56 protein-coding genes (2 of these 56 running past the window's edge) are annotated in these 56,778 nt (G+C 49.7%); 25 read left to right on the plus strand and 31 right to left on the minus strand.

Annotated features, from left to right (window positions below):
- Both B2X65_RS10835 and B2X65_RS10840 read left to right on the plus strand, forming a co-directional pair.
- Positions 1 to 44: the end of a protein-disulfide reductase DsbD family protein gene (locus B2X65_RS10835; RefSeq protein ID WP_290612544.1), read on the plus strand. 2,065 nt of this gene lie to the left of the window's left edge; only the last 44 of its 2,109 coding nucleotides appear in the window; its start codon lies beyond the left edge, outside the window; its stop codon occupies positions 42 to 44.
- Between the two features lie 44 nt (positions 45 to 88).
- Positions 89 to 700 (plus strand): redoxin domain-containing protein, encoded by a 612-nt coding sequence (locus tag B2X65_RS10840; protein ID WP_290612545.1) that lies wholly within the window; start codon positions 89 to 91, stop codon positions 698 to 700.
- Positions 701 to 791: 91 nt separating this feature from the next.
- On the opposite strand, the gene B2X65_RS10845 is transcribed toward B2X65_RS10840, so the two are convergent.
- The 10 genes from B2X65_RS10845 to B2X65_RS10890 all read right to left on the minus strand — a co-directional run bounded on the left by B2X65_RS10845 (position 792) and on the right by B2X65_RS10890 (position 11,512).
- Positions 792 to 2,309: a hypothetical protein gene (locus B2X65_RS10845; protein WP_290612546.1), complete on the minus strand. Its 1,518-nt coding sequence runs from the start codon at positions 2,307 to 2,309 to the stop codon at positions 792 to 794.
- A gap of 10 nt (positions 2,310 to 2,319) precedes the next feature.
- Positions 2,320 to 3,555, minus strand: coding sequence for an ABC transporter permease (locus B2X65_RS10850; RefSeq protein ID WP_290612547.1), 1,236 nt, complete (start codon positions 3,553 to 3,555; stop codon positions 2,320 to 2,322).
- Positions 3,556 to 3,559: 4 nt separating this feature from the next.
- On the minus strand, positions 3,560 to 4,762 hold the full coding sequence (locus tag B2X65_RS10855; protein WP_290612548.1) for an efflux RND transporter periplasmic adaptor subunit: 1,203 nt from the start codon (positions 4,760 to 4,762) through the stop codon (positions 3,560 to 3,562).
- Positions 4,752 to 5,783, minus strand: a complete 1,032-nt coding sequence (locus B2X65_RS10860; protein ID WP_290612549.1) for an HlyD family secretion protein — start codon at positions 5,781 to 5,783, stop codon at positions 4,752 to 4,754. The genes B2X65_RS10855 and B2X65_RS10860 overlap by 11 nt, the downstream gene beginning before the upstream one ends.
- Positions 5,780 to 6,763, minus strand: coding sequence for an HlyD family secretion protein (locus B2X65_RS10865; protein ID WP_290612550.1), 984 nt, complete (start codon positions 6,761 to 6,763; stop codon positions 5,780 to 5,782). The genes B2X65_RS10860 and B2X65_RS10865 overlap by 4 nt, the downstream gene beginning before the upstream one ends.
- Positions 6,739 to 7,431, minus strand: coding sequence for an ABC transporter ATP-binding protein (locus B2X65_RS10870; protein ID WP_290612551.1), 693 nt, complete (start codon positions 7,429 to 7,431; stop codon positions 6,739 to 6,741). The genes B2X65_RS10865 and B2X65_RS10870 overlap by 25 nt, the downstream gene beginning before the upstream one ends.
- Positions 7,432 to 7,577: 146 nt before the next feature.
- The gene (gene mtnK / locus B2X65_RS10875) at positions 7,578 to 8,780 is read right to left on the minus strand and encodes an S-methyl-5-thioribose kinase (RefSeq protein WP_290612552.1); all 1,203 of its coding nucleotides are present in this window, start codon (positions 8,778 to 8,780) and stop codon (positions 7,578 to 7,580) included.
- 234 nt (positions 8,781 to 9,014) lie between these two features.
- Complete coding sequence (locus tag B2X65_RS10880; RefSeq protein WP_290612553.1) at positions 9,015 to 9,539, minus strand: hypothetical protein; 525 nt, start codon at positions 9,537 to 9,539, stop codon at positions 9,015 to 9,017.
- A 198-nt stretch (positions 9,540 to 9,737) separates the two neighbouring features.
- Positions 9,738 to 10,625 carry a LysR substrate-binding domain-containing protein gene (locus B2X65_RS10885; protein ID WP_290612554.1) on the minus strand — a complete coding sequence of 296 codons (888 nt, stop codon included), beginning with the start codon at positions 10,623 to 10,625 and terminating at the stop codon, positions 9,738 to 9,740.
- 248 nt (positions 10,626 to 10,873) lie between these two features.
- Positions 10,874 to 11,512 carry a methylthioribulose 1-phosphate dehydratase gene (locus B2X65_RS10890; protein WP_290612555.1) on the minus strand — a complete coding sequence of 213 codons (639 nt, stop codon included), beginning with the start codon at positions 11,510 to 11,512 and terminating at the stop codon, positions 10,874 to 10,876.
- A 353-nt stretch (positions 11,513 to 11,865) separates the two neighbouring features.
- Between B2X65_RS10890 and B2X65_RS10895 the strand changes: the two genes are divergently transcribed.
- Together B2X65_RS10895 and deoA are read left to right on the plus strand one after the other, a co-directional pair.
- Positions 11,866 to 12,297, plus strand: a complete 432-nt coding sequence (locus B2X65_RS10895) for a cytidine deaminase (protein ID WP_290612556.1) — start codon at positions 11,866 to 11,868, stop codon at positions 12,295 to 12,297.
- A gap of 2 nt (positions 12,298 to 12,299) precedes the next feature.
- On the plus strand, positions 12,300 to 13,616 hold the full coding sequence (deoA, locus tag B2X65_RS10900; RefSeq protein ID WP_290612557.1) for a thymidine phosphorylase: 1,317 nt from the start codon (positions 12,300 to 12,302) through the stop codon (positions 13,614 to 13,616).
- A 70-nt stretch (positions 13,617 to 13,686) separates the two neighbouring features.
- Here the strand turns inward: deoA and B2X65_RS10905 are convergent, their stop codons facing one another.
- From B2X65_RS10905 to trxA, 3 genes are all read right to left on the minus strand, one after another.
- A complete protein-coding gene (locus tag B2X65_RS10905) occupies positions 13,687 to 14,982 on the minus strand; it encodes an NAD(P)/FAD-dependent oxidoreductase (RefSeq protein WP_290612558.1) in 1,296 nt (431 codons plus the stop codon).
- An 81-nt stretch (positions 14,983 to 15,063) separates the two neighbouring features.
- The gene (rho, locus tag B2X65_RS10910; protein ID WP_290612559.1) at positions 15,064 to 16,329 is read right to left on the minus strand and encodes a transcription termination factor Rho; all 1,266 of its coding nucleotides are present in this window, start codon (positions 16,327 to 16,329) and stop codon (positions 15,064 to 15,066) included.
- A 191-nt stretch (positions 16,330 to 16,520) separates the two neighbouring features.
- Positions 16,521 to 16,847: a thioredoxin TrxA gene (trxA, locus tag B2X65_RS10915; RefSeq protein WP_290612560.1), complete on the minus strand. Its 327-nt coding sequence runs from the start codon at positions 16,845 to 16,847 to the stop codon at positions 16,521 to 16,523.
- 101 nt (positions 16,848 to 16,948) lie between these two features.
- Here trxA and rhlB point away from each other — a divergent pair, with 101 nt between their 5' ends.
- Positions 16,949 to 18,235, plus strand: a complete 1,287-nt coding sequence (gene rhlB / locus B2X65_RS10920) for an ATP-dependent RNA helicase RhlB (protein WP_290612561.1) — start codon at positions 16,949 to 16,951, stop codon at positions 18,233 to 18,235.
- Positions 18,201 to 19,760, plus strand: coding sequence for a guanosine-5'-triphosphate,3'-diphosphate diphosphatase (gene gppA / locus B2X65_RS10925; protein WP_290612562.1), 1,560 nt, complete (start codon positions 18,201 to 18,203; stop codon positions 19,758 to 19,760). Before rhlB ends, gppA begins: the two co-directional genes overlap by 35 nt.
- A gap of 58 nt (positions 19,761 to 19,818) precedes the next feature.
- Here the strand turns inward: gppA and B2X65_RS10930 are convergent, their stop codons facing one another.
- Entirely contained in the window at positions 19,819 to 20,415 is a 597-nt protein-coding gene (locus B2X65_RS10930) for a superoxide dismutase family protein (RefSeq protein ID WP_290612563.1), read from the minus strand.
- A 165-nt stretch (positions 20,416 to 20,580) separates the two neighbouring features.
- Here B2X65_RS10930 and chaB point away from each other — a divergent pair, with 165 nt between their 5' ends.
- From chaB to B2X65_RS10960, 6 genes are all read left to right on the plus strand, one after another.
- Positions 20,581 to 20,808, plus strand: a complete 228-nt coding sequence (gene chaB, locus B2X65_RS10935; RefSeq protein WP_290612564.1) for a putative cation transport regulator ChaB — start codon at positions 20,581 to 20,583, stop codon at positions 20,806 to 20,808.
- Positions 20,809 to 20,830: 22 nt separating this feature from the next.
- Positions 20,831 to 21,742, plus strand: a complete 912-nt coding sequence (pip, locus tag B2X65_RS10940) for a prolyl aminopeptidase (protein WP_290612565.1) — start codon at positions 20,831 to 20,833, stop codon at positions 21,740 to 21,742.
- A gap of 5 nt (positions 21,743 to 21,747) precedes the next feature.
- Positions 21,748 to 22,518 carry a TVP38/TMEM64 family protein gene (locus B2X65_RS10945; RefSeq protein WP_290612566.1) on the plus strand — a complete coding sequence of 257 codons (771 nt, stop codon included), beginning with the start codon at positions 21,748 to 21,750 and terminating at the stop codon, positions 22,516 to 22,518.
- Entirely contained in the window at positions 22,515 to 24,773 is a 2,259-nt protein-coding gene (locus B2X65_RS10950) for a hypothetical protein (RefSeq protein WP_290612567.1), read from the plus strand. Before B2X65_RS10945 ends, B2X65_RS10950 begins: the two co-directional genes overlap by 4 nt.
- Positions 24,770 to 26,065, plus strand: a complete 1,296-nt coding sequence (locus tag B2X65_RS10955) for a glycosyltransferase (protein WP_290612568.1) — start codon at positions 24,770 to 24,772, stop codon at positions 26,063 to 26,065. Before B2X65_RS10950 ends, B2X65_RS10955 begins: the two co-directional genes overlap by 4 nt.
- Positions 26,066 to 26,134: 69 nt before the next feature.
- Positions 26,135 to 28,537 carry an endonuclease/exonuclease/phosphatase family protein gene (locus B2X65_RS10960; RefSeq protein WP_290612569.1) on the plus strand — a complete coding sequence of 801 codons (2,403 nt, stop codon included), beginning with the start codon at positions 26,135 to 26,137 and terminating at the stop codon, positions 28,535 to 28,537.
- 26 nt (positions 28,538 to 28,563) lie between these two features.
- Here the strand turns inward: B2X65_RS10960 and hemB are convergent, their stop codons facing one another.
- From hemB to B2X65_RS11015, 11 genes are all read right to left on the minus strand, one after another.
- Complete coding sequence (gene hemB / locus B2X65_RS10965) at positions 28,564 to 29,571, minus strand: porphobilinogen synthase (protein WP_290612570.1); 1,008 nt, start codon at positions 29,569 to 29,571, stop codon at positions 28,564 to 28,566.
- Positions 29,561 to 30,325: a GGDEF domain-containing protein gene (locus B2X65_RS10970; RefSeq protein WP_290612571.1), complete on the minus strand. Its 765-nt coding sequence runs from the start codon at positions 30,323 to 30,325 to the stop codon at positions 29,561 to 29,563. The genes hemB and B2X65_RS10970 overlap by 11 nt, the downstream gene beginning before the upstream one ends.
- Positions 30,322 to 31,128 (minus strand): TatD family hydrolase, encoded by an 807-nt coding sequence (locus B2X65_RS10975; RefSeq protein WP_290612572.1) that lies wholly within the window; start codon positions 31,126 to 31,128, stop codon positions 30,322 to 30,324. The genes B2X65_RS10970 and B2X65_RS10975 overlap by 4 nt, the downstream gene beginning before the upstream one ends.
- A 1-nt stretch (position 31,129) precedes the next feature.
- The gene (locus B2X65_RS10980; RefSeq protein WP_290612573.1) at positions 31,130 to 31,678 is read right to left on the minus strand and encodes a hypothetical protein; all 549 of its coding nucleotides are present in this window, start codon (positions 31,676 to 31,678) and stop codon (positions 31,130 to 31,132) included.
- Positions 31,675 to 32,433 carry a twin-arginine translocase subunit TatC gene (gene tatC, locus B2X65_RS10985; protein ID WP_290612574.1) on the minus strand — a complete coding sequence of 253 codons (759 nt, stop codon included), beginning with the start codon at positions 32,431 to 32,433 and terminating at the stop codon, positions 31,675 to 31,677. The genes B2X65_RS10980 and tatC overlap by 4 nt, the downstream gene beginning before the upstream one ends.
- Positions 32,423 to 32,788, minus strand: a complete 366-nt coding sequence (gene tatB, locus B2X65_RS10990; protein WP_290612575.1) for a Sec-independent protein translocase protein TatB — start codon at positions 32,786 to 32,788, stop codon at positions 32,423 to 32,425. The genes tatC and tatB overlap by 11 nt, the downstream gene beginning before the upstream one ends.
- Entirely contained in the window at positions 32,789 to 33,037 is a 249-nt protein-coding gene (gene tatA / locus B2X65_RS10995; RefSeq protein ID WP_290612576.1) for a twin-arginine translocase TatA/TatE family subunit, read from the minus strand.
- 53 nt (positions 33,038 to 33,090) lie between these two features.
- Complete coding sequence (gene ubiB / locus B2X65_RS11000) at positions 33,091 to 34,719, minus strand: ubiquinone biosynthesis regulatory protein kinase UbiB (RefSeq protein ID WP_290612577.1); 1,629 nt, start codon at positions 34,717 to 34,719, stop codon at positions 33,091 to 33,093.
- Between the two features lie 3 nt (positions 34,720 to 34,722).
- Complete coding sequence (locus B2X65_RS11005) at positions 34,723 to 35,331, minus strand: ubiquinone biosynthesis accessory factor UbiJ (protein WP_290612578.1); 609 nt, start codon at positions 35,329 to 35,331, stop codon at positions 34,723 to 34,725.
- Positions 35,331 to 36,086, minus strand: a complete 756-nt coding sequence (ubiE, locus tag B2X65_RS11010; protein WP_290612579.1) for a bifunctional demethylmenaquinone methyltransferase/2-methoxy-6-polyprenyl-1,4-benzoquinol methylase UbiE — start codon at positions 36,084 to 36,086, stop codon at positions 35,331 to 35,333. Before ubiE ends, B2X65_RS11005 begins: the two co-directional genes overlap by 1 nt.
- 97 nt (positions 36,087 to 36,183) lie before the next feature.
- A complete protein-coding gene (locus B2X65_RS11015) occupies positions 36,184 to 37,260 on the minus strand; it encodes a GGDEF domain-containing protein (protein ID WP_290612580.1) in 1,077 nt (358 codons plus the stop codon).
- Positions 37,261 to 37,440: 180 nt separating this feature from the next.
- Between B2X65_RS11015 and B2X65_RS11020 the strand changes: the two genes are divergently transcribed.
- Entirely contained in the window at positions 37,441 to 39,174 is a 1,734-nt protein-coding gene (locus B2X65_RS11020; RefSeq protein WP_290612581.1) for a DUF885 domain-containing protein, read from the plus strand.
- A 154-nt stretch (positions 39,175 to 39,328) separates the two neighbouring features.
- Here B2X65_RS11020 and B2X65_RS11025 read toward each other — a convergent pair whose 3' ends face one another.
- Complete coding sequence (locus B2X65_RS11025) at positions 39,329 to 39,559, minus strand: hypothetical protein (protein WP_290612582.1); 231 nt, start codon at positions 39,557 to 39,559, stop codon at positions 39,329 to 39,331.
- Positions 39,560 to 39,608: 49 nt separating this feature from the next.
- Positions 39,609 to 40,067 carry an EVE domain-containing protein gene (locus tag B2X65_RS11030; RefSeq protein WP_290612583.1) on the minus strand — a complete coding sequence of 153 codons (459 nt, stop codon included), beginning with the start codon at positions 40,065 to 40,067 and terminating at the stop codon, positions 39,609 to 39,611.
- Between the two features lie 64 nt (positions 40,068 to 40,131).
- Here B2X65_RS11030 and tesB point away from each other — a divergent pair, with 64 nt between their 5' ends.
- A complete protein-coding gene (tesB, locus tag B2X65_RS11035) occupies positions 40,132 to 41,001 on the plus strand; it encodes an acyl-CoA thioesterase II (RefSeq protein WP_290612584.1) in 870 nt (289 codons plus the stop codon).
- Here the strand turns inward: tesB and plsB are convergent.
- Positions 40,998 to 43,442 (minus strand): glycerol-3-phosphate 1-O-acyltransferase PlsB, encoded by a 2,445-nt coding sequence (plsB, locus tag B2X65_RS11040; protein WP_290612585.1) that lies wholly within the window; start codon positions 43,440 to 43,442, stop codon positions 40,998 to 41,000. The two genes, tesB and plsB, sit on opposite strands and share 4 nt — an antisense overlap.
- 139 nt (positions 43,443 to 43,581) lie before the next feature.
- On the opposite strand from plsB, the gene lexA reads away from it, so the two are divergent.
- From lexA to B2X65_RS11065, 5 genes are all read left to right on the plus strand, one after another.
- Positions 43,582 to 44,202 carry a transcriptional repressor LexA gene (gene lexA / locus B2X65_RS11045; protein ID WP_290612586.1) on the plus strand — a complete coding sequence of 207 codons (621 nt, stop codon included), beginning with the start codon at positions 43,582 to 43,584 and terminating at the stop codon, positions 44,200 to 44,202.
- 459 nt (positions 44,203 to 44,661) lie between these two features.
- Positions 44,662 to 45,672: a cytochrome c oxidase subunit II gene (gene coxB, locus B2X65_RS11050; RefSeq protein ID WP_414631420.1), complete on the plus strand. Its 1,011-nt coding sequence runs from the start codon at positions 44,662 to 44,664 to the stop codon at positions 45,670 to 45,672.
- 2 nt (positions 45,673 to 45,674) lie between these two features.
- Positions 45,675 to 47,291 carry a cytochrome c oxidase subunit I gene (gene ctaD, locus B2X65_RS11055; protein ID WP_290612587.1) on the plus strand — a complete coding sequence of 539 codons (1,617 nt, stop codon included), beginning with the start codon at positions 45,675 to 45,677 and terminating at the stop codon, positions 47,289 to 47,291.
- A gap of 10 nt (positions 47,292 to 47,301) precedes the next feature.
- Complete coding sequence (locus B2X65_RS11060; RefSeq protein ID WP_290612588.1) at positions 47,302 to 47,859, plus strand: cytochrome c oxidase assembly protein; 558 nt, start codon at positions 47,302 to 47,304, stop codon at positions 47,857 to 47,859.
- A gap of 1 nt (position 47,860) precedes the next feature.
- A complete protein-coding gene (locus tag B2X65_RS11065) occupies positions 47,861 to 48,742 on the plus strand; it encodes a cytochrome c oxidase subunit 3 (RefSeq protein WP_290612589.1) in 882 nt (293 codons plus the stop codon).
- A 9-nt stretch (positions 48,743 to 48,751) separates the two neighbouring features.
- On the opposite strand, the gene B2X65_RS11070 is transcribed toward B2X65_RS11065, so the two are convergent.
- Positions 48,752 to 48,961, minus strand: a complete 210-nt coding sequence (locus tag B2X65_RS11070) for a DUF2909 domain-containing protein (RefSeq protein WP_290612590.1) — start codon at positions 48,959 to 48,961, stop codon at positions 48,752 to 48,754.
- 26 nt (positions 48,962 to 48,987) lie between these two features.
- On the opposite strand from B2X65_RS11070, the gene B2X65_RS11075 reads away from it, so the two are divergent.
- From B2X65_RS11075 to B2X65_RS11095, 5 genes are read left to right on the plus strand one after another with little or no spacing between them, the layout of a single operon-like run.
- Positions 48,988 to 49,719, plus strand: a complete 732-nt coding sequence (locus tag B2X65_RS11075) for an SURF1 family protein (protein ID WP_290612591.1) — start codon at positions 48,988 to 48,990, stop codon at positions 49,717 to 49,719.
- Positions 49,706 to 50,221 (plus strand): hypothetical protein, encoded by a 516-nt coding sequence (locus B2X65_RS11080; protein WP_290612592.1) that lies wholly within the window; start codon positions 49,706 to 49,708, stop codon positions 50,219 to 50,221. Before B2X65_RS11075 ends, B2X65_RS11080 begins: the two co-directional genes overlap by 14 nt.
- On the plus strand, positions 50,218 to 51,213 hold the full coding sequence (locus B2X65_RS11085; RefSeq protein ID WP_290612593.1) for a COX15/CtaA family protein: 996 nt from the start codon (positions 50,218 to 50,220) through the stop codon (positions 51,211 to 51,213). The genes B2X65_RS11080 and B2X65_RS11085 overlap by 4 nt, the downstream gene beginning before the upstream one ends.
- On the plus strand, positions 51,214 to 52,125 hold the full coding sequence (gene cyoE / locus B2X65_RS11090; protein WP_290612594.1) for a heme o synthase: 912 nt from the start codon (positions 51,214 to 51,216) through the stop codon (positions 52,123 to 52,125). It begins immediately after the preceding gene.
- Positions 52,115 to 52,756: an SCO family protein gene (locus tag B2X65_RS11095; RefSeq protein ID WP_290612595.1), complete on the plus strand. Its 642-nt coding sequence runs from the start codon at positions 52,115 to 52,117 to the stop codon at positions 52,754 to 52,756. The genes cyoE and B2X65_RS11095 overlap by 11 nt, the downstream gene beginning before the upstream one ends.
- Here B2X65_RS11095 and B2X65_RS11100 read toward each other — a convergent pair.
- Positions 52,753 to 53,700, minus strand: a complete 948-nt coding sequence (locus B2X65_RS11100) for a polysaccharide deacetylase family protein (protein WP_290612596.1) — start codon at positions 53,698 to 53,700, stop codon at positions 52,753 to 52,755. The genes B2X65_RS11095 and B2X65_RS11100 overlap by 4 nt on opposite strands.
- Positions 53,701 to 53,826: 126 nt before the next feature.
- Complete coding sequence (gene nfuA, locus B2X65_RS11105; RefSeq protein ID WP_290612597.1) at positions 53,827 to 54,405, minus strand: Fe-S biogenesis protein NfuA; 579 nt, start codon at positions 54,403 to 54,405, stop codon at positions 53,827 to 53,829.
- Between the two features lie 129 nt (positions 54,406 to 54,534).
- Here nfuA and B2X65_RS11110 point away from each other — a divergent pair, with 129 nt between their 5' ends.
- On the plus strand, positions 54,535 to 56,778 hold the 5' portion of the coding sequence (locus B2X65_RS11110) for a M14 family zinc carboxypeptidase (protein WP_290612598.1). Its footprint extends 297 nt past the window's final position; only the first 2,244 of its 2,541 coding nucleotides appear in the window; the start codon lies at positions 54,535 to 54,537; the stop codon falls past the right edge of the window.

A 56,778-nucleotide genomic window follows, 5' to 3' on the forward strand; every position in this document is an offset into this window, starting at 1 on the left:
CTGATACCCTCAGGCAAACGTTTGACTCTTTGAGTCAGCAGTAAGCTAAAACCAGCAGATAATTGAACACACAACAGGAGTGAAAATAATGAAATTAGCAAAACTGGTCGTGAGCGCGGGCGCCATACTCTGCGCAGCAACTTTTGCCGCCAGCCTGGCGGCAGCACCTCAGGTTGGCCAGCCGGCCCCGGATTTTACTGTTAAGGATTCCAACGGCCAAAGCCATAGTCTTAAAGACTTTGCCGGTAAAAACGTGGTACTGGAGTGGACCAATCACGACTGCCCGTTTGTGGTGAAACATTACAGCGGCAATATGCAGGCGCTACAAAGCGACATGACCGCACAAGAGGTAGTCTGGCTAAGTGTTATTTCTTCGGCGCCGGGCAAGCAAGGCCATGTTGATAGTGCCAAAGCAGCAGAGCTAACCAGCAGCCGCAACGCCGGCCCAACAGCCATTTTATTTGATGAAAGTGGCACCATGGGTAAAGCGTACGATGCCAAAACCACACCACATATGTATGTCATCGATAAAAATGGCGTATTGCAGTATATGGGCGGTATCGACAGCATTCCATCAGCCAAGGTTGATGATATTGCCAAAGCCACCCCATACTTTGCCAATGCCGCTAAAGCCGTACTGGTTGGTAATACGCCTGATCCGGCCGTTACCCGGCCTTATGGGTGCAGTGTTAAGTACTAATTTGCTAATGGCAAAGCACTAAACTAAAGCACTAACTTAGAACCCTGAACGAAAGACGGCGGCTTATAAGCCGCCGTCTTTCGCATGGCTGTTAGTAATCTTTTAACGCTGTTTTTAACTCTTTACCAACCTGGTAACCCATAGCAATAGCCTTATCGATATTAGCCATTCCAGCGTCTTTGTCACCATCAATAATTTGTTGTGCCCCAAACCAGGCCAGCGAACTGGGATCTTGCTGCTGTGCTAAATAGGCCAGCCAGCCACTATGTTCCAGACTACGGTTCCGTTGCGAAGCTAAATAGCCATTTTCGGCAGCCATTTGCTGCCAAAACCAAGCTCTGCTGCTCACCGGCACTGACTGAACATAGGTTAATAGAGCATCACCATAATCAGGCCCGACAAATTGGGGTTTTGACAAAACATAATTACCAGCAGGCAGTCCTTTATCAAACGAGCGACTCAGCAGATCTTCAGTTTTGAGGTTGCTGTTTTTAAGCCAATTTACCTTCGTTACTTTACCGTCAGCATCAAGTGTTATATTGGCCTCGCCTCTAAATTCCGGATATCTGGCAATCATTGCAAAAGATTGGTTCAGCACTGAAAAATCTGGCTGAGTTGGTTGCATTTGAGAATCTCTTAGCAGATCGAACTCATGATTGCTTTGTCCCTCAGCAAGAGAAAGTAAACGGGCCAGCTGGAACTGTGCCGCGGGCATGCCCTGAGTTGCATTTTGCCATAGGTCATTTTGCAGCATAAGTTCATTAAACTTTTCTACATTGACGCCCGGTTGAAAACTACTGCTAACGGTCATGCCGGTAATAGTCGCTTTAGAACTCGCGCTATAACGATTTTTGCTGACAGCACTGAGAACCGATTTTTCAAAATAGTCTTCTGGCATGGCGTCAATCAGTTCTGTGACCAGCACTTTACCTTCACGGCTTATCAGGCTGCGGGTTGTAACATAACCAAATAACTGGTCTTTCGTCACGCGCCTGCCAAATTTCACCTTACCGCGCTCAAGCAGGTACCGCTCTGAATGACCTTTGTCAAGATGAGGCTGAACTGGCAACGTTGCAGCCAGCTGAGCAGCTTGAGCTCTGGCTTGATTTTGCTGATGTTCGGTTAACGCTAACTCAATTTTCTGCACCGCAGTGGCGTTGCTAACGTCATCATAAAGTTCGGCCAGGTAAAAGTATGTCAGCGCGGTTATGTTATTTGCCGGCTGTCCTTGTCCCAACTCAGCCATCGAGGCTAATGCTGCCATAGCATAGGTATTTCCATAATGAACTAAATGACGGAATTGCTGCTCAGCAGAGCGGTAATCGCCGACATGGTATGCAGAAATAGCGCTTAACCAGTTGATATCAGGGGCAGGAGTATTATCTTGCGGTAATTGCTGACGCAGCAAGATCAGTAAACTGTTTACCGGAGCCGTTTTGTCGTTTAATCCCATCTGTTGTAAGACTGAGCCGAAGTCCTGATCGGGCAGGCCAAGATTGCCGGGCAGTTGCATCGTCTGCATCGGAGCTGGTTCCGGCATATTGCTCTGCGCTATTACGCTACTGGCGCACAGTGCGGTGAGCCAGAATATAGATTTAATGTTTTTCATAGTGTCGGTATTACTCACTTTGTAATGCAGTTATCGGATCCAGTTCAGAAGCTTTAATGGCCGGATACACGCCAAAGGCTACGCCGATTAGAGCGCAAATGCTGAATGATAAGCCAATGGCCAGTAGTGACCAGCTAACCGCCCAGTCGGAATAAAAAGCGATAAGCTCTGACAGTAATATGCCAAATACGATACCTAATAAGCCTCCGAGGATAGCAATGGCAAAGCTTTCGGCCACAAACTGAATTTTAATATCCTGGCGGGTAGCGCCGATAGCCCGCAACAGGCCAATTTCCTTAGTGCGCTCCAACACTGTGGCCAACATGATATTCATAATGCCAATGCCACCGACCAGCAGTGAAATACCGGCTACGCATGACATGACAATATTAAAGATTTGCTGAGTTTGTTTTTGCTGGGCCAGCAAAGCCGCCGGCACAATTATGTTGTAGTCATCAATGTCGTTGTGGCGTTGCTTTAATAAAAAATCGAGAGCGCGGGCGCTTAAGGCATTATTGGCATCTTCATCCAGCTGCAGCCGGAATGACGTAAGCTCGGCAGTTAACGGCTCAGCTTTAAAGCGGGTTTGCGCGGTATTTAATGGCATAAACAGCTGGTTTTGTTCACCGCCCAGTTTAATCCCCTGAAATTCATTACTACCGGCATAGGGTTCGGCCAGCACCCCGACCACCTGCAGCCAGACATGGTTAACTTTTACAGGTTTACCCAGTGCATCGCCCTCAGGAAATAAACTTTGTGCCACCCGGGCACCTAAAATGGCCACCTGTGCCGCGTAGCGGTTTTCCTGTTCGGTAAAGTTGCGACCGGAGACAAACTGCAGTTTGCTTAATGCCATATAGCTGGGTGATACCCCAAGCGCTATACCATCGCTTTTGCCGGTATGGCTGTATATGCCGTGGGTATCCAGGGTGCGTTCAGCACTGTATGAGATAACGCCCGGAATAGTCGCTACGGCCGCATCAATGTCGCTTTGGTTCAGACCAAGCGAGTGCTTGCGCTGCTCTTGCAGGGTTTTTTCGTCAAACTTGCGGCCTTCGACAATTAGATTGCGCAGGCCCATGGTTTCAATGGTTTTTAATGCTTCCCGTTCAGCGCCCTCGCCGATATTCAGCATTGCAATCACGGCGCCGACGCCGAAGATCATGCCCAGCAGGGTTAGGAAAGTGCGTAATTTGTGCTGGGCCAGCTCGGCCAGGGTGTCTTTAATCAGTGGCGTATGTTTCATGGCTTCAGCTTTCCGGATTAATAAGAGCAATTTCATCGCCGGCGGCGATACCACTGCTGATTTCAGCATGGCTGAGGCTTTTAGTGCCCAGGCTAATCGGTTGTTTGACGAAAGCGCTGCCGACACGTTTATAAACATACAGCTGTTGTTGTTCACTGAAAATCGCTTGCAGCGGTACTTTTAATACCTGCGGTTTTTCGTTTACCCAAAGGGTGGCAGTGGCTTTAATGCCGGGCATAAAATTCGGGTCTTGCTTATCGGGGGCAACAATCACCTCAATGTATTTGCGTGGGTCGCGCCGCTCGCGTGATTGTGCAATTGCGCCGACAGAAACAATCTTTCCGTTCAGTACGGCATCGGGCCAGGCGGCTAGATAAAACGTCACCCGCTGTTCTGCTGCCAGCCCGATGGCTTCTTGCTCGATAACCTGTAACTTCAGGTGCTGCAGGCTAAGATCGGGAATGCTGCCAATTTTAGAGCCCGGAAACACCATGCCGCCGACTTCTGGCTTTTCGCCGCGCCAGTTGGTGTCGAACAGCAAAATTCCAGCGTGTGGCGCTTTCACTTCCAGCGCCGCCAATCCACTTTCGGCCTGTTCCAACAAACTCTTTTGCTGGCCGCGTTGCAGCTGCAACAATTCTAACTCACCGCTGCTACGCTGGCTGAAGCTTTGCTCCTGCCAGCCCAGATACTCTTGCTTCTCGCCGAGGTATTCTTTATTTTGCATTGAATCGAGAATTTCCAGCTTGGAACGAATTTGCACATCGTCAATACTGAATTGATCGGCAAAATTAAACTCCTGTGCTATCAGGGTTTGATCCAGCCCCAGCGCCTGTTGCTCATTGTTCTGCTCGGCCAGTTTTTGCTGCTCGTCGGCCAGCACGCTGTTCAGGCTGGAGCTGGCTTTTCGTTGTGACCTGACTAACTGGGTGGCATCAAAGGTCACTACCACGTCGCCGGGTTCAACTCTGCTGTATTCACGCGCCAGGCTGGCAATAAAGCGCGGACCCTGCACATTGCGCGGGGCATTAATAGTGACCGAATTAACGGCAAATAACTCACCTTCAGTTTGCACCTTATGCACCAGGGTGTCGCGGGCTACCTTGTAAACCGGTACCTGCAACTCGGGTTCAGCACAGCCAGATAAACCGAGCAGGCCAAGGGTGAGGGTGGCGGGCAACAGCTGCCGGTAAAACTTAGTTTGCATGGTGCTCTCCTTGCAGGTTGCCCAGGCTGATATTAAGACGGGCAGACATGCCAGGGCGCATCAGCTCGGTATCCAGATTGGTCAGGCTGACGCTGGCATCGACGACCCGGCGCAGATTGTCGTTAGATTTATCGCGCACTGCATTACCCAAGCTTTGTAGTACGCCGTTAAAACGTCGCTCCGGATAAGCATCCAGCGTTACTTCAACCGTTAACCCCGGCTGCAGCTGTTTTAAATCTATTTCGTCAATTTCGGCTTTAATATATAAGCTGTCGAGCTGGCTGACTTCAGCCACTGGCTGGCCAAACTGGGCACTGTCGCCAACCGAAAACTTCTCGCCGTCAAAACCCATGCTATACACCATAACCCCGGCAAAGGGCGCTTTTACCTGCATACTGGCTATATTGCGTTGCAACTGACTGACTTCGGACTGCAAGCGACTGACTTTGGCCAGCAGCATTTGCTCTTCGGCCTGACGCTGTTGCTGATGACTGGCGAGCCTCGCCTGCGCCAGTTGGTATTGATTGTCAGCGATGGTAAAGTCAATTTGGGCTTTACGCCGATCATTGGCAGAACGTGACTGATCTACAATCTCGGCTTTACGCTGCTCGCGATCATATTCCATTTTCCGCTCGGCCAGCGTCAGCTTCAGCTCTTCGAACGTTTGCTCGTCGCTGCGCAGGCGGTTGGCCAGCTCCTGTTCGGCACTTTTCAGTTCAATAGTTTTATTATTCAGCTCGTCGGTCAGTCGCTGACCATCGAAAGCCACCACCACGGCCCCCTCAGGCAACATGCTGCTTTCTGGCGCCAATTGCTTAATATTGTATTGCCACATGTTACTGACACTGGGAGGCGAGGCTTTAAAAGAATTAGCAGCGGTTAACTCGCCGGTGGCCCTGACGTGGCTGGAAAAAACTGGCGCAGCGCTGCTACTGTTTTCCTGCTGGCAAGCGTTTAGCAGCAGCGCCGTACTTAACACGGCAAGGCTTTTAACGATAGAAAGGGTTTTAAGGTTTTTCATGGTTGGGCTACCTCAATCAGCATGCCCATACCCAGCATCGGACTGGCGAGCGGCAATTTGGCAGTGCTAAAGGATGCTTTGTAGTACAGGGCATTACCCCAACTCTGGCGTTTCTCGCCCTGGTTGGCTAGCTCAGTGAGGGTAATGGCAAAAGGTTGATCCGGGGCGATATCAAAACGCGCCTGCAGGGCAGCGGCCGTTTGCAAGCGCGGTAAATCCGTTTCGTGCACCCAGGCTTCAATATACAAATTGTCTTTGCGGTTCAACTCGGCAATGACCCAGCCCGGCTGCGCGGTAACTCCGGCATATATTTTGGTGCCGTACCAGGGGTGGTTGCCATAACTGATATTGCCATCCTGGGTTGCATAAACACTCATCCGGCTGAGCAGGTCTTCTGCATCGGTCAGCTCGGCCTGGGTTTGCGCAATAAGTAACTGTTGCTTTGTCAAGGCAGCCTCAGCGGTTATCCGGGCCACGGCGAATTGCTCAGCCGCCTTACTGGCCTCGGTACGGGCGCGCTTTTGCTCCAGCTGATATTGCTCGTAGTCGTACAGGCTTAAATTTTCTTTGGGTACGCCAGCATCGATTCCTGCTTTCTCCAGCAGCAGCTGCCGCCGATTCAGCTCATATTCTGCTTCCATCACGCTTTGCTTATGCTCACTTGTCAGCTGATTTAGCCGCTCTTCATGGTTAACTACGCTGCTTTTCAGTTGCTCAATCTGGGCCTGGGTATTGCCGGCATCAAAAACGGCAATAAGATCGCCGGTTGTAACCGGTTCGCTCTCGCTTTGCAGCCATTGCACCTGAACCCGCCAGTTATCACTCATCGGCGCGACCACGCTCTGGCGGTCAGCCGACTGCAAGGTGCCGGTAAGCAGCAAAGGCAACGGATTGTCGCCTGGGGTGCCTGCAGCGCTGAATGCACTGAAACTTAGCGGGCTTAAGGCCAGCAATATTACGCTGAACGTGCGTTGGAACATGAGCTGTCCTCCGTTATCTGACCATCGCGCATCCTGATCACCCGGCCGGCATACGCCGCGATTTCATCTTCGTGGGTTACCATGACGATGGTATTGCCTTGCTGATGTAAGTCGCACAGCAGCTGCATAATCTCTTTGGAGGTTTTGCTATCCAGGTTACCGGTAGGTTCATCGGCAAAAATAACTTTAGGCCGGTTAACCAAGGCCCGGGCAATTGCCACCCGCTGGCGCTGACCACCAGACATTTCATGTGGTTTATGGTCTTTGCGATGGCCCAGCCCCACCTGATCCAGCAAATTGTTGGCGCGCTCGATGGCCTGCTCCGGCGCAATATCGGTATAACGTAATGGCAAAGCCACATTCTGGGCGGCGGTAAGCCTGGGTAACAGATGAAATGACTGAAAAATAAAGCCAATATGCTGGTTACGCATCGCCGACAGGCTGACATCATCTAACTGGCCAATAACCTGGCCAGCCAGCTGATACTGGCCGGCGCTTGGGGTGTCAAGGCAGCCAAGTATATTCATCAGAGTCGACTTGCCTGAACCGGAACTGCCCATCACGGCAACAAATTCGTTTTCAGCAATGCTCAGACTAACATCACGCAGCGCCTGCACCTGACTGTCGCCAGCGCCAAAGTTTTTATAAAGGCCTTTCGCCGTAATCATCTGGTTAACCTGTTTGTGGTTAGAATCGCTCCAGTTTGCCACAAGCTAAAGTACCCTGACAGCCGGTTATAGCTGTCGGGGTTGATTAATTGTAAGCAGATGTAATATTCGTCAGGCAGGCTTTAGGCAAAGGTTAAAGCCGGTTCTCAGTCAGCCTGCTGATAACGCACTAAGTTAAGTAACTGGTTGATATTATTTAACTCTGAACGCTGCATAATCAGTTCGCGTCCTAGTTTTAACGCATTGCGCTGGCACTGTGTCCGCAGCGCGGCATCGCTAATGCTGTCCAGATCTGCCACATGGGCCAGGCCCACGGTACGGCGGATCAATTCGCAGCCGGCATAACCAGCGGCATCGCTGAATACCTGCTGTAAAAAACGCTGCTGGTACAAGTTGTTTTCCAGCGCCGGGTCCTGGGTTTCCCGGTTCATCAGCTCGGTAAATGTCTCGCTAAACTGCAGCCATAATTGTTCCGCTTGCTCAAGCAAATACGCTTGCTGGCTGGCGCTATCTTCTGCGTCATGTAAGCCGGGGCTGGCTAAATAGTTAAGCAGTAAATTACCCAGTAAGGTGCCAACATCAAAACCTATCGGGCCAAAAAAACCAAATTCGGCGTCAATCACTTTGCAATTGTCACTGTTAATAAACACGCTGCCACTGTGTAAGTCGCCATGTAACAGTGCCTGGGGCTTACTCAGAAAGCTGGCTTTTAATGCGGCAACTTCGGCTTTTAACGCATCGTCATGCCACAATGTTTTTGCCTTTTCCAGGATAGATGGCTCAATAGTATTGCGCTCGTGATTACAGTACGGGTCGGTAAAAAATAAGTCTTCGCTAATCAGGCACAGTTCCGGATTTAAAAAGCGGGCGACTTCGGCCTTTTTATTTTCACTGCTTAGCACAAAGTCACTGGTATAAAACAGGGTGTTGGCCATATAGCTGGCCATTTGTGGCGCCAGATGGTTAAACTTTTTACCGTCGTTTAGCTCCGCCCGCAATATCCGGTAGTCGTCTAAATCTTCCATTAAAATGGCGCAGGCCACCGGGTCAAAATAGCGAACTTCAACGGTATGCTCGGGGCAAAACCGCCGGTGCATTTTCAGCACTTCAGCTTCAAGCCGGGCGCGGTCGGTGGTCAGTGGCCAACTTTCGCCAACAAAGCGGGCATAGGGCAGTGCCTGCTTAACTATGACCGAGGTACCTTTATCGTTCTCCACCCGGAATACCAGGTTTAAATCGCCATCAGCAAGCTCTTCTGCACTGAGCTTGCTGTGCTCACCAAACAGTTCACTATGTTCGTCGGCAAAGGCAATAGCGTCATCGGCATTAAAGGTTTTGTACTCACTCATCAGGCACACCGTTTATTAAAAAGATAAAAACAGGGCAGCATAATCGCAAACCCGCTAGTTATCTGCAACATGTTGCAAACAGCAAACCAGGAATAACTTATACAAAATTTAATGGCGTTGCGATTGGCAAAAAAAGCCCGGTTAAATTAACCGGGCAAAGGACGAGGGTAAAACGGGGTAAAACTTTTTACAGTTAAATCAGTTACAGTTAAAACAGGTTTCGCTTAAAACAGCTTATTCCGCGCTGTTATAGGCAATTTGATTGGTGTCAACGCCGTTAATATCGGCGGTTAAGCGTGCCAGGTTGTGCTGGTTAATATCGTTGTTTTGTAACGATACCGCGCGTTTAAAATCTTCCAGTGCGGCAACTTTATCGCTGGCCAGTACATGCATTACACCGCGGTTGCTGTAAGCCAGGGCGCGCATTTCACGCTTGGCATCAGCTGGCAGGGCGGCGGTGCTTTGCGCCAGGCTTACTGCTTTTGAACATGCGTTTTGCGCCTGGTCAATCTGGTTTAGGCGGCTGTACGCTACGCACAGGCTCATGTGTAATGAGAAGCTGTCTGCCTCAGCACCGCGATAGTTAGTCACTTCGCTGATGCCCTGCTGTAATTGACCTGCCTGAATGGTTGTCACGCCCGGGGTGTCTTCAATTAACACCATTTTGTAACCATCGCTCGCAGCAAAAGCGAGAAATGGACTTGAGGCCAGCACGCTCAGTGCCACGGCGGTAGCAAATTTTTTGGCTGTGAATGTCATGTCGTATTCTCCCTTGGTTTAAATTTGGGTCACCGGCCTTTCGTAGTGAAAGTTTTTGCGGCGACAGGGATACTTTAGCCAGTAGCAACTGGTCTGACAAACGAGATAAATCACACTGATAGGTTAAAAAAATTCACTTATGAATCGCTGCAAGCAGCGTAATGATTGTCATAAATCACGGGTATCGCTCAGCGAGCTTTAACTGACAGCTGGTTGAAAACTCTTTAATACCCAGTCAATTAGCAACTGAATTTCCGGCCGGTTGGCATCATCATCGTGCCGTACTAAATAATACCGATCGCGGCTAAGCAACTCTTGCCCGAACAACCTTACCAGGCTGCCACTGCTAAACCAGCTTTGGCTTATTGGCAATGGAATTAGCGCGACACCTAAACCCTGCTGTGCGGCGCGGGCGACGCTGAACATACTGTCGAGCTGAATAATTTGTTTTGGTTTAAAGTTATGGTAGCCAACGTGTTCAGCCCACTGATGCCAGGCATGTGGCCGCGCCTGATGCAGAATTAACGGGGTTTTCTCCAGTGCCCGGTAACTTTTGCCATGAACCTGCTCATACAACTTGGGGTTGCAGGCGGGTACATAGCTGATTGGGAATAAATCGTATGCCTGCATTTCCTCTGGCTTTTTGCCAGATAAAATAATCGATAAATCGGTGTATTTCGGGCTGTCTCGCCGCGACTTTACCGTTTCCAGTTTTAAGTTTATGTTGGGATATTGCGCTGACCAGCCAATTAACTTGGGTACAAACAGTTCGCTGGCAAAAAACTCCGGCATAGAAATGCTGACTTCCTGCATCCGCTCTACCTGACTGAACTGGGCAATGGTATCGGCCAGCTGGGCCAGCAGGGGCTGCACTTCCTGATAAAAGCGTTTTCCGGTTTCTGTTAAAGCAATAGCACGGGTTTTGCGCTCAAATAAGCTGAGGTTTAAATTATCTTCCAGCTGTTTTATCTGGTGGCTGACCGCTGACGGCGTTAAATACAGCTGCTTGGCGGTTTCTTTAAAACTTAAACACTCGGCGGCTACGCAAAAACAGCGCAAGCCACGAAGTGGGGTGTGAATAGTCATGTTTATATTACCTGGAGTCTGATGCAGACTAGTATATAAGACGTATTATACGAGCTTGTGATGACAATTTGGCTGCAAAAGTTAAACCACGTTTTTTAATAGGATAAATTGAAGTAAAATCAACAACATAGCTTTGGCGGCCGATTTCTTTCTAAAAGCGGATGCACCAGTTTGGCGCAGCGGAGATTGTAAATTAGCAATGTAGTGTCTTACTGTTTCTTTCAAGACCAAGTATAAGGCGCTAGAACTCACGGCAACCCTGCAATTTTAAAACGTTCCAGTTCGCAGTTCATAAGAAACTCCCAGCCTTCTAAATGTCTTTTTGCCTGCTCCAGACTATCACCCCAGACATAGAGACCATGACCACGTACCAGCAAGCCATATTGCAGCGGTTGTTTGTGCCAGCGCTGTTTAAGCTGAAGAGCCAACGCTGGGATATCCTGAGTGTTATCAAAAATAGCCAATGATAACAGCTGCTCATGGCTGCTGATGCCGCTGATGGACTTTTGCATTTCATAGCCGGTAAACAGGTAATGCTCCTGATTAATTAACCTGGAAAACACCGTAGCCTGTACTGAATGAGTATGCAGTACAGCTTTGGTCGCCGGGTTCAACTGATACAGCATTGCATGCAGCGCGGTTTCGGCCGAAGGCTTGACGCTGCAGCTAAGCTGCTGGCCTTGCCAGCTTACCGGCAACAAATCGTGCGGACTAAGCTCGCCTTTGTCTTTGCCCGATGCGGTGACCAGTGCACTGTTCTCGCCGCTACGGATAGAAAAGTTACCACCGGTTGCGGGTACCCACTGTCGACTGGCCACCCAGCGACCCAGGGCACACAAGGCGATGGCGTTGGGGTTAAGTTGATGTAACTGCGCAGCATTATTCATAAAAGCCTGTCATTCAATCTGCTATGAACCATCATGGTTGAAATCTAAACGTTTAAACATTTAGATGTCTATACGCAAAACTGGTTGAATGATAGCATTCGCTCTGGTTTTGGCAACTTTTTCTGAACACATGGCCATACACTCAAAACTCCCAACGTTGGGCAGCAGTAGTTTCAGCCAGATGAGTCAACTGACTGCTGAGCAACAAGCCATTAATTTATTTCAGGCTTTTCCGGCCCATTTAGATGCCGATGCTTTTACCCTTAATAACTAACAAATGATTAACCGACAGGCTTGACCTGCAGCCATTTCGCGGCAACACTGTACGGCCGTAATTTAGCAGGTTATCCCGCGTGACAGCAATTAATTGGGCAGCACTGAATGCTGCCGCCAAAGCGGCCTCTGAGCAGGCTTATGCTCCTTATAGTCAGTTTCCAGTGGGTGTGGCGGTTCAGGCCGAAAGTGGCCAGATTTATCATGGTTGCAACGTCGAAAACGCCTCCTATGGCGGCACCGTCTGTGCCGAGCGTAATGCCATTGCCGCAGCGGTAGTGGCCGGTGAGCGTAAATTTGTCGCCTTACTGGTGTATACCCCGCAGCTTAAGCTGACTCCGCCTTGTGGTATATGCCGCCAGGTTATTGCCGAATTCTTTATGCCAGGCGCACCCATTGCCAGCAGCAACCATTTAGGCCAGCAGCAAAGCTGGACCCTGCAACAGTTGCTACCTGATGCGTTTACCCCCACTTATCTGGCAGATAGCGAAAAAATCAGTAAGGACAGTTAACCATGGCTATTCCTCAGGAAATTATTAAAACCAAGCGCAACGGTAAGCCGTTAAGCCATGCCGATATTCGCCAGTTCGTTAAAGGTTTAACCGACGACAGCTTCAGCGATAGTCAGGCAGCGGCACTTGCAATGGCCATTTACTTAAATGGGATGGCAGTAAGTGAAATTGTTGAGCTGACCTTAGCCATGCGCGATTCGGGTACGGTGCTTAACTGGCAGGGGCGCGTAAATGGCCCGGTAGTAGATAAACACAGTACCGGTGGCGTCGGGGACAAAGTCACCCTGATGCTGGCACCAATGGTCGCGGCCTGTGGCGCCTTTATGCCTAGCATTGCCGGGCGCGGCCTGGGCCATACCGGCGGCACGGTGGATAAACTGGAGAGTATACCGGGCTATAGCTGTACCCAGAGTTTAAGCCGGATTGAGCAATTATTGCCGCAGCTGGGCTGCGTGATTGTTGGCCAGAGCAGTGAATTAGCGCCGGCAGACAGGCGCTTATACGGCATTCGTGATGTCACGGCCACGGTTGAGTCTATACCCCTGATTACGGCTTCTATTTTATCTAAAAAATTATCCGAAGGCCTCGATGCCCTGGTGATGGACGTGAAAGTAGGTAATGGCGCTATTATGGCCACAGCAAATGATGCCAGTGCCCTGGCCACCAGTATTGTTAACACTGCCACTGGTGCCGGTGTTGCCACCCGCGCTTTAATAACCGATATGAACCAGATTTTAGGCACAACGGCCGGTAATGCGCTGGAGGTGGTGGAAACGCTGGATTATTTAACCGGTAAATATCGCGAGCCTCGTTTACATCAACTGACACTGGAACTGGGCGCCAATATGCTAATGCTGGGTGGTCTGCATAACAATAAAGCTGCAGCGATTAGCGCGTTGGAGCAAAGCTTAAGTTCAGGCAAGGCAGCAGAAATATTCACTAAAATGGTCGCTGAATTGGGCGGCCCAGCCAATTTACTGGAAAAGCCACAGCAGTATTTAGCCAGCGCAGCCGTGGTGCAGGATATTGTTGCGCCGCAAAGTGGTTATTTGAGTTATCACAATACCGTTGGTATGGGCATGGCGGTGGTGCGTTTAGGTGGCGGTCGCTCACACCCTAGCCAGCAAATAGACCCGGCGGTGGGTTTCAGCCATATTCTGGCTAGTGGCAGCAAGGTTACGCAGGGCGACAGGCTGGCGACCGTACATGCTGCCAGTCGCGATGCGGCAGAAACCGCCCGTAACGAATACCTGCAGGCGCTGAGTATTACTGCTGATAGTCCAGCTATTACGGAGCTGGTGCATCATACGATCGGTTGAAAGTAGTGGTTAATAGTAACCCGGTGCTGGCAAAGGGCCTGTTAAAACAGGCCCGTTTAGCTAACAAGGGTTAGTGCAACTTAAGTCGCGGCCTGACAATACGATTGATGCGGGCAACCAGTGAAATAACCAGCATTTTAAGCCAGCCATGCAAGGCAACCTGATGCATCCGGTATAACGAAATATAAGCCAGCCTGGCAATCCGGCCTTCAATCATCATGGCGCCGCCCACCAGATTACCCATTAAGCTGCCCACGGTGCCAAACCGACTCAGCGAGATAAGTGAGCCATGATCTTTATACTGAAAGGTATGTAAGGGTTTCTGGTTAAGCGAAGCAATCAGGTTTTTAGCCACCAGACTGGCCATTTGATGGGCTGACTGGGCCCGGGGCGGCACCCATTTACCCTCTGCTAACGGACAGGCGGCACAATCGCCAATGACATAAATACATGGATCGCGACTACTTTGCAGGTTTGAATTGACCAATAGCTGATTAATGCGGTTAGTTTCCAGCCCTGCCAGCCCCTGCATAAAATCGGGGGCTTTTATCCCGGCAGCCCAAACCATCAGTTCTGCATCCAGCTGCTCATCGCCTAAGGTTAAACCCTGAGCAGTGGCCGCGGTGACCCGGGTATCAACCCGTACCTTGACTCCCAGCTTTAACAACTCTTTATGGGCGGCACTGGCAATACGCTCAGGCAACGCTGGTAAAATACGTGGCCCGGCTTCCACCAAATGAATATTCAAACGCTCCGAGCGTAGATCAGCGAAACCATATAAATTCAGCTCTGCTGCGGCATGATACAACTCGGCAGCAAGTTCCACGCCGGTTGCACCGCCACCAACAATCGCAATATTCAATTTATCTTTGGGGTGCTCAGGTGAGTTTAATTTCAGATAGGCATCGAGTAAACGGCGCTGAAAGCGATGCGCCTGCGCCGGACTGTCCAGAAAGATACAATGCTCGGCCACTCCCGGGGTATTAAAGTGATTGGATATACTGCCGATGGCTAACACCAGATAATCGTAGCTAAGCTCGCGCTCTGCCAGCAACTGCTCGCCATCTGCTGAGGCAATAGCTGCCAGGGTAATGGTGCGTTTTTCGCGATTGATTCCGGTAAACCTGCCCAATTGGAACTCAAAGTTGTGGCTGGCGGCATGTGCCCGGTAACTAAGCTGGTCAATTTCAACATCCAAAGTACCGGTCGCAACTTCATGCAGCAGCGGTTTCCAGATGTGGGTATGGTTACGGTCTACCAGCGTAATATGAGCGCGTTTTTTCCGGCCCAGTTTATTACCCAGCCGGGTTGCCAGCTCCAGGCCGCCGGCACCACCGCCAATGACCACGATGCGAGGGGGTGTCATTGTTTTTTCCTTTTGTTATTTGATAACCGGGTAGCGATTTACAGCTATAAAAAAACCGGCGCGAGGGCCGGTTTTGTTTATTTATGATTTTTGCCGTTTCATCGAATCGAAAAATTCATCATTGGTTTTGGTCATTGATAATTTATCGATTAAAAACTCCATGCAATCACTTTCGTCCATCGGATGCAGTATTTTGCGCAAGATCCACATTTTTTGCAGCTCTTCCGGCGACGCCAGCAGCTCTTCACGACGGGTGCCTGAACGATTGAAATCGATTGCCGGGAAAATACGGCGCTCTGCAATCTTCCGCGATAAATGCAGCTCCATGTTACCGGTGCCTTTAAACTCTTCGTAAATGACTTCGTCCATTTTTGAACCGGTATCAACCAGCGCGGTAGCAATAATGGTTAAGCTACCGCCTTCTTCGACGTTACGGGCGGCACCGAAAAAGCGCTTTGGTTTATGCAGCGCGTTCGCATCAACACCACCAGTCAGCACTTTACCAGAGCTTGGAATAACGGTGTTATAGGCACGGGCTAAACGTGTAATAGAGTCGAGCAGGATAATCACGTCTTTTTTATGTTCAACCAGCCGTTTGGCTTTTTCAATCACCATCTCAGCTACCTGAACATGGCGACTGGCTGGCTCATCAAAGGTTGACGCAATAACTTCGCCTTTTACCAGGCGCTGCATCTCCGTTACTTCTTCCGGCCGCTCGTCAATTAACAGTACCATCAATACACATTCAGGATGGTTGGCGGCAATTGACTGGGCAATATTTTGCAGCAAAATCGTTTTACCGGCTTTTGGTGGTGCGACAATTAAGCCACGCTGGCCACGGCCAATCGGCGAGGCTAAATCCAGCACCCGGGCGGTAATGTCTTCGCGGCTGCCGTTACCGCGTTCCATCCGCAGCCTTGAATTGGCATGCAGAGCGGTTAAGTTTTCAAATAAAATTTTATTGCGGGCTTGCTCTGGCCTGCCGAAGTTAACTTCATTAACTTTTAACAGGGCAAAGTAACGCTCACCTTCTTTCGGTGGCCGGATTAAACCGGAAATACTGTCACCGGTACGCAGGTTAAAGCGGCGGATCTGGCTGGGTGATACGTAAATATCATCCGGGCCAGCCAAATATGAGCTGTCAGACGAACGTAAGAAACCAAAACCATCTTGCAGAATCTCCAATACCCCTGCACCAAAAATCTCTTCACCATTCTTAGCGTGGGCTTTTAATATTGCGAAGATAATGTCTTGTTTGCGCAGGCGGGCCATGTTTTCCTGGCCCATAGACTCGGCCAAATCAACCAGTTCGCTAATTGGTTTCAGTTTCAGTTCTGTTAAATGCATAGTTTGATGGGTTCTTGTTGGTAAAAACAGAAAATGCTTATCAGCTCGATAACAAAGGTTTGGAAGTTGGTTTATTCGACAGACAAGCGTGGTTTAAGATATTTGCTTAGCCACACAATAGCAGCAGATGTTTGGCACGTCCAGCAGCGAACAGCAAAAAGGCGTACAAAAATACGCCTTTTTAGTCATTTTCAGATATTGCTATCTAAAAACTCTTTTAATTGGGTTTTTGATAGCGCGCCAACCTTGGTTGCGGCAACCTGACCGTTTTTAAATAGCAGTAAGGTTGGAATGCCACGAATACCAAATTTTGGTGGCGTATTCGGGTTCTGATCAATGTTTACTTTAGCAATACTGACTTTGCCGCTGTATTCCACTGCAACGTCTTCCAGAATAGGTGCGATCATTTTACAAGGGCCACACCATTCTGCCCAGAAGTCGACCAACACCGGCGCTTCGGCTTTTAAAACATCAGTTTCAAAACTGTCGTCAGAAACCTGTAAAATTTGTTCGCTCATCTATTTCTCCGTTCAGGCTGTGCAGTTACACTGCAAAAATGTGTTATCAATTTAAACGTGGCTGTTTCTTATTGCAAGCGTAACAGTTATGCTAGGCAGGTATGAATAAAACTCACTTAACCTCACATAAATTCGCCGATTTCGCATTGGCACCACAGGTTCTTGACGCCTTAGCGGCGCAAGGTTACAGCTATTGTACGCCAATTCAGGCCCAGTGTTTACCCCTGGCGCTTGCAGGTAAAGATATAGCGGGTCAGGCCCAAACCGGCACCGGTAAAACCCTGGCTTTTTTAACGGCAACTTTTCATTATCTGCTGAACCATGAACCAAAAGGTTCAGGACAACCACGTGCCATTATTATGGCTCCTACGCGTGAACTGGCAGTGCAGATCCATAACGATGCTGTAATGCTGGCGCAGAAAACCAATTTACGTCTTGGCTTAATATATGGGGGTGAGGGTTACGATACTCAACGCCAATTATTGCAGCAAGGTGTAGATATTTTAATTGGCACCACTGGCCGCCTGATAGATTATCTGAAGCAAGGCTTGTATGAGCTTGATCAGATTCAGGTTGTTGTGCTGGATGAAGCCGACCGGATGTTCGACTTAGGCTTTATAAAAGACATTCGTTTTATGTTCAACCGGATGCCACCGGCAACCGAACGGTTAAGTTTATTATTCTCTGCCACCTTGTCTTATAAGGTGCAGGAGCTGGCGTTTGAAAAAATGAACGAGCCAGTGCACATTCACGTTGCGCCCGATGAAATGACCGGTAGCCAGATCAGTGAAGAGCTGTTTTACCCAGCGCATGAGCACAAAATGAAGTTGCTGCTCACATTAATGGAAGAAGACTGGCCGGATAAGGCCATTGTTTTTGCTAACACCAAACACGCCTGTGAAGATGTTTACGCCTGGCTGGAGGCCGATGGCCACCGGGTTGGCATGCTGACCGGCGATGTTATTCAGAAAAAACGACTGAAAATTCTGGACGATTTTACCACCGGCAAACTGGATATTCTGGTGGCAACAGACGTTGCTGCGCGGGGCTTACATATCCCTAAAGTAAGCCATGTGTTTAACTTCGACTTACCAGACGATTGTGAAGACTACGTGCACCGGATTGGTCGTACTGGCCGGGCCGGTGAAAGCGGTAAAGCGATTAGCTTTGCCTGCGAGCGGTACGCTCTGAATTTAACCGCTATCGAAGATTACATTAAGCACACGATAGCGCTAACTCAGTATGATGCCACTGCCTTACTTGACGATTTAACGGTACCTAAACCACGGGTACGTCGTCGTCCGGGTCAGGCTCGCAGTGGTCCGGGCCGGGGTAACAGTGGACGCAGCAGCAATGGTCCAAGAAATCCCCGTAGCCGCCCCCGCTAATATTGCGCCGCTGGTCACCGCGGAGCATTCTGGTGACACGTCACCGCATAGTGATATCTATGCGGTGATTGATCTTGGCTCGAACAGCTTCCACATGTTGATGGTAAAAGTGGTTGGTGGTTCCGTGCAAGTGATAGGCCGGGTAAAACGCAAAGTTAGGCTTGCCGCCGGTTTAAATGATAATTTAGTGCTCAGCCGTAAAGCGATGAAACGTGGCTGGGAATGTCTGGCGTTATTTGCGGAGCGGCTGCAGGATATCCCCGCTGCCAATATCCGGATTGTTGGCACCGCAACCCTGCGGCTTGCTCAGAATGTAAAAACTTTCCTAAAAGAAGCCGAAGTTATTCTGGGCCAGAAGGTTCAGGTAATAAGTGGTGCCGATGAAGCCCGCATTATATACCTGGGTGTGGCCCATACCTCAAATTGTGATTCCAACCGGTTAGTCATTGATATTGGTGGTGCCAGCACAGAAGTAGTGGTCGGCCGCGGCTTTTCGCCTGAATTGCTGGCCAGCCTCAATATGGGCTGTGTCACTTATCTGGAACGCTATTTCAACGATGGTGAATTAAGCGAAGAAAACTTTAAAAAGGCGATTGATGCTGCGGCACTGCAAGTGCAGACCATCAGTGGCGACTTTCTGGCAAAAGGCTGGCAAATAGCGGTAGGCGCCTCGGGTACTGTTCAGGCTGTACAGGAAATTCTGGTGGCTCAGGGCAAAGATGAGGTAATTACGCTCAGTAAACTGCAAGATATTATGCAGCAGGCCATGGCATGTGGCCCGATTATGCAATTGAATATTATCGGTCTGGCGCAGGAGCGTAAACAGGTTTTTGCTTCCGGTTTAGCCATTTTAATCGCCCTGTTCCGGGTGTTAGGCATCGATGGCATGACATTGTCGGGCGGCGCGTTGCGTGAAGGCGTGCTTTACAGCATGCTACCCCAGCTGCAACACAGCGATGTGCGCAACCGTACCGTAACCAGTTTGATGGTGCGTTACTTTATTGACCAGCGCCATGCAGAAAGAGTGGCAGATATGGCGGTGGAACTGGCCGGCCAATTGCAAAATCGCTGGGATGTCGACAAATTTGAAGGGCTGAGCATGTTGCGCTCGGGCGCTTTGCTGCATGAGCTAGGCTTATTAATCGAATATAAGAACCATCATCATCATGGTGCTTACATTATTAACCATTCAGACCTGCCTGGCTTTACCCGGGCCCAGCAACAACTGGTGATGGCGCTGGTACACAACCATCGGGCAGATATTAGTCGCGAAGTGATCGCGCGCCAGACCATGACCTCTGTTCTGCTAACGGTAAGGCTAACCCGACTCTTGCGCCTGGCGGTAATTTTATCGATGCGCCGCCGCCACGAAGTGCTGCCTGAAGTTAAAATAACCACCAAGGCAGAAACCCTGAATCTTTATATGCCGGCAAACTGGCTGGAGCAACATCCGTTAATGCGCGCCGAATTAGAGCAGGAAGTGCAATATCAGCAGCTGGCTGGCTGGCAGCTGTTAATAAAGTAAAACGCTGCCAACCCGCTGTCAGGTAACTATTACCATGCCCGCTTGTAAATATTGCTGATTAATCAATGACGCCGCAGGCAATGCGCGGCCCACTGGCACCAGCAGGATTGGTCGAATAGTCGTCTTGGCCCTGGTGCACCACTAACGCCCGATTTTGCAGATCGTTAAGCGTTAAACCCGGCATGGTAACGTCCTGCTGCACCCCCATATCATCGACTTCCAGCATAGGCAAATCGCCTTTATGACCGTTGCCATCAGGGCCGGTGTGCTGGCCAGTATCAGTAGGATCATAATGGCCACCCGCTGCTGCCGCGGCAATCTTTTTACCGTCTTTTACTTCAGGTTCACAGCTTGGGTTCTGGTGGATATGAAAGCCATGTTTTCCGGGGTTTAGCCCCATCAGGTTAGGGCTGAAAACCAAATCATCACCACGTTGGGTCACGGTGATGGTGCCTGCACTGGCGCCAACTTCATCTGGCGTAACCCGGTTCATATAGACTATCAGCGTATCTGCATCAGCATCAGCTGGTGTACGAGGCTGCTCGGCAATGGGTGTGGCGTCACTGGCTGGCATTGAGTTTGGGCGCGGGTCGGGGTTGCAGCCTACGAGCAACCCTGTCGCAATGACTGACAGTGAAAAAATACGTAACTTCATAATGATCTCCTTCTGTTTATTTGCTGGCAATAATTACTTTTTTATCATTATTCCCTCGTTAGCTAGTTGCAATTTTAAGGCCAACCGGATGGAGCCAGTTTTTAGAGCAAGCTGGCACGTGCTTTGCTTTTTACTAGGTGGCGTGTCAGTCACAGGAGAACATTTATGCCCTACGATAAGCGCAGCGAATTACCGGACTCGGTACGAGATAATTTACCCAAACATGCTCAGGAAATATACCAGGAGGCGTTTAACAGCGCCTGGGATGAATACAAGGACCCCGACGATCGGCAAGGTGATGACAGCCGCGAAGAGGTAGCACATAAAGTAGCCTGGGCCGCAGTGAAGCAGCGTTATCGTAAGAATGATGACGGTAACTGGGTTGCCAGCTAGCTGACAGCCATGGAGTGCAAAGATGCCATATCTTAATGTTGGTGACGGCCATCAGCTTTATTACCAAATCCAGGGCGACATTCACAGCGCTACACCGCTGCTGTTTCTGCATGGTGGCCCGGGAGCGGGCGTGCGGCAAGGCGATATAAAGCTATTTGCCGGGCTGCGCCGGCCAGTGATTTTTCTAGATCAACGGGGCTGCGGTCATAGCCGGTTTTCGGAGCGGCTACAAGACAACACTTCCGATAAGCTGGTTGCGGATATCGAGCAGTTACGCCAGACCCTGGCAATCGAGAAGTTTATTCTGGCCGACGGCAGTTGGGGCAGTACACTTAGTTTGCTTTATGCCATTCACTATCCTGAGCACGTGCTCCGACTGGTTTTATGGGGCATTTTTCTGTGTCGGCAGCAGGAACTGGATTGGTTTTACCTGCACGGCGCAAACCAGCTGTATCCGGATGAGTATCAGCAGTTTATCAATCCCATCAGACAGCAACCCGACCAGCCGGTACAGGCTTATTATGAGCTGCTGAACAATGGTAATAGTGACGAGCAGCAAGCCGCAGCTGAAAGCTGGGCCAGGTGGGAGGCCGTCAATTCATTTCTGACGCCAGGCCGGCAGAAAATTGCTGAATTCTGTGATCCTGCGGTCAGCTTGCCGATGGCACAGCTGGCCAGTTACTACTTCGTCAATCAGGGCTTTATAGAAGACGATTTTATTCTGCGTCACTGTGCTGCACTGCAGGACATCGCCATCGATATTGTCCATGGCCGCTATGACTCAATTTGTCCCTGTGTTTCTGCCTGGCAACTTGACCGTGCATTACCGCAGTCGCGGCTGCAAATTACGCCGCACTCTGCCCATGATGCCAGCGAGCCTGAGAATTTTGCCGCCCTGCGAGCCATTCTGCAGACATTAGAGCCAGAGGAGTAATTATTTTGAACCCGGTAGCCACTGACAGTAAAACAGCAACCCGACCGCAGCAGAAAAACAGCAGAAAAGCCTTACTGGGTATGGCAGGCAGTGTGGTGTTCGTCGCTGTTGTGCTTGGCCTGCTGGTTTATTTTGGTGTGCATACCGAGGTGTTAAAACTACTGGAATGGTTTAAGCAGCAGGGGGCATGGGCTCCATTGCTTTTTATATTGATTATGGCGACTGTCGTGGTACTGCTGTTACCCGGTGCGTTATTTACCATAGGTGCCGGCTTTGTGTTTGGCGTGCTGCAGGGCTCTGTTTATGTGGTATTAGGCACTACGCTAGGTGCAACCATAGCCTTTTTGCTGGCGCGTTACACCTTTGGTCAGCGAGCAAGGCAATTTATTATGGCCCGGGCAAAGCTACAGCTGGTTAATGAAGAGCTGAGTAAAAATGACTGGAAGATAGTGCTACTAACCCGCCTTATTCCTTTTTTCCCAAGTAAAATCTCGAACTATTTTTTCGGTTTAACCCAATTTTCGTTGCGCGGATATATTGTCGGCTCATTACTTGGCTTTATTCCTTTTACTGTTCACAACGTGTATCTGGGCTCGTTAGTAGCCGATATCACGACTTTCGAATTTGGTGCACAGCAACGCTCGGGCTGGGAGTGGGCCCTGTACCTTGGTGGTTTTATCGCCGCGGTGGCTATTATCATTTATCTGAACCAACTGGCGAACAGGGCGCTTACCAAATATACCAAGCAAAATACTGATAAGGAGCCTTTAGCATGACCTGGTTAAAGTGGTTGCCCTGGCGGTACGTGGTGCGCTATGTCGCCCACAAGCATGGTTTTATTGATCCTGTGGCGTTACTGGCCAAATTACACAATTTTGCCCAGCCTTCTGAAGTGGGTGAACCGATTGAACTGCTGCGAGCGGGCGTAGTATTTCATGCCCGTGGTTTAATTAATAGCAGGGTTATTCAACATAACCTGGATTGGGTTTGGCCATACTGGATTGAACGCCAGTTTGACCCCAATGATGAATCGTTTATACCACGGGCATTTTCAATTACCCATATTAACCTGACCCATCGCAACTGGACCGCGATCGGTTACCCGGATTGTCCTGAGCTACCGATTGTTGACCCCAGGGGTTTGCTTACCCCATTTTTAGACAGCTGGTCGTTGGATGGCTGGATAATGCCGGAGCAGGGGGACTGTCTGCTACCCTCGCGGGCAGACGACAGTCAGCAGCAAATGACTGTCGCCGGTGATGTCAGTATCACCACCACTTCCCGCAAGCAGGGCATGATTCTACAAAATAAAGCCTGGGTAGCGCTGGAAAACGGAGTGCCGGTAGTAAAAATGCGCCTGAAAGCAAAGGCTGATACAGCGGGCTATCTGGTATTGGCCTTACGCCCGCAAAACCCTGAGGGCGTCAGTTTTATTCATAAGGTAGCGCTGAATGAGCAACATGATCAGTGGCTGGTTGATGACCGTAAACGCGTTCATTTCAGCCAGCCGGCAGACAGATACCATGTCTCTGCCTATAAACAAGGCGATGTATATATTCATCTTGCTGATGCTCAGCAACAGACAGAAGGTCTCTGTGATGTGGGCATGGTCACGGCTGCCGCGTTATTTAAACTGCCGGAGAATGACTGGCAAGAAATAGAAGTCACCGTGCCGCTCACCTCTGCAGCGCAGCCCCAATTGCAAGCAGACGCCTGGCCGGCAGAGCAGCAAAAATGTTGTCAACTGCAGTGTCCGGATCCGCAATATCAGTTTTTATATGACGCGGCGATAAACTCGCTGATCCTGCATTCCCCTGAAGACGTGTATCCCGGGCCCTACACCTACAAACGTTTCTGGTTCAGAGATGCGGCCTTTATTATTCATGCATTATTGTGTGCCGGGTTGACTGACCGCGCCGCCCGGGCTTTGCAGCAGTTTCCGGCCAGGCAAACCCTGCTGGGGTACTTTCGCTCGCAGGAAGGCGAGTGGGACGCTAATGGCGAAGTGCTATGGATCCTTAAGCGCTACGTCGAACTGACCGGCCGTGAGTTGTCATCTGACTGGCATAACCCGCTGAAAAAAGGCGCGCGCTGGATTATTAACAAACGGCTGTCAGCTAAGCTCGATGCGCCGCATGCCGGGTTATTACCCGCCGGTTTTAGTGCCGAGCATCTGGGCCCCAACGATTACTATTACTGGGATGATTTTTGGGGCGTGGCTGGTCTGCAGGCTGCAGCAAGGCTTTTTAGCAAAACCGACCCGAAGCTACAGCAAGAGTTTACTGACGCGGCGGCGGATTTCAGTGCTGCAATAGATAACAGCCTGATGCACTGTGCCAGCCGGCTGAAGCGACCTGGAATGCCAGCTTCGCCTTACCGGAGGCTTGATGCCGGCGCTATTGGTTCGCTGGCTATTGGTTATCCGGTGCAGTTGTGTCGCCCGGACGACGCCCGCTTGCTGGACACTGTGGAGTTTTTGCTAAAACGCTGTTTTGTGCAGGATGCATTTTATCAGGATATGATTCACTCAGGGTTAAATGCCTATTTGACCCTGCACGTTGCCCAGATTTTACTTCGCAATAATGATCCCCGTTACCTGGTGCTGATGGATGCGGTGGCTGCGCTTTCCTCGCCCACAGGCCAATGGCCGGAAGCCATTCATCCGGCGACGGGCGGCGGCTGTATGGGGGATGGCCACCACGTGTGGGCAGCTGCCGAATGGCTGTTGATGGTCCGCAATTGTTTTGTGCGTGAGGAAGAGAGCCATCTGGTGTTGGCGGCTGGCGTGCCAGAGCGCTGGCTGAACAGCGAAAATGTTATTCGGTTTGGACCGGCGCCAACGAGTTTTGGCAGCATTAGTCTGACAATCCGCCAGCAGCAGGATGAAAATGTTGTGCTGCAGTGGCAGGCAGACTGGCATAAAGCAAAGGGACCGCAGCTTGAGATCTGTTTACCCGGTTATCAGCGTCTCTCGGTAGCAGCTGCAACGTCAGGAAACGTTAACCTAAAAAAACGGAGCATCAGCAGATGAATATTGTCATCTTTACCAATACCTATACCCCGCATGTGGGCGGGGTGGCGCGCTCAGTAGAGGCATTTGTTTCTGAATACCGGAAGTTGGGGCATCGGGTACTGGTGGTAGCGCCGGAGTTTGCCGGGATGCCAGAAGAAGAGCTTGATGTGGTACGAATCGCTGCTATTCAGAACTTTAATGCCAGCGATTTCTCTGTCGCCCTGCCGTTTCATGATAGGTTAAGTGACGTACTCGATGAATTCGAGCCCGACATTATTCACTCCCAACATCCGTTTTTGCTGGGAATGAGTGCACTTCGTACTGCCCGCTATCGCAACTTGCCATTAGTTTTTACTCACCATACCTTGTACGAACAATATACCCATTATGTGCCGGGCGATTCGCAAACCATGCAGCATTTTGCTATCGCGCTGGCTACCCGCTATGCCAATCTCTGCGATCAGGTTATTGCGCCAAGCCAGAGCATTGCTGACTTACTGCATCAGCGGGGTGTTACCAGTCCGCTTAAGGTGATCCCGACCGGGGTGTATTTGGAAAATTTTGCCAATGGCGATGGCAATTTGGTACGCCGACAGCTGGACATTCCAGCAGATGCTATGGTTATCGGTCATCTTGGTCGCTTAGCACCGGAAAAAAACCTTGCCGTACTCAGCCAGGCAGTGGCCGAAGCTATTGGTAGCCATTCAAAAGCACATTTTCTGGTCGTAGGGGCAGGGCCTTCTGAACATGCAATCCGTCAGATATTTGCAGACGCAGGCATCGCTGACCGGCTGCATCTGGCCGGCGTGCTACAGCGGCAACAACTGACAGATGCGCTGCACGCTATGGATATATTTTCTTTTGCTTCGACCAGTGAAACCCAGGGTATGGTGGTGACAGAAGCGATGGCTGCTGGATTACCCGTCGTGGCCTTTGACGCCCCTGGTGTGCGGGAAGTTGTGATAAATAACAATAATGGGCTTTTGCTGAGCGAAACCTCAGCGAAAGCCCTGACGGCGGCATTGACTGAGCTGATGAACAGCCCAGAAAAAATTAAGATGCTGGGTCAGGGTGCACTGCGCACAGCAGGTAACTTTGCGATGTCTTGTTCTGCTGCCAAGGCTTTACTGTGCTTCCGATCGCTTCTGGATACTGTGCCAGTGAACACAAAAACAGAAAGAGACTGGGAAGACGTGCTGGCCTGGATAAAGGCCGAGTGGGATATTTTAAGTAGCGTTGCTGTGGCGGGTACCACTGCGGTTAGTAGTGGTTTATTTGCAGATAACAAATTTGCCGCCAGCAAGAAATGAACCCGGGTAGCAGCACACTTTTTTAATTTTTTAATGACCACCATTTGTTAATACTGTCCGGAGAACCTTATGATCAGTCGGGTCGAAGTGTGGTTTCGTTGGCTAAGGCGCAGCGTTAGCCGCAGTCACTGGTTTACAAAACTGTTGCGGTTGCCGGTGTCAAAAGGTTCGGGGGTCCGCCCGGGCCTGATTATGGTCCAGATCGATGGTTTGGCACAGCCCCAGTTACAACAGGCACTTAAGCGCGGCAAAATGCCATTTTTACAACGCTTGCTGCAGCGCGAGCACTACAAACTGCAGGCGCATTACAGTGGTTTGCCAGCAACCACGCCTGCTGTGCAGGCAGAACTGTTTTATGGCGTGAAAACCGCGGTGCCGGCCTTTTCATTCCGCGACAGGCAAACCGGCGAAATTGTCCGGATGCTGCAACCTGATACTGCCGCAAAGGTCGAGCAGGGCTTACAACAGCAAAGCGACGCGCCCCTGCTACAGGACGGTAGTGCTTATTCCAATATTTACACCGGTGGTGCGGCCGAATCCCATTTTTGCGCTGCAACAATGGGCTGGGGCACAGCGCTGCGAGCAGCCAATCCTATGGTATTGCTGGGGCTTGTTCTGAGTAATTTATACAGCGTACTGAGGATTATCGGTTTGTTTTTTCTGGAACTGGGGCTGGCAATAGTCGATTTTTGTCGCGGCATTATTAAGGGGCAGGATTTTCTCAGTGAATTAAAGTTCATTCCTGCCAGGGTTGCGGTATCAATTGTGTTGCGGGAGCTTTGTGTTATCGGTGGCAAGATGGATATTGCCCGGGGCTTGCCGGTGGTGCATATCAATTTACTTGGATACGATGAACAGTCTCACCGTCGTGGACCCTCATCGCTATTTGCTCACTGGACCTTAAAGGGTATTGATGACAGCGTTGCCCGTCTCTGGCGGGCAGCACATCGCTCGCAATGGCGTAATTATCAGATTTGGCTTTATTCTGATCACGGTCAGGCCAAAGTGACGCCGTATCACGTGATGCAAGGTTATCCACTGCAGCAGGCAGTAGACGCCTGTTTTGAAACGCTGAATTTATTGCCGGCGGGCCTGCAGCGTAAAGTTACCGGCAGCGTACAAACCCAGCGGGCACGTTTATTAGGCGGTAATAAAGTACAGCGGATGTTTTCCGTCAATATTAGCGACGACCAGATGGCAGCGGATAACGAGATTAAGGTGGCGGCGCAGGGGCCGGTGGGTCATATCTACGCCGGTGCGCCATTATCTGAGGCCGATAGCGCTTCGCTGGCAACAGAACTGGCGGTTAAGCATAAAGTACCGCTGGTGCTGGCAGTGGAGGGGCCTGATCGGGTGCGGGCCACCACGGCAGAAGGCGATTTTTATCTGCCGCAGGATAAAGCCAAAATTTTTGGTGCGGATCATCCTTTTCTGGACGGTGTCAGTGACGATATTCTGCGGTTGTGCCAGCATCCGGATGCCGGCGATTTGGTGATTATGGGATGGCGAAAAGGCGTAAAGGCGCAGTCGTTCGCTGATGAAAACGGGGCCCACGCCGGGGCAACCCCAGCAGAAACGCATGGCTTTGCTTTGTTGCCGGAAGATGTGACGTTGCCTGATACGCCTTATGGTTATATCAGGCCTTCAGATATCTATCACGCTGCGCTGCAGCAGCTGGGCAGGAGCTCATCTAAACCGACAAGCCGCAAGGACAGCATCCCCAATAGCTGTGATAGCCTGCGGGTAATGACATACAACGTCCATAGCTGTATCGGTCTGGATGGCAAAATTGACGTGGAGCGGATTGCCAGAGTGATTGCCCTGGCTAAGCCAGATGTCGTGGTATTACAGGAACTTGATGTGGGGCGCGATCGCACTCAAGGCCTGGATCAGGCGCAGCTGATCGCCAGAGCGCTGGAGATGGAATTTCATTTCCATCCGGCAATGCATCTGGAGGAAGAGAAGTATGGTGATGCGATACTTACCCATTTGCCAATGACTCTGGTTAAAGCTGGTCCACTACCTGGTTTGGCCGATAAACCAAAACTGGAACCACGCGGAGCAATCTGGGCAACGGTTGAACTGCATGGCCAGCAGATAAATATTATTAATACCCATCTGGGGCTGCAACCCCGGGAGCGGTTGGCGCAAATTGATGCGCTGCTGAGTGAAGAATGGCTTGGCCATCCTGACTGCAACGGGCCGGTCATATTCTGTGGTGATTTAAATGCCCAGCCAGGCTCAGAAGTTTGTCGGCGCCTTAACCAGAAAATGACCGATGCCCAGACGCTGCTGGAAGGGTATCGGCCCCGGGGGACCTTTCCCAGTCGCTTTGCCGCCATCCGGATAGATCATATTTATGTCAGTGAGTCAGTAGAAGTAACCGCTGTGGAGATACCCGGCTCAGTGCAGGCAAAAATAGCGTCGGACCATCTGCCACTGCTGATTGCCCTGGCTATTCCACAGCCGTAAAGTGCAGCTGAAAAGCCGGCGTGAAACTAAGCCTGCTGCTTTAACCAGATGGCTACTTTTTTGGCAAAGTAAGTCAGAATGCCATCGGCTCCTGCGCGCTTAAACGCTAATAACGACTCCATAACCACCGGCTGCTCTGCCAGCCAGCCGTTCTGAATAGCGGCCATATGCATGGCATACTCGCCGCTGACCTGATAGGCGAAGGTTGGCACGCCAAACTCATCTTTTACCCGGCGGACAATATCCAGATAAGGCATACCGGGTTTAACCATAATCATATCGGCACCTTCTTCCAGATCCATCGCTACTTCGTGCAACGCTTCATTGCTGTTAGCCGGGTCCATCTGATAGTTCTTTTTATTGCCGCCTTTTAAATTACCGGCCGAACCCACCGCATCGCGAAAAGGCCCATAATAGCTGGAAGCGTATTTGGCTGAGTACGCCAGAATACGGGTATTAACAAAGCCTGCCTCTTCCAGCGCTTCGCGAATTGCACCAATACGGCCGTCCATCATATCGGACGGGGCGACAATATCAGCGCCGGCTGCCGCATGCGACAAGGCCTGCTTCACCAGGGCGGCAGTGGTTATGTCGTTTTGGACGTAGCCCTGCTCATCGATGATGCCGTCCTGGCCATGGGTAGTAAACGGGTCGAGTGCCACATCGGTAATGATGCCCAGCTCTGGTGTATGCTGTTTTAATAAGCGCACAGCGCGTTGCGCCAGACCATCCGGATTCCAGGCTTCCTCTGCCTCAAGTGATTTGCTATCAGCTGGGGTTACCGGAAACAGCGCAATGGCCGGAATGCCCAGTGCCACCAGCTCTCTTGCTTCGCTAAGCAGTAAATCCAGGCTGAGACGTTCAATACCTGGCATTGAGGCGATACTTTGGCGTTGATTTTCACCTTCAATAATAAACATCGGGTAAATCAGATCATTTACCGTAAGCTGATGCTCAGCCATTAGGCGTCGGCTAAAATCATGCTCTCGCATCCGACGTGGCCGGCTGGCCGGGAAAAAACGGTTAGCTTTCATTAACAGATCCCTTAAAGATTGGGGTTGGATTAGCGCTAACACTAACACTAACACTGGTACTGGCGCTGGCGGTACGATTGCGGCCCTGATGTTTTGCCTGATAAAGCGCGCTATCGGCTGCTGAAATATACTCGTTGCTGCTACTGTTTGCGTCAGCCACTGCGGCATAGCAGCCGGCACTGAGAGTGACGTTCAGACTCAGTGATCCTATCTGCAGAGGCGTGCTGCTGATTTTAAGCCTGGCATGTTCTGCCAGCTCTACGCAACCTGCCAGTGATGTCCCCGGCAGCAACAACGCAAACTCTTCACCACCATAGCGAAACACGGCATCGCTGCTACGTTTTAAGCTGGCCGCAAGCACGCTGGCTATTTGCTGGATGGCAGCATCTCCCGCCAGATGGCCATGCGTGTCATTAATTTTTTTAAAGTGATCGATATCAACAAACACCAGGCCAAGGGACGTCTGTTCACGCCGGCTGCGCTTAAGTTCATTGTTAAGCCGTTTGTCAAAGCAGGCCCGGTTAAAGATACCGCTTAAGGAATCGAGCATATTTTGCTGTTCCAGCAGCCGGTTTTTTTCTGCCAGCTCATCTAAAGCAATTTGCAGCTCCAGTTGCTGTGCCTGCATTCTGGACTCTAGTTGCTCAGTGTGCTGGCGCTGCCAGCGTCGCCAATACCACGCCGTAATAATAGCAATTAACAACGCACCTGTTAAAACTCCGGCTATCAGCCACAGGAACGCGATTATGTTCATGCCTGCAATCCGCTTAGCCTGAATAACCTGCGGGCATTTTCAGTGGTGCTTCCGGCCAATTGCTGACTACTGATACTTTTTAGACGACAAATTTCAGCAGCAATGGCGGGCAGCAACGCCGGTTCGTTATTTTTAGGACGGGGTTTAATGGTTCGCGGCAGCAAATAGGGGGCGTCAGTTTCCAGCAGTATCCTATCGAGCGGCAAATATTGTATCGCCTGCTGTAAGCTCTGGCCGCGGCGTTCGTCACATACCCAACCGGTAACACCTATGTAAAGACCTAAGTCGAGGTAGGCTTTTAGCTGGTTACTGTCGCCAGTAAAGCAATGGGCAACACCGTGGTTTATCTGCTGCTCTTGTAACATGGCAAACTGGGTAGCAAACGCATCACGCTCATGCAGGTATACCGGCATTTGCAGTTGTTTTGCCAGTTGTAACTGACTGGCAAAAACGTGCTGTTGCTCCGATCTGGGGGAAAAGTCTCGGTTAAAGTCAAGGCCACATTCGCCAACAGCGACTACGGCTGGCAATGCAAGTAACTGGCGAAGCTGCCCCAACCATTCGGCGGCAACGTTGCCGGCCTGATGGGGATGGACGCCTGCGGTGGTATAGCAACCGGGATGGCTGCTGCAAAACTGCTGATTCTGCCGGCTCTCTCCAATATCAGAACCAATAAGCAGCATGTTATTGACCCCGGCATGTTGCGCCCGTTGCCAGATTTGCTGTTCTATTCCGGCAAACTGCTGACTAAACAAATTAACGCCACAGTCAAACCAGCCAGATTGAGTGCCGGCTTCAGTCATACTAATCGACCCGGCGAACCTTTACGGTACGATTATTCTCGTCGTTGCCAAGACTAAAAGAATTAAACAGCCCGCGTTTAACGTAATGCTTTTCGCCAACCGCTATTTTATAGTAATCCGTTCCAGATTGACGCCAGACCTGGCCATTATCAAATTCAATAATCAACTCTTTACGCGGGCTAAAGCTGATTTTACTGACTGTCATTATCATTTCATCAGCGTTTTTATCTGCCGGTTTTTTGTGCTCTAAGCCAAATTCACTGGTGGTAGGTGCGGTTTTCGCCATTGCCGGGTTGTTGCTGACAGGGGCAGGGCGAACCGGCGCCTGACTGTGAGCCTGCACCGCATTGCTGCTGGCAGAAGCAGGCATTTCTGATGTGGTAGTAGCAGACAGGGTAATTTCGTCATAGCACACCAGGCGTTTTAGTGCATTTTGCTGCTGCCGGCACTCGGCAACCGCCTCCGCCAGAGGGTTAGCATATACCGGGGTGCTTAGCAGAGTCCCGATGGCTATAATAAAAGTAGAGACCAGGCAAAGCGTTTTTTTCATTGTTGTTCTTCCTCTGCAGTATGTTCCGGTTCGGTCTTCGGTTGATAAAAGCGGCTTAACCACAAACCTGCTTCAAACAGCAACCACATTGGCACAGCCAGTAAGGTTTGCGATAACACATCGGGTGGTGTAAGCAGCATTCCCAGTACAAAAGCACCGACTACGATATAGGGCCGTTTACTGGCAAGTGTGGCCGGGGTTACCGTACCGGTCCAGACCAGCAGCAAAATAGCCACGGGTATTTCAAACGATAAGCCAAAGGCAAAAAACAGTTTTAATACAAAATCGAGGTAACTACTGATATCAGTGGCAACGGTCACTCCGACCGGGGCTACACTGGTAAAGAAGGCAAAAACCAGCGGGAATACCACAAAGTAGGCAAAGGCAATGCCGCCATAAAATAACAAGGTGCTGCTGATCACCAGCGGCGCAACCAGTCGCTTCTCTTTGCCGTAGAGCGCTGGCGCGATAAACTGCCATACCTGCAACAGGATATAAGGAATAGCCAGGCATATTGCAACGATAAAAGTAAGCTTGAAGGGCGCGAAAAAAGGTGCGGCAACATCAGTGGCAATCATACTGCTGCCTTCTGGTAACACGGCAATAAGTGGTGCAGCAAGTAGCTGATAAATATCTGCAGCGAAGTAAGCCAGGCAGGCAAAAACGACGATCACCGCAATAACGCATTTCAACAGCCTGTTGCGCAGTTCCAGCAGGTGCCCCAGCAGACTATCGGCTTCCGGTTTAGTTTTCATCTTTTCTATTTTCTACAGACTTAATGTCAGCGTCAGGCGCTGTGGTGTTTTTTGTTGCTGGCTCTGCCAGCGGTGCTGATGGCGGATTTACGGACTTTGCCGCTGCCCGCAGTTCATCCAGTGCTGCTTGCTCATCGGAGGTTAGGTTAAGCAGGTTTTTAGTTTCGGCATCTTTTAATTTCTGATGCAGCTCGTGCACCCTTAAATTCTCGCTAAGCTCTGCCTGCATCTGGCTGCCAAACTGCTTAATACTGCGGATGGTTTTTACGGTACTGCGGATGGCGCCGGGCAGCCGTTCAGGCCCCAGCACCAGTAAGGCAATAACCGCAATAACCAGTAGCTCCCAGAAACCCATTTAGCTTTTATCTTTCTCTGTTTGTTTAGCAGAGTCGGTCTGACTATCGCTGTGGCTGCGTTTTTGCTCTGCCAGTTGTTCTGGCGTATCGTCTTCTGCAGCGGGCTCATCTTTTACAGAGCTGCGAAACCCCTTGATTGCAGAACCTAAATCGGTGCCAATACCACGTAATTTTTTGGTGCCGAATAACAACACAATAATTGCCAGAACAATCAACAATTGCCAAATACTAATACCGCCAAAACCCATAATAATTACCTCTGTAATCTATGCTGAAGTTGCTCAGTCAGTGTGCAACAACTTTATGATAATAGTGCTTTTGCCGCGAAAAAGATAGCCCCGCCCAGCAACGCACCTGCCAGCCATGACGCTCCGAAACTGAGCACTATAGTACCACTTATCAGCATGCCCGCAGCAAGTGCAGCTGCAACAATTTGTCGGGTGGTTTTGCCCTGTTGCAGCTGCAGCAACTGCAACTGCTGTAGCAACAACGCTTGTTGTTTAGGCCCCTGCTCCAGATACCGATGTAACAAGGTTGGCATCTGTGGCAGTTTTTCAGCCCAGAATGGCGCATTGTCTTTAACCTGGCGCCAGAGTGCGGGTAACCCTACCTGTTGTTTTACCCAGCTTTCTAAAAACGGTTTAGCGGTTTTCCACAGATCCAATTGCGGATAGAGCTGTCGGCCCAGCCCTTCAACATACAGCAGGGTTTTTTGTAACAGCACTAATTGTGGCTGCACTTGCATATTGAAACGGCGGGCGGTGCTAAATAAGTTCAGTAGTACATGGCCAAACGAAATGTCAGCCAGTGGTTTTTGAAAAATAGGCTCACAGACTGTTCTGATCGCGCTTTCAAACTCTTCTACATTGGTATCAAGTGGTACCCAGCCGGAATCAAGATGCAGCTGAGCGACTTTGCGATAGTCGCGGTTAAAGAAGGCGACAAAGTTCTCCGCGAGGTAACGCTTGTCTTCACTGTTTAAGGTGCCGACAATGCCGCAATCAATACCAATGTACTTCGGGTTGTGCGGATGCTCACGCGACACAAAAATATTGCCCGGGTGCATATCGGCATGAAAAAAGCTGTCGCGAAATACCTGAGTAAAAAAGACCTCAACTCCCCGTTTTGCCAGCAGCTCCATATCGGTCTGCTGAGCGTTAAGCGCCGTGATATCAGACACGGGTATGCCATAGATCCGCTCCATCACCATTACATTGGGACGGCTGTAATCACTATATACATAAGGAATATATAAAGAATCAGAACCTTCAAAATTACGCCGCAACTGAATAGCATTAGCTGCCTCGCGCTGCAGGTCAAGCTCATCGATAATGGTTTTACGATATTCAGATACCACTTCGCGTGGTCGCAGACGCTTACCGTCGGGTAAGTAACGGGCAGCAATAGCCGCCAGGCCATCCATTAAATCCAGATCCGCGATAATTTGTTTAAGAATATCTGGCCGGATAACCTTGATAACGACATCTGCGTCGCTGCCGTCGGGTTGGCGCAGCACTGCGGCATGCACCTGAGCTATTGAGGCTGAAGCCAGAGGCACGACGCTGAAGCTGCTGAACAACTCACTGATATCTTTTAGTTCCAGCGCTTGTTCAATAAGTTTTTGAGCCTGCTCACCGGGAAAAGGGTCTACTTTATCCTGCAGCCTGGCAAGTTCGTCAGCAATATCGGCGGGTAATAAATCGCGTCTCGTCGATAACATCTGGCCAAACTTTATCCACACCGGGCCGAGGCTTTGTAAAGCCAGCCTGAGCCGCTTGCCTACCGGATAATCAGGGTAACGGTTATTTAACCAGAACGCACTTTTACGCATGGTTCGGGCATACCAGGGTTGCCAGGCTGGCGGTATCAGTTCATCAAGACCGTACTGCAACAACGTTTTCTGAATATGGTAAAAACGGCTGAATCGCAACGGTTACTCCTTCTGGCCTGGCAGGCGGGCCAAAAGCCGGTCAACTCTGGCACTGAGCTCACTGACATGCTGGCTAAATTGCTGTAATTCAAGACTGGTGGGGCTGAGCAGCAGCTCATCCTGAGCCAGCATGGTGACACTTTGATCCAGTAAGGTGACTTTTTGCTGGATGTAGCGCTGTAACTGGCCGATACTCAAACCAATTTTATGGGCCATTGCATCGCCGACATAGCCAGCTAACGCTTCCTGCCAGTCGGGGTTCAGACGTTGCAGAAAATAGCTGTATTGCTGCGCGACCTGAATATCGCCTTCAATGTGCAGCGCATCGGCTTTAATCAGCCGGGTTAACTGGCTGGCGTCTCGAAGTTGGCGCAAGCTGGCTAAATCGGTACTGATGGCGCAATCCACGGTTTCATTATGCTGGTTGAACAATAAACGGTCGCTACCTGCAGTCATCACCAGCCTGACGTTAAATTCACGCAAGGTAAAGGCTAATTGTTTACCCTGCAGCTTGGTTAAACGCTCACTGGCACCGCTATCCATGCTGATCAGGCTGTGGCACAGGCGCTCGGCACTGGCGCACAGCAATTGAGGCAGCAAGGCTTGCAACATCAGAATTTAAAACCGCGATGCAATGCCACAATACCACCGGTAAGGTTGTGGTAGCTGACCTCTGAAAAGCCGGCTTCGGCCATCATGGTTTTTAATGTTTCCTGATCCGGATGCATCCGGATTGACTCTGCCAGATACTGGTAGCTTTCTTTGTCATTGGCGATTAACTGGCCCATGACAGGCAATAACTTAAATGAATACATATCGTATACTTTACTTAGCCACTGCTGTTCAGGTTTAGAGAACTCCAGTACCAACAAACGACCACCCGGTTTTAGTACCCGAAACATTGATTTTAACGCAGCAGCTTTGTCGGTTACGTTTCTCAGGCCAAAGCCGATACTGATAATATCAAAACTATTGTCAGCAAAAGGCAGCGCTTCAGCATTTGCCTGCACAAATTCAATATTATTGATCAGGCCTAAATCACGTAATTTATCGCGACCGACGTTAAGCATGGACTCGTTAATATCAGCCAGTACCACTTTACCATTTGCACCTACCCGACGAGAAAACAATGCAGCAATGTCGCCGGTGCCGCCAGCCAGATCAAGCACGTGCTGGCCAGGCCTGACCCCACTGCAATCAAGGGTAAAACGCTTCCACAGCCGGTGAATACCCAGCGACATGACGTCATTCATCATGTCATATTTGGCAGCAACTGAATGGAACACGTTCGCTACCAGCGATACTTTCTCTGCGGCAGGGACAGTTTTATAGCCGAAATCGGTTGTGTTGTGTGTAGGTTCAGTCATGAAGTTGCCTGTTTCAGCGCTAAAAAGAGTCACTAGTGTAAAAGAATTGACCGCACTAGCCAACTGCTGTGTGTATACGTGACAGGTGCTGTCAGGTTCAGCCAGCGTGCAACATTAATTCATCAGCCACCTGATTACGGCCCCGTGTTTTGGCCAGCTTTAACACTTGCGAGCTACGTGCTAAAAACTGATACCAACTTTCTTTAGCCTGAAACAACGAGACTCCCAGCGAAATAGTGACCTTAGGCAGGCTTTTCTTATCGCGGGATGACACAAAGCGAAGCTTTTCGACGCCTTTACGCACCTGCTCCGCGATTTCATTGGCGGTACGCAGGTCGATATCCGGGAGCAACAATAAAAACTCTTCACCCCCTGAGCGCACCGGCATACCGCTGGCTTGCACATAACTACCGACTTTTCGCGCTACTTTGCTCAAAATAACATCACCGATGGTCTGGCCATAATCCTGATTAAACCGACTGAAATGATCAATATCGACCACGATGGCGGCAATTCGCCGCTCTGGTTGTTCCGATAACCAAATATCAACCTGATTTTGCATTGCAATACGATTGTAAAGGCCGGTTAGCGGGTCTTGCATTCGTTGTAACTTCAACTGTTCAAGTTCATGTCGTAACTGATGGCTTTGCTTGTTCGCCATGGCAAGCTGGCTATGCAACTGCTGTTGCTGTTGTTGGTAAGACTGGGCCTGAGTCATAATAATGCCAGCAATATCCGCTACCTTGGCGGGCGCAATCGTAAGATCATGCAACTGTTGTTCTAATTGCTGAACAAAATGACCAGTGGCTTCTGCGGCCAAATCAGTATAGCCAGATAATCGGCCAACAATACCGGTTACCTCATGCAGCAGTTGTTCCTGCTGCGCATTTTCATCTGCCAGCCAACGCTGATAAAGCTCGGCCATAATAAAGTCATCAAAAACCGCTTTGCTGGCCAGCTTTTGCTCAATGGCCTTGCAAAGTCCGGCATTGTTACCGCTGATATAATCGTAGGCCACCGCATAATTGATCGGGTGAATAGCAAGTTGGTTATGCTGCAGGAAAGCTTTGACTAAGCCCGCTTTTTCCAGCGCTTGTTGCAGCGAGTCCTGATACTTCATAAAAGGGTATTGAGCTCCGGAGCCATTCTTTTTATTATTTTTTTCAGAACTCATAGTAACCGAATCCGGCTCGCTGGCAACCTGCTATGTAAACAAAATCGTTCAGTCGCTGAAAATAGCGGCAAACCGTTCTTTAAATCTAGGCTCAGCGACACGATTTGCAAGTTTAAGCGGCTTTATTCGCGGTTAAATCAGGTTACAATCCTTAACAACACAGCTCAAAGGATCAACACGATGCGAATTATGCTTACGATGACATGCCTACTGGTGAGTCTGGCCGGATGTGCAACAGGACCCATACAGAAGGATCCTGACCAGCGCTTTACCCAGTTAGCAGAGCAACTCTGGCAGGCTGAAACGGCGCTGACCGCCAGTGAACCCGACCGGATGCCCGATATGTCGCCGGCAGCATTAAGTGCCCGCCAGCAACAACGGTTAAATTGGCAGCAGCAATTACAGCAGGTGAATGTCGCGCAGTTGTCGGAGCAAAACCAGATTAACCATGCCATTCTGATGTACCGTTTGGCAAATGATATTGACGAGTACCGGTTTAATGCACATTTAACGCCACTGACCTCAGAATCGGGCTTTCATACGTCGGTGGCGATGATGTTGCAGCGCAGTGCGTTACGCCAGCTGGCCGACTATGAAAATTATCTGCAGAAACTGGCGACTGTCCCGGTGTATATGCAACAACAGACAGACTGGATGCGTCAGGGCCTGTTGACCGGAATCACCCAACCTAAAGCAGTACTGAAAGGCTTTGAGCAGAGTATCAGCTCGTATATTACAGATGATATGACGGCCAGCGTTTTTTACCGGCCATTTTTGACGAAACCAGACAGCATCAGCGATGCGAAGTGGCAACAGCTGCAGGACAGTGCACAGCAGATTATTATGCAGCATATTAATCCGGCGTATCAGGCATATTATGACTTTATGGTACAGGATTATATGCCGGGCGCCCGCGATACGATTGCGGCCAGCGCGTTAGCTGACGGTGCTGCGTTTTACCAGAACAGACTTGAACATTACACCACACTGAAGTTAACCCCGCAGCAAGTTCACGATACCGGACTGGCAGAGGTAAAGCGCATTCGCGGTGAGATGCAGGCCATTATTGCACAATTGGGCTTTGCCGGTAGTTTTGCCGATTTTATTCAGTTTTTACGTACCGATCCGCAGTTTTATCCGCAATCTGAGCAGGAGTTAATGCGTTACGCTGCCTGGTTATCCAAGCAGGCTGATGCACAGCTGCCGCGGCTTTTTAAAACCTTACCGCGCACGCCTTATGGGGTGGTGCCGGTTCCGGCTGAAATTGCGCCAAAGTATACGACCGGCCGCTATGCGGGGGCTTCACGCGATGATCAGGCAGGATTTTACTGGGTAAATACCTATGCATTAAATCGGCGACCGCTATATGAGATGCCAGCGCTAACACTGCATGAAGCGGTGCCGGGCCACCATCTGCAAATCTCGCTGGCCCGCGAGCAAGCCAGCTTGCCCGATTACCGGCGTAGTTTTTATACTTCAGCATTTGGTGAAGGCTGGGGGTTGTATGCGGAATATCTTGGGCTTGAGATGGGTTTTTATGACGACCCATACAGCAATTTTGGCCGTCTGACCTACGAAATGTGGCGGGCAGCAAGGTTGGTGGTCGATACCGGTATGCATAGCATGGGCTGGAGCCGACAGCAGGCTATCGACTTTCTGGCGGCAAACACGGCGTTATCAATGCATAACGTGACTACGGAGATAGACCGCTATATCAGCTGGCCAGCCCAGGCATTGTCATATAAGTTAGGTGAAATCACTATCAGGCGTTTAAGAGCTGACGCTGAACAGCAACTGGCGGATAAATTTGATATCCGTCGTTTTCATGACGTGGTATTAAGCAATGGCAGTGTCCCCTTAGCCGTTTTAGAGCAGCAGGTTGCGGCTTACATCACGGCACAACTGGCTGAATAATGCTGGCTGAAGTACCTTTAAAAAGTACTACTAAGGAGTACTAAAAAAACAGCCGGCATTAGCCGGCTGTTTACTGTTCGTTAGTTAACTCTGTATGAGTTAAACGTTAGATGTTACGAGTACAGTTTACCTGTCAGACAGAAGCAACGTGACCTCAATGTCTGACGACAACCGTAGGTGAGGTATTAATCTGACCTTCGTTATCTATTGCTGCCATTTTATTGCCAGCAAACAACACGGCTATTTTGTGGTTGTTTTGCTGGCGTACAAATCGTAATTCATAGCCGAAACGTTGCAACTCTGCTACAGAAAACTTCTGTGCTAAATTCAGTTCTTCCCAGAAATAATGCATATCCTTATCCGTCTGGCGCCGTTCTTGAATCATACCTGGCTCCAACTGCAGGGACTTAAATTTTGGGATTCAGTCAGGCCGGTTAGGAGAGCGCCATTATGGTTTGCCATTGGGCACAAGTAACAGGCATAACAGAAAGTCTGTTGCCTTTGCGTACCAACGGCAACTCCACCAGAGTAGCTACATTTTTTAGTTTGTCCAGTCGGATGAGTTGGGGCAGTTTACTAACAAACTGTAAATCGACAGCTACCCAACGTGGTTTCTGCCCGGTTGCTTTATTATCAAAATAGTGACTGTTGCTATCAAACTGACTGGGGTCCGGATAAGCCGATTTAACCACGCTGGCGATACCAGCAATGCCAATATGTTTGCAACTGGAGTGGTAAATAAAAACCTGGTCACCTGCGGCAACCTCATCCCGCAGAAAGTTCCTGGCCTGATAATTGCGAACGCCCTCCCAGACTATCGGTGTGTCGGGGGCGAGGGCAAAGTCATCAATGCTGCATTCGTCCGGTTCGGTTTTAAATAACCAGTAGTTCATCTTTGCCAGGCCCCTTGCTTTGCGGCAGAATAGAGACTGCAGAGTGTAGCAAAAGGACCGCTGAATGAGTCAGGTATTAGAGAATTTGTTATCGTTACTAAAACTGGAAACGATTGAGCTAGGGCTGTATCGGGGCCAAAGTCAGGATTTAGGATTCAAAGCCGTTTTTGGCGGACAGGTAATGGGGCAGGCATTGTCAGCAGCAAAAGAAACCCTGACCGAAGAGCGAAAGGTGCATTCATTTCACTCTTATTTTTTGCGGCCAGGTGATGCCAGTAAACCCATCGTCTATGAGGTTGAAACGATTCGGGACGGTAAAAGTTTCAGCACCCGCCGGGTCAGTGCCATTCAGTATGGTAAGCCTATTTTCTATATGACCGCCTCATTTCAGACAGAAGAGCAGGGGTTTAACCACTATGATCCCATGCCTGAGGTACCCGAGCCTGATGAGCTGGTATCCGATCTGGCATTTTATCAGCAGCATGCGTCATTAATACCCGAAAGCCTGCGCAGTAAATTTATTTGTGAGAAACCGATAGAGATGCGGCCGGTCGATTTTCAAAATCCGTTTCAGCCGCAAGTCAGCGCGCCCAGGCGTTACGTCTGGTTTAAAGCAAATGGTAATATGCCAGACGATATCCGGGTACATAAATACCTGCTGGCCTATGCGTCAGATTTTAATTTTCTGCCAACAGCGTTACAGCCACATGGTGCATCCTTTATGGCAGCAAACATGCAAGTGGCGACGATTGATCATGCGATGTGGTTTCATCAGGACTTTCGTTTTGACGACTGGCTACTGTATGCCGTAGACAGCCCGCGGGCTAGCGGTGGCAGAGGCTTGGTGCGGGGCCAGTTTTTTAACCGTAACGGTGAATTGGTCGCATCAACCATGCAGGAAGGGGTTATTCGCCGCTACGCCAGCGCCCGTTAGGGCGCAGCATCCTCTGGCATAATGCTTTGCAGCGTTTGCAGAATGTCGTTTCTCAGCAACGTATTTACGGTTTGTGTCAGCTGCTGTAGCCGTGGACTGCTGCATACCTGATTACTGCTGTTGGTGTGGCTGATCCCAGCGTCTTTCAGGGCATTGATCAGGGTTGCAAACAACCCTTTGTCATAATACTCCGGTGCAACAATGCCGTGCAAATGCAGCAGCCGCTGAGCCAGTTGATGCCCCCGATTCTCCAGGTCAGCACGGTTTAGCGGCCCCTGCGCAACGATCAGATTTAAGACGATGGCGTAACGTTGCAAGGTGTCTTCAGCATTATGTGCCAGCAGGCTAAGCATAAAATAGTGCCTGCTTTGCTGGGCTGGGGCGTAAAAGTTAACGCCATCAGACTCAATTAAGCCTTGTTCGGTCATAAATTGCAGTAATGCCTGGCAATAGGTACGTAATGAGCTGACGTATAAAAACAGTTCGGCTTTTAGCAATGGATATAGCTGTTCAATATCACTAAGTAACTGCTCACTGCTGATGCTGCGCTGATGCAGTACTGATGAGGCCAACAGTGACGGCAGCATAAATAAATGGAGTACATTATTTTTATAGTAGCTGGCTAACACACTATGCTCAGCATTTAATCCGATTAGCTCGCCAAAGCCGTCGGTGGTACTTTGCACCTTTTGCAGAGTAAGAGCGTGGGCAATAAGGCTGTCTGCATCACCTTCTGGCAAACTGATCTGAGGGTGATAGGGCACCTGGCGTTGCAAATCCAGATAAAAACTCAGTTGCTGGGCTAGTTCATTACGGGTCAGGACATGCTTGTCAGTGGCCAGAATGCTTAAGGCAATCAGGTTGGTGGCGTTCAGCGCCGCGGCCTGATTAATGTGCTGCATTACCTGATTCGCCAGTTTAGCGACCAGCGGGTTTAACCAGGTTGGCTTTTGTACTTCCAGCGGATGAATATGACTTTTCCAGTCACTTACTTGCTGATTGAGATATTGATTAAGTTGAATGGGCTCGCCAAAATTAACATAGCCGTAGCCATAATCCCGTAAGTTGCGTATAGCCTTGAGTACGCCGCCGATTGACTCCTTTTTCTTACCTGACCCCTGTAGCTCGTTGACATAAGTACTGACTTCCATCACGTGCTCGTAGCCCAGATATACCGGTACTAGGGTGACAGGACGCTCGATACCACGCAGCATCGATTGCACGGTCATGGCCAACATGCCGGTTTTCGGTTGCAACAACCTGCCGGTGCGACTGCGGCCGCCTTCTGAATAATATTTTACCGCGTAACCTTTGCTAAACAGCTGGCTAAGATATTCCCGAAACACCGCAGAATACAATTTATTGCCGCTAAAGCTGCGCCGGATAAAAAACGCGCCGCCACGACGAAAAATGGTGCCTGCCGGCCAGAAATTTAAATTGATACCGGCGGCAATGTGCGGTGGTACCAGGCCCTGGTGATAAATAACATAACTTAACAACAAGTAATCCATATGGCTGCGATGACAAGGTACATAAACAATTTCATGACCTTTTTGTGCCAGATCACGCAGCATATCTGCATTATTTATTTTGATACCGCTATAGAGTTTTTTCCAGAGCCAGCTTAGCACCCGGTCACCCACCCGCAAGGTCGACTCACGGTAATCGGCAGCAATTTCCTGCAACAGCTTGTGGGCCTGCTGTCGCGCAACTTTAAGTGACACTTTTTTTGAGCGCGCTTCGTCTTCTATGGCTTGTTTTAACGCGGGTGAAGCCAGTAACGCGTTAAAAAGCTGGCTGCGATTAACAAGTTTAGGTCCGGTAGCCGCCAGTTTTTGCCGGTAAAAATGAAATCGTGACATGCGCAGCAGTTTGCGGGCGGTATCCGGTTTATCACCAAATTGCGCTGCCATCTGAGTCAGCGAGACTGCCCGGCTTAACCGCACCAGAGTATGGCGTCCTGACACCAGAACAATCATAAACTTCGCCAGCCAATGTGGCGCGTTGGCTTCGCCAAGCAGCCACTTTATACTATTTTCTTTACCCGGCGCCCGGCCCCACAATATTGCAACGGGCACCAGTTGTGCGTCCAGCTCAGGGTTAGCAAGATGAAGTTGCAGCAATTGCTGGCCCTGACGTAGTGCCCGGGTTTTACTCCTGCCGCCAATAACACTATGAGGTTTTTCGAGAAATAACGTGCGGGTCAGTTCCGTCCCGGCCAACGGAACCGGTTGCAGTGGATCCGGCAGGCTAAGCTGCTGGCATACCCGACGCAACGTGGCCAGATCACTGGCTGACTCTGTATGACAGACATAGAAAATGGGCCTGTTAATATCCAGCGCCAGTTCATTGACAGGATGGTCAGGAACAATCTTAAACTTAACCAGCAATCGCAATGGCCATTTTAATAACGCGGTACACAACGACAACAAAGAAAACATACAAATACCGACCATGAAAACAGACTTGCCAGAATATCACGGAAGCAGAAACTGGCAAATTTGTCGTGCAGACAAAAACTTGGCAATTAGCAAAAGGCTGTATATACTCACAGTAACCACTGTATAGGTAGCCAGCACTATGAGACCACTTACGCCTCGTCAGGCAGAAATTTTGCAACTTATCAAAGATTATCAGACCGAGACCGGTATGCCACCAACCCGGGCTGAGATCGCCAGCCAGCTGGGTTTTAAATCAGCCAATGCAGCAGAGGAACATTTAAAAGCACTGGCAAAGAAGGGCGTGCTGGCAATGATGCCGGGAACCTCGCGCGGCATACGTTTACTGGACGATGATAACGAGCCAGAACAGTTAGGTTTACCTTTAATAGGCAAAGTGGCCGCTGGCCAACCTATTCTGGCGGCAGAAAATGTGCAAAACCATTATAAAATTGACGCCCATTTATTTAAACCCCGTGCCGATTTTTTGTTAAAAGTTCAGGGGATGAGTATGCAAGATATCGGCATTATGGATGGCGATTTACTGGCCGTGCATAAAACGGCAGATGCCCAGCCTGGTCAGGTTGTTATTGCCAGGGTTGATGACGATGTCACCGTTAAGCGGTTTCAGCGTGATGGACATCAGGTACTGTTGCACCCCGAGAATAAAGATTTTGAAGTGATTAAAGTCGATTTACGCCAGCAGCAATTTGCCATAGAGGGTTTGGCGGTTGGGGTAATTCGCAACGGCAGTTGGTTATAAAAAACTATTAGCTCAATAAGTTAATTGTTAAAAAAAGCGCTGGTATGACCTGTTGGTTTTACCGGCGCTTTTGCTATTTAGGGGTTTACACTGGCGCTGATTTGGATGATTCTTAGACGAAGGGTGCTGAAAAAAATATCAGTTACCAAGATGGGTTACTGCAGCGGCAGTTAAAATTAAAAAAACTATAACAATAATAAACTAAAGAAACGTCATACATAGGTTCGGGGGCTAGCGGTATTCACCGTATATTCTATCGGTATTCGCCGTGTATTACTGTGTACAGGTTTCTGCGGTTTGCTTTGCAAATGACAGAGGAGAAGTACAGTGGCGAAGACGAGTAGTATACGTTGGACGCTGCCGACCTTGCTTTTAGCCGCTTCGGCTAATGCAGCAGCCATGCCTTTAAATATGACTAGGGGCGTTACGGAGATCAGTCAGGAGGTTTACAGCCTGCACATGCTGATTTTCTGGATTTGCTGCGTTATCGGGGCAGTGGTGTTCGGGATAATGTTTGTTTCTATCCTGTTACACCGAAAAGCGCGGGGCGTGCAACCAGCTCAATTTCACGAAAGTACCAAAATAGAAATTCTTTGGACCGCTATTCCGGTGGTAATTTTAATTGGTATGGCTATACCCGCTTCCAAAACGCTCATCGCCATGGATGACACCTCTGCAGCGGATGTTACGGTTCAGATAACCGGTTCGCAATGGAAGTGGCATTACAAGTATCTGGGCAGCGATCTGGAATACTTCTCTGTCCTCGCTACGCCTCGTGAACAAATAACCAACCGCTTTGCCAAAGGTGAAAATTATCTGTTGGAAGTGGACAGACCCCTTATTATACCTACAGGCCAGAAGATTCGTTTTCTGATGACCTCGGATGATGTTATTCATTCCTGGTGGGTGCCTGCATTTGCTATTAAGAAAGACGCCAACCCAGGGTTTATCAACGAAGCCTGGACCCGCGTTGATGAGCCTGGAATTTACCGGGGGCAGTGTGCAGAGCTATGCGGGAAAGATCACGCGTACATGCCAATCGTCGTGATAGCGAAAAGCCCTGACGACTATGCGGCGTGGAAGGCTGGCGAAGAAACCCGGATTGCACAAGAGAAAGCCGCAGAGCAGGAGTTATTGGCCATGAATATGGATATGTCTGAGCTAATGGCCAACGGCGAGCGAACTTACATTGCATATTGTGCAGCATGTCATCAACCTAATGGTGCTGGCTTACCTGGTATTTTCCCTTCTCTGGCAGGTAGTGAACTTATCTTAACGGATAAAACTGCCCACATTGATATCGTATTAAACGGCAAAGCCGGCACTGCAATGCAGGCGTTTGGCCGCCAGTTAAGCTTAAAAGAATTAGCATCTGTCCTGACTTACACCCGCAATGCCTGGGGTAACGACACCGGAGAGGCCGTGCAGGCCGCCGACGTTTATAAAGTGCAGCAGGGTGAGGGAGAATAATAATGTCTGTAGTAACTACTGAACCACATGATCATGATTCGCAGCACGACCATGAACATGACCACGAGCATCATGATCATAAACCGGGTGGTATAAAGCGCTGGCTTTATACCACCAACCACAAAGATATCGGCACCATGTACCTGGTGTTTGCGCTCATCATGTTTTTTATTGGTGGCACCATGGCGATGATCATCCGGCTGGAACTATTTCAGCCGGGTATGCAATTTGTCGAGCCACATTTCTTTAATCAGATGACTACAGTACATGGCCTTATTATGGTATTCGGGGCAGTAATGCCTGCCTTTACCGGACTAGCCAACTGGATGATCCCCATGATGATTGGGGCGCCAGATATGGCATTGCCCAGGATGAATAACTGGAGTTTCTGGATCCTGCCCTTTGCGTTCCTTATCCTGTTATTGTCGTTATTTATGCCAGGCGGCGGCCCCAGCTTCGGCTGGACCTTCTATGCCCCACTTTCCACTACATATAGCGGCGACAGCACAGCGCTGTTCGTGTTTTCTGTCCATATAATGGGTATATCGTCCATCATGGGTGCAATCAACGTTATTGTGACCATCTGGAATATGCGGGCCCCTGGCATGACCTGGATGAAGATGCCGCTGTTTGTCTGGACCTGGTTTATTACGGCATTCTTGTTGATTATGGTTATGCCTGTACTGGCGGGTGTGGTCACCATGGTGCTGACAGACAAGTACTTTGGTACCAGCTTCTTTGATGCCGCCGGCGGCGGCGACCCGGTGCTGTTTCAACACATATTCTGGTTTTTCGGCCATCCCGAAGTGTACATTATGATTTTACCGGCGTTTGGTATTGTCTCGGCTATTATTCCCACCTTTGCCCGGAAAAAGCTGTTTGGTTATGCCTCTATGGTCTATGCCACAGCCAGTATCGCTATCCTGTCATTCCTGGTGTGGGCACACCATATGTTTACCACGGGTATGCCGGTATTCGCCACGCTGTTCTTTATGTACGCCACCATGCTGATTGCAGTGCCGACCGGGGTTAAAGTATTTAATTGGGTGGCAACAATGTGGCGCGGGGCGATGACATTTGAAGTGCCAATGATGTTTGCCCTGGCCTTTATTGTGCTGTTTACCATTGGTGGCTTTTCTGGCCTGATGCTGGCGATAACGCCGGCAGATTTCCAGTATCACGATACGTACTTTGTGGTAGCACATTTTCACTATGTATTAGTGACGGGCGCCATTTTCTCCATCGTGGCTGCGGTTTATTACTGGTTGCCAAAATGGACCGGCAATATGTATGACGAAAGCCTCGGCCGCTGGCATTTCTGGTGCTCGTTGATTTCGGTCAACCTGTTGTTCTTTCCAATGCACTTTGTTGGCTTAGCCGGAATGCCGCGCCGGATCCCGGATTATGCGCTGCAATTTGCTGACTTTAATGCCTTTATTAGTATTGGTGGCTTCCTGTTCGGTTTATCGCAGCTAATTTTTGTCTGGGTATTGATTAAATGTGCCCGTGGCGGAGTGAAAGCAACCGATCAGGTATGGGAAGGAGCGGAAGGCCTGGAATGGGAAGTGCCATCGCCTGCGCCATATCATACCTTTGAAACACCACCGGTAATTAAGTAAGGAGTCGACCATGGCGCAGAACAAACCGTTAATTGGCAAGCTGATCCTGATAGCTCTGGCAATGTTTGGCTTTGGCTTCGCTCTGGTCCCGCTTTATGACGTGTTTTGCGATTTAACCGGCATTAATGGTAAAACCGCGGCAGTAGCGGCAACAGGTGACAATGCAATTATTGATACCAGCCGGGTTATTACTATTGAGTTTCTGGCGCGGCCAAACAAAGATATGCCCTGGGTATTTAAACCCGAAGTTCAGACCATGACGGTACACCCAGGGGAAATTCATATTATGAATTATCTGGCTGAGAACCCGACTGGCCGGCTGATCGTCGGCCAGGCCGTACCGTCGGTTTCACCGGGCCAGGCAGCGCTGTATTTTAATAAAATTGAATGTTTTTGCTTTAGCCAGCAACAACTGGCTGGCGGTAAAAATATGCTGATGCCGTTACAGTTTTATGTCGACCCGGCCCTGCCGGCTCAATTTAATACCATAACCCTGAATTACACCCTGTACGATGTCACTCAGGCCTGGACGGCACAGCAACCACAACAAGATATTATTGGGGAATAAGATGACAACAAAAACCTACGAAAAATATTATGTTCCCGCTCAGAGTCCGTGGCCCATTGTGGGTGCGGTCGCGCTATTTTTTATTGCTTTTGGCGCAGGGCATCTGGTAATCGACATCAGTAATCAGCAAAGTGGTTTTGGTGGTTATTTACTGCTATTAGGCTTTGCCGTGCTGGTATTTATGCTGGTGGGTTGGTTTAGAAATGTGATTGACGAGTCGATGAGCGGCTTATACAGCGCCCAGATGGATCGCTCGTTTCGCCAGGGCATGAGCTGGTTTATCGTCTCTGAAGTGATGTTCTTTATGGCCTTTTTCGGCGCGCTGTTTTACGGCCGGATGATTGCAATGCAATGGCTTGGTGGTTCGAGCAATAATGCGATGACCTTCGAACTGCTTTGGCCTGACTTCCAACCGGTATGGCCGTTACTTAAAACGCCTGGCGGTATTGAAACTCAGGCGATGCCATGGACCGGATTACCGTTAATAAACACCGCGATTCTGGTGGTCTCTTCCATTACCTTACATTTTGCCCATACCGGCCTGGAACAGCAGAAACGCGGTCAGTTAAAGCTGATGTTATTACTGACGCTATTGTTAGGCGCGACGTTTTTAAGTCTGCAGGTTTATGAATACATTCATGCCTACCGGGACTTAGGGTTAAAACTAGATTCCGGCTTTTACGGCAATACGTTTTTCTTACTGACCGGCTTTCACGGCCTGCACGTTACCCTGGGTGCTATCATTCTGTTGTTCGTGTTTTTCAGAGTGTTAAAAGGGCATTTTACCCCAGAGAAGCACTTTGCTTTTCAGGCTGCAGCCTGGTACTGGCACTTCGTTGACGTAGTGTGGATTTGTTTGTTCGTTATTGTTTATATGCTGTAACCAGCGGTTTCAGTAAGGCCTGGGGTTGGGCGTTATCCAGCCCAGCGCCATAGCAAGCATAATAATTAATAATACTAACACTGATAAAAATACCCGACGCCCGAGAAAACGCGACATTTGTTTTTGTTCCGGATCGTTACGCAACATGACAATTCCGGCCCGGAATAAGTTGAAAACAATAAATAGTAGTAGTGCGATGATAACAAGTTTAAGCAACATCCTTTTTAATCTCCGGTTAGCCAATTATGCGGTTTAAACTATTCGGCCGTCATTTTGGCATTCATAAAGTATGGTTGCTAATTACTGTGACGGCTTTTGTAATATTAAGCAAGCTCGGCTACTGGCAGCTGCAACGGGCAGAAGAAAAAGCAATTCAAATCAGTCAGCTCGAACAACTGCAGCAACAAGGCGCGTTAAACTGGCAACAACTTACTGTGCTTGCGGCAAACGAGGCCGACGGCGTTCTGTTTTCCGGTCAGGGACGCTGGCTTGAACCCTATGTCTGGTTGCTGGATAACCAGATTGTAGAGGGTAAAGTTGGCTACGATGTGATAATTCCGGTCCAACACACTACTGCCAGCCCATTACTACTGGTTAATCTGGGCTGGGTAGCCGGCGGCAGCGATCGCTCTGTATTTCCTGAACTGGCGATTCCGCAGCAGCTTGCATTGCACGGACTTATTCGTAGCGAAGTAGGGGGGTTCAGACTAGGTGCCAACACAGAAAAAGACGGGTGGCCACAACGTATTCAGCAACCTGAGTTGGAGCAAATGGTAGCGCAGTTGCCGCAAAGCGGATTGCCCTTTATGTTATTTCAGCAGGGTGACAGTCCGTTTCTGCCCCACTACAACGCGGTGGTTATGCCGCCAGAAAAACATCATGGTTACGCCTTTCAATGGTTTATGCTGGCAATCGCCGTAGTAGCAGTGGCGATTGCTGCTGCGCGGCGCAGCGGGAGTGAAAATGAACAAAAATAAATTTATGCTACTTTTTGTTTTATGTTGTGTTCTGCCTTTGGCGGGCGCAAAACTGGTGCTTGAAATGGGCTGGTTTAATCCGGGTTCATCCAGCAAAGGAGAGTGGTTACAGCAGGAAATTTTTCTGCTTAATGATATTACTGGCGAGAAAAAGCATTGGCGAATTGTGTTGTTATCCGACTCTCCTTGTCAGCAGCGCTGTCAGAATGCGTTGCATACTGTAAAACAACTTTATATTGGTTTGGGGCGAAAACAGGAGCAGGTTCAGCCGGTGGTTTTAGGATCACTGCATCAACCTGAGCTTTACCCTATGTTCGATATTCAACAGGCCATACCCGCAAATACTGAAGCACTGCAGCAGCAAATTTTACTGGTTGACCAAAAAGGCCTGGTGCTTCTGAGCTATCCGATGCCAGAGCAAGACGAGCAAATGGCGGAAATTGCCCGCAATATCCGCTACGACTTATTAAAACTGTTAAATTATGACAGGACCAGTGTATGACCAGACATAAATGGTTAGTATCCGTTACCTTGCTGCTGACGATGGTAGTGATTATTTATGGGGCTTTTACCCGCTTAACGGACGCGGGATTAGGGTGCCCTGATTGGCCGGGCTGTTATGGTTTCTTAAAGGTACCCGAGAAGCCTGAGAGCATCGCTTTGGCGGCGGAGGCATTTCCTGATCGGCCGTTAGAGCCTCATAAAGCATGGAATGAAATGATCCATCGCTATCTGGCTGGCACGCTGGGTTTATTAATTGCGGCTATATTTATTTCCAGCTTTTTCAGTAAAGTTCGTCAACCACGGACACTTCCTACCATATTGTTGCTGCTGGTAATTTGTCAGGCGGCATTGGGTGCCTGGACTGTTACCATGAGCTTATTACCGATAGTGGTGCTGGCGCATTTGTTAGGAGGGTTTACCCTCTATTGCCTGCTGGCGTTATACTGGATGCAGTTGTCACCGGGTTTAAGACGGGCGGAGCCGGTATTAAACACCTTAAAGCCACTGGCCGTAGGCGCTGCGCTAATAGTGATGATCCAAATAGGGCTTGGTGGCTGGACTGCGGCTAATTATGCCGCCTTAGCCTGCATAGAGTTGCCGGTTTGCGAGGCAGGCTGGTTAAGCCGGTTGGCGCTAGACGAAGCCTTTGATTTACATCTGGGATATAGTGATTATGAGTATGGGGTGATGTCTGCAGAAGCCCGCCAGACGGTACATGTATTTCATCGGATCGGCGCCTTTATTACACTCGGCATTGTTAGCTGGTTTGCAGTACGGTTGTATCAGCGGGCCCGGACAAACGTTATGCAGAATTTTGCCCTGGCCATTGGCGTAGTATTGTTGTTGCAATTTATACTGGGTCTGTTAAATGTGGTGTTGCATTTGCCTCTGGTAAACGCCGTGGCACACAATTTTGTTGGTGCGAACTTACTGATGCTCATGATAGTGGTGGTGTATCAGTTGTACCGCCCGGTTGGGAAGGAGGCATAAATGGCAACGATAACAGCAAGCCGTCATAGTATTTCACGCTGGCGCGATTACCTGGAACTGACTAAGCCTAAAGTCGTCGCGTTGCTGGTACTGACAGCCTGGGTAGGTATGATGCTAGCCTCCACGGGCCTACCTGATATCGCGGTAGTGGTTTTTGCTACCATCGGCATTGGCCTGTTATCCGGCGCTGCGGCTGCGCTTAATCATGTGGTAGACCAGCGTATTGATGCCCAGATGGCCAGGACCCATAGCCGGCCTGTAGCGAAAGGGCGGGTAAGTTCTCAGCAAGCGATCGCCTTTGCCTGTGCGCTGGCTGCAACCGGTTTTGTATTACTTTATCTGGGGGTTAACCCACTCACTGCCTGGCTAACCCTGCTTAGTTTGTTTGGTTACGCGGTGGTCTATACCATGTTTTTAAAACGGGCCACCCCACAAAATATTGTGATTGGTGGTCTGGCAGGGGCGATGCCTCCGTTATTGGGCTGGACAGCAGTTTCGGGTGAAATACATGGCTATGCATTACTGTTAGTGATGATTATTTTTGCCTGGACACCACCGCATTTCTGGGCGCTGGCTATTCATCGCCGGGATGATTACGCTAAAGTAAATATGCCGATGCTGCCGGTTACGCACGGTATTGAATACACCAAAAGTGCTATTTTGCTTTATACCGTGCTGCTGTGCCTGGTGTGTCTGCTGCCATATATTGTTGGTATGACTGGTGCGGTATATTTACTGGGTAGTACCCTGCTTAATTTACGGTTTTTACAATATGCCTGGAAATTAAAATTTAATGCTGACGCTAAAACAGCAATGGACACCTTTAAGTTTTCCATTGTTCATTTAATGGTGCTGTTTTTAGTGTTGCTGCTTGATCATTATTTTAAGGTATCACCTTTTTATGCTTCGTAATTTAATTGTTTTAATGTTGTCTGCTGCTGCCGTGGTAGCCGGCGCCATGCTGTATTTGCTGTGGCAGCATCAGCCATTACCGCAGCAGGCACTGGTGTATCCGCAACCTCGCAATCTGTCGGAATTTACCCTGATAGACCAGAAAAATCAGCGCCGTGGCCGAGAAGATTTAATGGGAAAATGGACCCTGGCGTTTGTCGGCTATACCTATTGTCCGGATATTTGCCCGCTAACACTCGCCAAGCTGGCCGGAGTGCAAGCAGAGTTGGCAGCCACTCTGGAGCAGCCACTGCAAATTTGGTTTATTTCGGTTGACCCACAGCGCGACACCCCAGAGCAGTTGCAGCAATACGTCGAGTATTTTAAACAACCTGCTTTAAGTGGGTTAACGGCGGGCCACGATCAGCTGTTTCCATTTGTACGTGAGCTGGGGTTAATGTATGCCATGAGTAGCACCACTGCGCAGGACTATCTGGTAGATCACAGTGCTTCAGTCGTATTAATTAACCCGCAGGGCCAGGTTGCAGCGATGTTTAAACCCGATATGGCACCGGGTGAAGTGCCACTGGTTAACCGTGAACAACTACTGGCTGACTTCCCGTTAGTTCTGAATCAGCTGCAACAGCGCTAGTTTAGCCAAGGCTGCGAATACCAGTAAAAGTATCCCTTTTTAGTCAGTGACGGTGCGGTGCAATTGTAGCGGCTTCGGCCGCGATTCAGCGGCTTGCTGGCGGTAACTTCGAAGGTATTTTCATTTAACCATTCAGGTTCAAGTACCTCGGTACCGGCGTAGCAGCGGAACTGGCCGGGCAGAAAGTCGCTAACTTTTAGTTGCAGGCGTAAGGTGGGTGGGTTATCACTTACTTGCTGATCAGCGGATAGATAGTGAGTGATATTAAAAGCTAAAGTACGTAATTTCTGGCCAAGATTGGCTAAATCGGCATACTGCCCCGCCGCGGGATAGCGTGGGATCCTGCTGAGCTTAGTAGCGGCACCGATGGCACCGGACTGCTGGCCAATACCGATAAAGCCTAATGCTTCAACCAGAGTTTCCAGTTCGCTATTAAATTCGCCATACGGGTATGCCAGCCATTTATGGCTCTGACCGGTTTCAGTCAGAATTCTGCGCTCAGCCTCTAAAATGTTCTGCTTGATCCGACTATGCCAGTCTACTTTGCTTTCCCCAGGTTGCAGCTGCGTCATATGCTCATGGTTCATTGAATGATTAGCAACCAGCACGCCGTCAGCCGCCATTGCTCTTACCTGATCCCAGCTCAGCACCGGACCAACCCGGTTATCGATACTGCCGGGGCTGATAAAAATAGTATAGGGGAAGCCAAACTCCATCAGGATCGGATGGGCAGTGGTGTAGTTATTTTCAAAGCTGTCATCAAAGGTGATAACCACTGCATTATCGGCAATGGGCAGATTGCTCCGCAGCTGGTTAATCAGGACATCCAGAGCGATAACCTGGAAATCATTATCTTTGAAATACTGCAGGTGCTGACGCAGTTCATCCGCGGTAACACTGCTTACCCGCGGAGTGTCATCGGCAACATGATGATATATGAGCATAACCGCAGCCTTAGCCGGGAGTACGAGAATAAGACTAAAAACAACCGCAAATAACATAACGATACGCATAAAAAACCCCGGAAAATAAACTTAACCAGGGTCGTTATATCATAAACCGCTGGTGGCTTAGTAGTAAGAGTGCTCACCACGCTGGTGTTCGGTAATGTCACGAACCCCATTTAACTCACCGCTGAAACGGGTCAGTAGTTCTTTTTCAATACCTTCTTTCAAGGTGAGATCAACCTGCGAGCAACCATTACATCCACCACCGAATTGCAACACGGCGACGCCGTCGTTAGTTAATTCCATTACGGATACCCGGCCACCATGATTGGCCAGTTGTGGATTAATCTCAGCGTCAATAACATATTGCACCCGTTCCATTAGTGGCGCGTTGTCGTTTACCTTGCGTACTTTGGCGTTCGGCGCTTTTAAGGTCAGTTGTGATCCCATTTGATCGGTCACAAAATCAATTTCTGCATCAACTAAAAACGGTTTGCTTTCTGCGTCAACTACCGCATTAAAGCCAGTAAATTCGATTTGAATGTCGGTATCTTCAACGGCATCAGCCGGACAATAAGATACGCCACACTCCGCCTGAGCCGTGCCAGGGTTAACGACAAACACCCGGATGCTGGTACCGGCAGCTTGTTTTTCCAGCAGCTTTGCAAAATGGGCTTGCGCCTGTTCTGAAATAGAAATCATCTTAGTACCTGACTAAATTACTAGGTTAATGGCTATCATACTCTGAGTCTGGCGCTGATGCCAGCCCTGCTTGAGTTTTGCTGTACTTTCTGGCTAACTGGGCGCGCAAAAAAATTAAAGGAAACAGGCATGAAACTGAGTGTAATGGTGTTTTTCACACTCTGGGCCGCAACGGCGCAGGCGCAATATTTTAATGAGCCGGTAAATACCAGGCTACCTTCCCCACAACAAACCTTAGGCCATGCCGTGGGGGACTGGCATGCCCGCCATGATCAGATCCAGCGTTATTTTGAGCAACTGGCCAGCCAGTCAGACAATGCCATGTTAGAGGTGATTGGTTATAGCCATGAACAGCGGCCGTTACTGCAGTTGGTTATTTCATCGCCTGAAAATTTAGGTCGGCTGGATCAGATCCGTCAGCAACATGTACAACAGGCAAAGCAGGGTACAAGCATTGCCGGCGATGCACCCGTTATCATATGGCTGGGTTACGGCGTGCATGGTAATGAAGCGAGTGCAGCCAACGCAGCGTTGGTGCTGGCGCATTATCTGACAGCAGTTCAGACTGATGAGGTTCAGACCTGGCTGAGCAAGGCGATTATTTTAGTTCAGCCCAGTTTAAATCCGGATGGAAATGACCGGTTTGCCCATTGGGCCAATATGCATAAAGGCAGTAAGCCGGTTGCAGATCCGCAACATCGTGAACATATCGAACCCTGGCCAAACGGTCGGCCAAACCATTATTGGTTTGATCTGAACCGTGACTGGCTGTTGTTGCAGCATCCGGAAAGCCGGGCCCGAATTGCTCAGTTTCAGCAATGGCTGCCAAATGTGGTTGGTGATTTTCATGAAATGGGTACCAATAGCAGCTATTTTTTCCAGCCTGGGATCCCAAGTCGCAATTACCCACTCACACCACAACGTAATTTCGAGCTGACTGCGGCAATAGCTGAGTTTCATGCCGCAGCTTTTGATGCACAAGAGAAGCTGTACTATAGCGAAGAAAGTTTTGACGATTTCTATATTGGTAAAGGCTCAACGTATCCAGATGTTAACGGCAGTGTCGGGATTTTATTTGAACAAGCCAGCAGCCGCGGCCATGTCCAGGAGTCGATAAACGGCTTACTCAGCTTTAGTGATGCCATTAAGAATCAGTTTACGGCATCATTATCAACCATCCGCGGTGCCGTGGCGAAACGCCAGGAGTTATTAGCCTATCAGCAGCAATTTTATCAGGACGCGATAACTGAGGGCAAAGCGGACAAAACCAAGGGTTATATGCTGACCGACGATGGCGATAAAAGCCGCCTTGAAGGATTATTGGACCTGTTGCAGCGCCATCATATTGCAGTGTATCCCCTGGCACGTGACTGGCAGGATGATGACACTAAATTCCGGGCGGGACAAAGCTATTTTGTGCCACTGCAGCAAGCTCAGTACCGGTTGATCAAAGCAGCGTTTGCGACCGATAAAGACTTTAAAGATAATACCTTTTATGACGTATCAAGCTGGACGTTGCCTTATGCGTTCAATATTGAATTCAAAGCGGTAAACCGCGAGCCAGGCCGGGCGCTGGCCGGCCAGCAGTGGCAAAGTGCTCCTTTGCTTAAGCAGCCGTTAACGGCCGGGGCTTATGCCTATGCCTTTAGCTGGCAGGACCAGCAGGCCCCACTGTTTTTGCAGGCATTATTAGACGAAGGGGTCGTGGTGCGATCAGCACTTGGCAGTTTCAGTGCCTTGAGCAGCGATAGCACGGTGCAATTTAAACCGGGCAGCATGGTGATAGCGGCTGGCTTACAACAAAATAAAGAATGGTTTAACCGTTTACAGCAGTTGCAACAGCAATATCCGGTTAGAGTGCATGCGATCCGCAGTGGTCTGACAGCCGAAGGCAGTGACCTGGGTAGCCATAATTTCGCGGTGATCAAAAACCCCGAAGTGTTGCTGATTGCCGGACCTGGCATAAATTCTACTGAAGCAGGCGAAGTGTGGTACAACCTGGAGCGGCTGGCGGGTATCTCTCCGAGTATGGTGGAGCCCGAGCGGCTTGGCAGAGTTAACTTAAATCGGTATACCCACATTATCCTGGTTGATGGTAACTATCGGCAGTGGCAGGACAGCCACATCAGTCAGCTAAAACAATGGACCGAGCAAGGCGGCGTGTTATGGGGTCATAAAGACGGCGCGGCATGGCTGGCTAAAGCGGGTTTATTAAAGGCCGGCGTTTGGCAGGGCAAAGAGATGCAGCAACTGATCCCGCAACAGAACTTAAGCTATGCGGATAGTGAAGCGCTGGGAGCGAAACAACGGATTGCCGGGGCGATATTCAGTGCTGAGCTGGACTTAAGCCATCCGCTGACGTTTGGTGTGCCG

It is taken from the genome of Arsukibacterium sp. UBA3155 (genome assembly GCA_002364615.1).
Classification (GTDB): domain Bacteria; phylum Pseudomonadota; class Gammaproteobacteria; order Enterobacterales; family Alteromonadaceae; genus Alishewanella.

Excerpts from the sequence above, each read along its gene's own strand:
- rho (WP_290612559.1), bottom strand. The coding sequence starts at position 16,329 with ATGCATTTAACAGAACTGAAACTGAAACCAATTAGCGAACTGGTTGAT.
- chaB (WP_290612564.1), top strand. The coding sequence starts at position 20,581 with ATGCCCTACGATAAGCGCAGCGAATTACCGGACTCGGTACGAGATAAT.
- B2X65_RS10880 (WP_290612553.1), bottom strand. The coding sequence starts at position 9,539 with ATGACATTCACAGCCAAAAAATTTGCTACCGCCGTGGCACTGAGCGTG.
- B2X65_RS11075 (WP_290612591.1), top strand. The coding sequence starts at position 48,988 with ATGCGGTTTAAACTATTCGGCCGTCATTTTGGCATTCATAAAGTATGG.
- B2X65_RS11020 (WP_290612581.1), top strand. The coding sequence starts at position 37,441 with ATGCGAATTATGCTTACGATGACATGCCTACTGGTGAGTCTGGCCGGA.
- B2X65_RS10885 (WP_290612554.1), bottom strand. The coding sequence starts at position 10,625 with ATGACTATTCACACCCCACTTCGTGGCTTGCGCTGTTTTTGCGTAGCC.
- ubiE (WP_290612579.1), bottom strand. The coding sequence starts at position 36,086 with ATGACTGAACCTACACACAACACAACCGATTTCGGCTATAAAACTGTC.
- B2X65_RS10950 (WP_290612567.1), top strand. The coding sequence starts at position 22,515 with ATGACCTGGTTAAAGTGGTTGCCCTGGCGGTACGTGGTGCGCTATGTC.
- B2X65_RS10840 (WP_290612545.1), top strand. The coding sequence starts at position 89 with ATGAAATTAGCAAAACTGGTCGTGAGCGCGGGCGCCATACTCTGCGCA.
- B2X65_RS11070 (WP_290612590.1), bottom strand. The coding sequence starts at position 48,961 with ATGTTGCTTAAACTTGTTATCATCGCACTACTACTATTTATTGTTTTC.
- B2X65_RS11025 (WP_290612582.1), bottom strand. The coding sequence starts at position 39,559 with ATGATTCAAGAACGGCGCCAGACGGATAAGGATATGCATTATTTCTGG.
- B2X65_RS11095 (WP_290612595.1), top strand. The coding sequence starts at position 52,115 with ATGCTTCGTAATTTAATTGTTTTAATGTTGTCTGCTGCTGCCGTGGTA.
- B2X65_RS11100 (WP_290612596.1), bottom strand. The coding sequence starts at position 53,700 with ATGCTCATATATCATCATGTTGCCGATGACACTCCGCGGGTAAGCAGT.
- lexA (WP_290612586.1), top strand. The coding sequence starts at position 43,582 with ATGAGACCACTTACGCCTCGTCAGGCAGAAATTTTGCAACTTATCAAA.
- B2X65_RS10975 (WP_290612572.1), bottom strand. The coding sequence starts at position 31,128 with ATGACTGAAGCCGGCACTCAATCTGGCTGGTTTGACTGTGGCGTTAAT.
- tatB (WP_290612575.1), bottom strand. The coding sequence starts at position 32,788 with ATGGGTTTCTGGGAGCTACTGGTTATTGCGGTTATTGCCTTACTGGTG.
- B2X65_RS10845 (WP_290612546.1), bottom strand. The coding sequence starts at position 2,309 with ATGAAAAACATTAAATCTATATTCTGGCTCACCGCACTGTGCGCCAGT.
- trxA (WP_290612560.1), bottom strand. The coding sequence starts at position 16,847 with ATGAGCGAACAAATTTTACAGGTTTCTGACGACAGTTTTGAAACTGAT.
- B2X65_RS11015 (WP_290612580.1), bottom strand. The coding sequence starts at position 37,260 with ATGAGTTCTGAAAAAAATAATAAAAAGAATGGCTCCGGAGCTCAATAC.
- hemB (WP_290612570.1), bottom strand. The coding sequence starts at position 29,571 with ATGAAAGCTAACCGTTTTTTCCCGGCCAGCCGGCCACGTCGGATGCGA.
- B2X65_RS10970 (WP_290612571.1), bottom strand. The coding sequence starts at position 30,325 with ATGAACATAATCGCGTTCCTGTGGCTGATAGCCGGAGTTTTAACAGGT.
- B2X65_RS10890 (WP_290612555.1), bottom strand. The coding sequence starts at position 11,512 with ATGAATAATGCTGCGCAGTTACATCAACTTAACCCCAACGCCATCGCC.
- B2X65_RS10865 (WP_290612550.1), bottom strand. The coding sequence starts at position 6,763 with ATGTTCCAACGCACGTTCAGCGTAATATTGCTGGCCTTAAGCCCGCTA.
- B2X65_RS10870 (WP_290612551.1), bottom strand. The coding sequence starts at position 7,431 with ATGATTACGGCGAAAGGCCTTTATAAAAACTTTGGCGCTGGCGACAGT.
- B2X65_RS11065 (WP_290612589.1), top strand. The coding sequence starts at position 47,861 with ATGACAACAAAAACCTACGAAAAATATTATGTTCCCGCTCAGAGTCCG.
- ctaD (WP_290612587.1), top strand. The coding sequence starts at position 45,675 with ATGTCTGTAGTAACTACTGAACCACATGATCATGATTCGCAGCACGAC.
- tatA (WP_290612576.1), bottom strand. The coding sequence starts at position 33,037 with ATGGGTTTTGGCGGTATTAGTATTTGGCAATTGTTGATTGTTCTGGCA.
- B2X65_RS10980 (WP_290612573.1), bottom strand. The coding sequence starts at position 31,678 with ATGAAAAAAACGCTTTGCCTGGTCTCTACTTTTATTATAGCCATCGGG.
- cyoE (WP_290612594.1), top strand. The coding sequence starts at position 51,214 with ATGGCAACGATAACAGCAAGCCGTCATAGTATTTCACGCTGGCGCGAT.
- B2X65_RS11030 (WP_290612583.1), bottom strand. The coding sequence starts at position 40,067 with ATGAACTACTGGTTATTTAAAACCGAACCGGACGAATGCAGCATTGAT.
- B2X65_RS11080 (WP_290612592.1), top strand. The coding sequence starts at position 49,706 with ATGAACAAAAATAAATTTATGCTACTTTTTGTTTTATGTTGTGTTCTG.
- B2X65_RS10960 (WP_290612569.1), top strand. The coding sequence starts at position 26,135 with ATGATCAGTCGGGTCGAAGTGTGGTTTCGTTGGCTAAGGCGCAGCGTT.
- rhlB (WP_290612561.1), top strand. The coding sequence starts at position 16,949 with ATGAATAAAACTCACTTAACCTCACATAAATTCGCCGATTTCGCATTG.
- B2X65_RS10850 (WP_290612547.1), bottom strand. The coding sequence starts at position 3,555 with ATGAAACATACGCCACTGATTAAAGACACCCTGGCCGAGCTGGCCCAG.
- B2X65_RS11060 (WP_290612588.1), top strand. The coding sequence starts at position 47,302 with ATGGCGCAGAACAAACCGTTAATTGGCAAGCTGATCCTGATAGCTCTG.
- B2X65_RS11085 (WP_290612593.1), top strand. The coding sequence starts at position 50,218 with ATGACCAGACATAAATGGTTAGTATCCGTTACCTTGCTGCTGACGATG.
- B2X65_RS10955 (WP_290612568.1), top strand. The coding sequence starts at position 24,770 with ATGAATATTGTCATCTTTACCAATACCTATACCCCGCATGTGGGCGGG.
- B2X65_RS10860 (WP_290612549.1), bottom strand. The coding sequence starts at position 5,783 with ATGAAAAACCTTAAAACCCTTTCTATCGTTAAAAGCCTTGCCGTGTTA.
- deoA (WP_290612557.1), top strand. The coding sequence starts at position 12,300 with ATGGCTATTCCTCAGGAAATTATTAAAACCAAGCGCAACGGTAAGCCG.
- coxB (WP_414631420.1), top strand. The coding sequence starts at position 44,662 with ATGCTGATTTTCTGGATTTGCTGCGTTATCGGGGCAGTGGTGTTCGGG.
- B2X65_RS11005 (WP_290612578.1), bottom strand. The coding sequence starts at position 35,331 with ATGTTGCAAGCCTTGCTGCCTCAATTGCTGTGCGCCAGTGCCGAGCGC.
- plsB (WP_290612585.1), bottom strand. The coding sequence starts at position 43,442 with ATGTTTTCTTTGTTGTCGTTGTGTACCGCGTTATTAAAATGGCCATTG.
- tatC (WP_290612574.1), bottom strand. The coding sequence starts at position 32,433 with ATGAAAACTAAACCGGAAGCCGATAGTCTGCTGGGGCACCTGCTGGAA.
- pip (WP_290612565.1), top strand. The coding sequence starts at position 20,831 with ATGCCATATCTTAATGTTGGTGACGGCCATCAGCTTTATTACCAAATC.
- B2X65_RS10930 (WP_290612563.1), bottom strand. The coding sequence starts at position 20,415 with ATGAAGTTACGTATTTTTTCACTGTCAGTCATTGCGACAGGGTTGCTC.
- B2X65_RS10905 (WP_290612558.1), bottom strand. The coding sequence starts at position 14,982 with ATGACACCCCCTCGCATCGTGGTCATTGGCGGTGGTGCCGGCGGCCTG.
- tesB (WP_290612584.1), top strand. The coding sequence starts at position 40,132 with ATGAGTCAGGTATTAGAGAATTTGTTATCGTTACTAAAACTGGAAACG.
- nfuA (WP_290612597.1), bottom strand. The coding sequence starts at position 54,405 with ATGATTTCTATTTCAGAACAGGCGCAAGCCCATTTTGCAAAGCTGCTG.
- mtnK (WP_290612552.1), bottom strand. The coding sequence starts at position 8,780 with ATGAGTGAGTACAAAACCTTTAATGCCGATGACGCTATTGCCTTTGCC.
- B2X65_RS10855 (WP_290612548.1), bottom strand. The coding sequence starts at position 4,762 with ATGCAAACTAAGTTTTACCGGCAGCTGTTGCCCGCCACCCTCACCCTT.
- gppA (WP_290612562.1), top strand. The coding sequence starts at position 18,201 with ATGGTCCAAGAAATCCCCGTAGCCGCCCCCGCTAATATTGCGCCGCTG.